The organism is Gammaproteobacteria bacterium, from assembly GCA_030680605.1.
In the GTDB taxonomy this organism is placed as follows: Bacteria; Pseudomonadota; Gammaproteobacteria; order SURF-13; family SURF-13; genus JAQBXX01.
The window spans coordinates 228,556-286,226 of sequence record JAUXUQ010000002.1 but is presented as its reverse complement, the minus strand read 5'-3'; the positions used below and the strand labels follow the sequence as shown (position 1 = coordinate 286,226).

Here is a 57,671-nt window from a genome sequence, read left to right as displayed (position 1 = left end):
GTAAAAAAAGTCATCGACTTTCTGCAACATCAGATGGGCGTGAAGAAAATCCGCTTCCCGGAAAGCTCCGGCATCGGCATCAAGCCGGTGTCGCGTGAGGGCACGGAGCGGCTGGTGCGCAAGGCGATCCAGTATGCCATCGACAACCATCGCGACTCGGTGACGCTGGTGCACAAGGGCAACATCATGAAGTTCACTGAGGGCGGCTTCCGCAACTGGGGCTACGCACTCGCCCAGCGTGAGTTCGGCGCATCGCAGATAGATGCAGGGCCGTGGTGCCGAATGAAAAATCCGCACACTGATAAAGAAATCATCATCAAGGACGTGATTGCGGACGCCTTTTTACAGGAGATACTGCTGCGCCCGGAAGATTTCAGCGTAATCGCCACACTCAACCTCAACGGCGACTACATCTCCGATGCGCTGGCTGCACAGGTCGGCGGCATTGGCATGGCACCGGGCGCGAATCTATCCGATGCCGTCGCCATGTTCGAGGCCACCCATGGCACGGCGCCGAAGTACGCCGGCAAGAACCAGCTCAACCCGGCCTCGATCATCCTCTCCGCCGAGATGATGCTGCGCCATCTGGGATGGAAAGAGGCCGCTGACCTGGTCATTAAAGGCGTGTCGGGGGCCATCGCCGCCAAAACCGTGACCGCCGATCTCGCCCGGTTGATGCCTGATGCCACGCTGGTCAGCACCTCAGGGTTTGGTGACGCGGTGATTAAAAACATGTGAGCAGCGCACACCCGGCAGCTTTTCCCGCAATTTCTTGACGCTGCCCACCCCGCCACCTAGAATAGCGCCTTGATTTCGGGGCCATAGCTCAGCTGGGAGAGCGCTTGCATGGCATGCAAGAGGTCGGCGGTTCGATCCCGCCTGGCTCCACCACGTTGCTACACGACAGGTTCACACATCATTATCAGTCCCCATCGTCTAGAGGCCTAGGACACTGCCCTTTCACGGCGGCGACAGGGGTTCGAATCCCCTTGGGGACGCCATTAACAAATAAAGCGGGGCGCCTACTTTCAGGCGCCCCGCTTTTTTGTGTACTGCTTTCCCCAAGGGGATGAGAACCGAAGGTTCGACCTGCGCACGCCGGGAGCGTGCGCGGAACAGCGTCGTGAAGCGACGCTGGCCCGAAGGGCGAGCGCCATGGATGGCGCGAGTAATCCCCTTGGGGACGCCATTTTTCAGCAAGCCCTACCTTTGTTACCTGCACCCTGCTGCTTTGTCGCGCCCGTAATTTTAGCAGCGGCCTTGCAGCCCTGCCTGTCTGCCCTCATGATCTGCAGGGTAATCCTACGCAACAGGAGGCATTATGCCCATCGGTGAACTCTGCAGTCGTGCAGTGGTATTCGTGCGCCGGGAAGACTCCGTGCGCGAGGCCGCGCAACTCATGCGTCAGCATCATGTCGGCAATGTGCTGGTGGTGGACGAGAAAGACGCCCAGAGAGTGCCGGTCGGGATCCTGACCGATCGTGACATCGTCGTTGAGGTAGTGGCAAAAAATGTTGATCTCGACAAGGTCAGCGTGGGCGATATCATGAGCTTCGAGCTCGCCAGCGCCCGTGACACGGATGGCGTCTTCGAAACCATTCAGCTCATGCGCATGAAGGGCGTACGCAGACTGCCGGTAGTGAATGCCAGCGGTGGTCTGGTCGGCATACTCGCACTGGACGATATTATCGAGCTGCTGGCCGAGGAACTGTCGGCGCTAGCCAAGCTCATCTCACGCGAGCAGGCGCAGGAGAAAAAGAGAAAGGTGTAGCCAGGCTACAGCGTTGGCATTGCGTCACATGAGCATGAATCATGGTCGTCCATAACACTGACATCGCAGCGGTGTTTGAGGAGATCGCGGGCCTGCTGGAAATCGAAGGCGCCAATCCGTTCCGGATCCGCGCCTACCGCAATGCCGCGCGCGTGATCAGCGACCTCAACCGCGAAGCGGGCGCCATGATCGCGGGCGGTGCCGATCTCACCGATCTGCCCGGCATCGGCGACGACCTTGCCGCAAAAATACGCGAGATCGTCGACACCGGCACCTGCGCCCTGCTGCGCAAGCTGAAAAAACAGACTCCGCCCGCGCTCGTCGAATTGCTCAAACTCCCCGGCCTCGGCCCGAAGAAGGTCAAGGTTCTCTACCACGAACTGGACATCCACTCGCTCGACCAACTGGCGCGCGCCGCGCGCGACGGACGCATCCGACTTCTGCACGGATTTGGCGAGAAGACCGAAGCAAAAATACTGCATGCCATCGATATGCAAGCCGGTACCACCGCTCGCTTCAAGCTGGCGCTGGCGGCACAATATGGCGAACGGCTGGTGGATTACCTCAAGGCCGTGCCCAGTGTACAGCAGGTGATCGTGGCGGGAAGTTTTCGCCGTTGCAAGGAAACCGTGGGCGACCTCGATATCCTCGTCACCGCGAGTCGTAGCAGCCCGGTCATGGATCGTTTCGTCAACTATGACGAAGTGGCGGAAGTTGTATCCAAGGGCACCACGCGCGCCACAGTGCGCCTTCGCTCCAAACTGCAGGTGGACATCCGCGTGGTGGCGCAACAGGCGTACGGCGCCGCGCTGCACTATTTTACCGGCAGCAAATCGCACAACATCACGATTCGCAAGATCGGTCAGGAGATGGGTCTCAAGATCAACGAGTACGGTGTATTCCGCGGCAAACAGCGCATCGCGGGCCAAACCGAAGAATCGGTATATGCAGCCGTCGGCCTGCCCTATATCGAACCGGAGCTGCGCGAAAACCGTGGCGAAATCGAAGCGGCGCGCGCGCACCGGCTGCCCAGGCTGATCCAACTCGCCGATCTGCGCGGCGACCTGCATGCGCATACCAAGGCCACCGACGGGCGCAATACGCTGCGCGAAATGGCAGAGGCGGCGAGGCAACACGGCCTTGAATATCTCGCCATCACTGAACACTCTCGCCACCTCACAATCGCTCATGGCCTCACTCCACAACGACTACTGGCACAGATGGGCGAGATCGACCGGCTGAATGCCAGACTCAAAGGCATCACGCTGCTCAAGGGCATCGAGGTGGACATTCTGGAAGACGGTGCGCTGGATTTGCCGGATAATTTACTGGGGCAACTCGATATCGTGGTTGCTGCAGTGCACAGCCACTTCAATCTCTCTCGGGCCAAACAGACTACACGCATTCTGAAGGCGATGGATCATCCGCACTTCTCCATCCTTGCCCACCCCACCGGGCGCCTGATCGAGGAGCGCGCCCCCTATGATGCCGACATGCTGCGCATCATCCGCCATGCGCGCGAACGTGGCTGTTTTCTGGAGATCAATGCGCACCCGGAACGGCTCGACCTGCTCGACATCTACGCCCAGATGGCAAAAGAGGAAGGCGTGCTGGTCGCCATCAACTCCGATGCACACAGCGCAAACCAGTTCGACAATTTGCGCTTTGGCGTGGGCCAGGCGCGGCGTGGCTGGCTGGAGAAGGGCGACGTCCTGAACACGCGCCCGCTCAAGGAATTGCGCGCCTTGTTGGCGCGCACGCTGTGAACTCATCCTGAGCCCTTCGACTACGCTTGGTCCAGCCTCGAAAACACTCGCACCGGTGCGCTGCAACCTTGAGATAGGCGCCGTACGCCCCCATATCTGCCCTATGTCACATACTATCCGTCCACCTGCCGTTGCCGGCAGTTTTTACCCCGCCCGCCCCACCGAGCTTGTACGCACGGTAGATGAGTTATTGAGTGCCGTGAGTAATGAATTTTCCGAGACAGCGCCTAAAGTGATCATCGTGCCGCATGCGGGTTATGTGTACTCCGGGCCAGTCGCAGCGAGCGCCTATGCGCGCCTGAGGCAGGCGGCACACAGGATCCGCCGCGTGGTACTGCTCGGGCCGGTACATCGCGTGCCGATACGCGGACTCGCGCTGCCGGAGGCGCAGGCCCTGGCAACGCCGCTCGGCGTGATCCCGGTGGATGCTGATGCTATGCATGCCATCGCGCATCTGCCGCAGGTCGGCGTAAGCGCCGCCGCGCACGCGCTGGAGCACTCACTCGAAGTGCAGTTGCCGTTCCTGCAACGCCTGCTGGGTGATTTCAGCATAGTGCCACTGGCCGTGGGCGATGCCACGCCCGACGAGGTGGCCGAGGTGATAGACGCATTGTGGGGCGGGGCGGAAACCCTCATCGTAATCAGTTCCGACCTTTCACACTATCTGTCCTACGCCACCGCGTGCGACGTGGACGGAGCAACGGCGCAGCAGATTCTTGCCCTCGGCCCGGGAACGCTGACGCACGAACAGGCCTGCGGCGCCACGCCGGTAAACGGCTTGTTGGCGGTCGCGCGCAGACGCCGGTTGCGCTCCACGCTGCTCGATCTGCGCAATTCCGGCGACACCGCCGGGCCGCGCGATCAGGTCGTGGGCTACAGCGCCTTTGCATTTTATGAGGACGAGACACATGCACACTGAGCAAGGCGCAATCCTGCTTGGCCTTGCACGCGCCAGTATCCACGCGGCGCTGGGTGGGCCAGCCGCCAACCCAGCTGCGGCGGACTGGCTCCGCGAGCGCGGTGCGTGCTTCGTCACGCTCACGCAGCATGACAGGCTGCGTGGGTGCATCGGCACACTTGAGGCACATCGCCCGCTCATGGAAGACGTGCGCGCCAACGCGGTCGCCGCCGCGTTCCACGATCCGCGCTTTATACCGTTGACCGCCCCCGAACTGCCGCACACGTGCATCGAGATTTCACTGCTCTCGCGGATGGAGCCGCTGGATTTCAAGGACGAGTCCGATCTGCACGCGCAACTGCGGCCTCACACCGATGGCGTGGTGCTGCGCTACGGCGCGCAACGCGGCACCTTCCTGCCGCAGGTGTGGCAACACCTGCCCGGTACGCGCGATTTCCTGCGCGAGCTCAAGCAAAAAGCGGGCTTGCCCGCTGATTTCTGGGCGCAGGAAATCGAGGTCTACCGCTACACCGTACGCAAATGGCATGAACGGGATTCATTGGCTGAAGCCGGGACAGCATCGGGCACACTATGACTAACGAGAACTTTCCCGGCCGCTACTGGCACAAACTGGACGACGGACGCATCCAGTGCGATCTCTGCCCGCGCGACTGCAAGCTGCACGAGGGCCAGCGCGGCGCCTGCTTTGTGCGCAGCCGCATCGGCGACCAGATGGTGCTGACAACCTACGGGCGCTCATCCGGTTTCTGCATAGATCCGATCGAGAAGAAGCCGCTCAACCATTTCTACCCCGGTAGCAGCGTATTTTCCTTCGGCACCGCAGGCTGCAATCTCGCCTGCAAGTTTTGCCAGAACTGGGATATTTCAAAATCGCGCGACTTTGACCGCCTGACCGACGAGGCAAGTCCGGAAGCCATCGCGCGCAAGGCCCGCGACCTCGGCTGCAAGAGCGTGGCGTTTACCTATAACGATCCGGTGATCTTCGCCGAATATGCGATGGACGTTGCGGACGCCTGCCACGCGCGCGGCATTCGGACCGTGGCAGTAACCGCAGGGTATATGCACGCCGAACCGCGACGTGATTTCTACGCCAAAATAGATGCGGCCAACGTCGACCTGAAGGCGTTCACCGACGAGTTTTACTACAAGCTCACCGGCGCCCGCCTCGCGCCGGTGCTGGAAACGCTCAAGTATCTAAAGCACGAGACCCAGGTGTGGTTTGAAATCACCACCCTGCTCATCCCGGGCCACAATGACTCCGATGAAGAGCTTACCCGCATGAGCGAGTGGATCATGGAAAACCTCGGCCCCGACGTGCCGCTGCACTTCAGCGCCTTTCACCCCGACTACAAGATGCTCGATATCCCTGCCACACCCGCCGCAACGCTGCAACGCGCGCGCCGCATCGCCATGAATGCCGGCCTGCATTACGTGTACACCGGCAATGTGCACGACCCCGAGGGCGACACGACGTATTGTGCGCAGTGCCGGACGCCGCTTATTGTGCGTGACTGGTACGAGATTCTGGAATACCGCGTAACGCCGCAGGGCCAGTGCCCGCAATGCCACACGCCGCTGGCGGGAAGGTTCGACACACAGGCCGGCCACTTCGGGCGCCACCGCATCCCGGTCGCCATGCATGCCGAATGAAGGCGCACGTTCAGCGGATATAGGCTTCCGTGGCATAGCGCCGCATCATGCGGTGGCTGTTGAAATACGAGGCATTCTTGGTGATCGCGCCCTTCATCATGCCTATCCACCCGGCGCGGTTGCTGTAATACAGCGGCAACACCTTATCCTCCAGCTGCTGGTACAGTGATTGCGCATCTTCTCCATTATGCTTCTCGCTGGAATCACCGACGGCCCAGCCCGTTACACCCTCAATATAACCCTCGATCCACCAGCCATCCAGCACGCTCAGCTGCGGCACGCCGTTGAAGGCGGCCTTCATGCCGCTGGTGCCTGAGGCCTCCATGGGGCGGAGCGGCGTGTTGAGCCACACGTCAACGCCTGCCGTCATCACCGCCGCAATGTCCAAGTCATAGTTGGGCAGGTATGCGATGGTGATACTCCCCGCGAGTTCACGCATATATTGATGGAGCAGCGCGATCAGGCGCTTGCCGCCTTCATCGCGCGGATGCGCCTTGCCCGCAAGCACCAGCTGAAACGGGCGCTCGTCGGCGATCGCCTTGAGCCTCGCGAGATCTGAAAACAGCAGGTCTGGCCGTTTGTAGGCAGTCATGCGGCGTGCAAAGCCGAGAATGGGGACGTGCGGACTCAGTGCTACGGAGGTCAGTTCCTTGACCTTGTCAATCAACGCGCGCTTCGCCTCGGCATGCGCCATCCAGATCGCCTCGTCCGGGATACGATCGGCGCGTGACAATAGCTCCGGCTCATGACACCAGCCTGGAAGATAATGATCGTACAGCTTCGCAAATGGCGGCGACGTCCATGAGTACGGGTGCACGCCGTTAGTCACGGCATGCACACGGTAACCCGGATAAAGTTTCCGTGACACCTCGGCATGGCGCTTGGCCACACCATTGACGAACTGGCTGAGATTGAGCGCCAGCCGGGTCATGTTAAGCGCGTCTTTTCCCGCCAGCGACTGGAGCGTGGCGCGATCAATAAAATCATTCAACACCCGGGTTACCAGATCATAAGGAAACTGGTCGTGCCCCGCCTCGACCGGCGTATGGGTAGTGAAATTACACAGCTCCCTGACGCGCGGGACATCGTAGGGTGACTCGCCGGGGCGCAAATCCTCCGCCGGATAGGCGTAACGGCGCAACAACTCCAGCGCCAGCAGCGCGGAGTGACCTTCATTCATGTGATATTGACGAATGGTAAAGCCCAGCGCCTGCAGCATGCGCACACCCCCAATACCCAGCACGATCTCCTGCTTCAGGCGATAGGCGGTATCGCCGCCATACAGGTGATCGGTAATGGCGCGATCCTCCGCGCTGTTTTCAGCCAGACTGGTGTCGAGCAGGATAACGGGTATGCGTCCGTTCATATGGCCCTGCAACTCGTAGAGCCAACCACACACCCATACATCACGTCCTTCTATCTGGATAGCCACCGCTGCCGTGAGACGCGAGGCCCAGCGGGCCGGCTCCCATGTATCCGGATGCTCCACCTGCCGGCCCTGGGCATTGATTTCCTGGCGGAAATAACCTGCGCGGCTTGCCAGCGTCACGGCGACCAGCGGCAATTCAAGATCAGCCGCCGCACGCACCGTGTCGCCCGCCAGCACCCCTAACCCGCCGCTGTAAGTTGGAATTTCCTTGCGCAGCGCAATCTCCATGGAGAAATAGGCGATGCGGGGTTCATGAATAAATTGGTTGAGCATTGTTTAATTCTACAGTGAATGGGACGCATAGTTTACGCTAACAGCGACTCTTCACGACCGTAGCATGATATAGATCAACTTCCTCGATGAAGAGCTGATCGCTCATTTGGCGCGGGCTGCCTTGCGTATGATGCACGCGGCATGTGCCCGGCCTCTCCTACAGTCGCACGCCTTATCCACCGGGTACAGATAAACAGCGGCCCCTGAAGCACCATTGGAGAATCCATTCTGTTTGATCTACATCAAGGCGACACATTTGCGGCCGGATTATTCTGAATAAAGATGTACATCCCGAGTTGGGCCAAGCCAGGGAGGAAAGACGCATGCGCACGACAGCCAATGTAGTCGCTTTAAAACCTGCCTCGCGCCCTGAAAACAGACGCCCCCAGTCTTCAGGCCACGCAGAGCCCACACCCAGCGCGGCCTGCTCCAGGGGCGTACCACAGCTGTTCAGTGCCGGCGCCTATGGCTATTTCGAGGCCACCGACGACCTCACACCTTGGTGCAGCGCGCAGTTTCTTGCCAAAGCGCACAAGCGCACACCCGTATTCATGCGGTTTACCGTACCGTCGGGGGGCAGGCATGTGGCCGACGGCGCGCGCGAAATATACGGCATCGCACTCAAGCTGCACACGGAGCAAGGAGTCTACGACATCATCGGCGGCAATATGCCCTTGTTTTTCATACGCGACCCGGCCAAATATGAGTCCCTGGTGCGCAGCCAGAAAACGCACAGCGTGCTCAACCGCAAAGACCCGAACCGGATCTGGGATTTTCTCTCGCGCACGCCCGAGGCAACCTCCCTGCTGACGCTGCTGTTTTCCGACGATGGCACACCCAGGTCTTTCCGGCACATGGATGCATATGGCGCACACGTAGCGAGGTGGGTTAATCAAGCAGGCGAGACAGTGTGGGTGAAGTACCACTTCGAAACAGAGCAGGGGAAAGAGAACATCGACCTAAAACGGGCCATGCAGCGTGCGGCGGATAACCCCAATTACACAACCTGGGACCTGCTGACGACCCTGAACAAGGGCGGTACAGCGGCGTGGAGGATGCTCGTGCAGATCATGCCGGACGAGGATGCGGCCGCTTGCCCCTTTGACCCCTGCGATCCGACCCGCATATGGCCTGTCACCGACTATCCACTCATCCCGGCAGGTCGTCTCGTGCTCAATCGTAACCCGGAGGATTACGCCCGCACAGTAGGCGAGGCCAGCTTCTCGCCTGCCCATGTGGTACCCGGCATCGGATTGCCTGCCAATAGCATGCTGCCCTACCTGGCGGCCTGGCACACCAACACACGCAATGCCACACCGCTGCATTTGCAGCCTCAGTTGGACGGTCTGGACGCAGACAACCCTCACATGCTCAAGGCGACAACTGAAGCGACCAGGCCACATGACGACTACGCCCAGGCCGGTGCGTACTTCCGGGCGCTGAGCGAAGATGCGAAGACACATCTCGCGACCAATATCGTTCACGCACTTCAGCTTGCCGAACGCGATATCCAGTTACGACAGCTGGCGCATTTCACGCAGGCCGACAACGACTACGGCCTGCGTATCGCGCGCGGATTGAATCTTGCAACCATGATGCCGGCCGATGTCGATGCAGCCGTATCCTCTGCGCTCAGGGAGCACTCCCATGACCGATCTTGCGCTATTTAATCTCACAGGCGTAAATTTGGAGGATCAGTTTAAAAGCATCTTTCAGCATGTGGAGCACGCAGCCTGTGCAGCGCTTCCGGCGCACAGGGATTTAGCTGCGCCTCATGCACACCGAGATAGGGCAGAAATTGGCAGTGGCCAGCGAAACCTGCCCCTCATACCTGACTCCAGTGATCGAGCAGTCCCGCGAGACGGACAGAGTCGCGCAGTGTCACGTCGCGGCGGCTGACCTTTATCATTCCTTCGGCTTGAAAGTGGGCAAGGGTGCGACTTACCGTTTCCAGTGTAAGCCCGAGATAATTGCCGATCTCTTCACGCGTCATGCACAGATGAAGCCGGGTCGGGCTGAATCCGCGCAGCGTAAAGCGTTGCGACAGATTCAGCAGAAATGCAGCCAGCCGCTGCTCGGCCTTCATCTTGCCGAGCAACAGCATGTGCTGCTGCTCCTGGGCAATCTCACGGCTCATGAGTTTGTAAAAGTGATGTCCAAGCGCGGGTATCGAGCCAGCCAGGCGTTCAAGATCCGTAAAAGGAATCTCGCACACCACGCCGTCCTCCAGTGCAACGGCATTGTAGTGATGCCGGTCGGAACTGATGGCATCCATACCCAGCAGATCACCGGTCATGTAGAAGCCGGTGATCCTCTCCTGCCCTTCATCACTCAGGCTGAAAGTCTTGAAAAATCCACTCTTGATGGCGTACAGCGAGCCAAATGTCCGCCCGCTGCGATACAGGTAATCGCCACGTTTGTTTTTGCGACGCACATTGACGATCTGGTCAAGCCGTTCGGTATCACCGGCGCTGAGCCCCATGGGCAGACACAGTTCATGGAGTGGGCAGCTTGCACAACTGGACTTGAGGTTGGCCAGGGTAACCTTGATGGGAATGCTTTGAAGCAGCATAGCGAGCCTTCAGGGTTGCCGTTTGGGCGAGTGCATCAATCCTACACTCTGCCTTACCGGGAAGTAAAGTAATGCATTATAAAACACTACGTTGCGCATGGAATCCGCCCGGATGGTGCCCCGGTGTCACGCCATCGGGCTATTTGCGGCGCCAAGTGGTGCCGCTGGCGCTGTCTTCCAGAATAATATTATTCTGACCCAATAAGTTACGCAGGCGGTCGGATTCTGCCCAGTTGCTGTGCATACGCGCACTGTCACGCTCGGTAATAAGCCGTTCGACCTCGTCCTGCGACAACTCGCCGTGTTTCGGCGCACCGGCCTGAAGATACAGTTCCGCATCGGCCTGTAACAGACCGAGGATCGCGCCCAGATGGCGCAAGGTCATCGCCAGTCGCGCCGCTTGCGTCATGTCATGCGCGCGCGCCTTGTTGATATCGCGCACCAGATCAAACAGCACGGCAAACGCTACCGGGGTATTGAAATCATCCTCCATGGCGGCGCGGAAACGCACACCATACTCACCACTGTCGTCAGCCTCAGTCTCAGACAACCCACGCAATGCCGTATACAGCCGCGTAAGCGCAGCCCGTGCATTGTCCAGGTGCTCACTGGAATAATTCAGCGGGCCACGGTAGTGACTGGACAGGATAAAGTAACGTATCTCCTCGGGATGATAGTGCTTCAAAACCTCGCGCACGGTAAAGAAATTGCCGAGCGATTTCGACATCTTCTCATCATCTACACGCACAAAGCCGTTGTGCATCCACACATTGACGAATTTGTGGCCGCTGGCGCCTTCGGACTGGGCGATTTCATTTTCATGATGCGGAAACATCAGGTCCAGGCCGCCACCATGAATATCAAAGTGCTCACCCAGGCAGTGCATGGACATGGCGGAGCATTCGATGTGCCAGCCGGGGCGGCCGCGGCCCCAGGGTGAATCCCAGAATGGCTCATTCGGCTTGGCGGCCTTCCACAACACGAAATCCAGCGGATCGTGCTTGGCCTCCTCGATTCCTACCCGCGCGCCTGCGCGCAGGTCTTCCAGGTGTTTACCTGACAGTTTGCCGTACTGCTTGAACTTGCTCACCGCGTAATAGACATCGCCATTGTCTGCCTGATAGGCGTAGCCGTTCTTCACCAGTGCAGCAATCAATCCGACGATGTCAGCAATGTGCTGGGTGGCGCGCGGCTCTGCATCGGGGCGCTTCACGCCCAGCTTGTCCGCATCCTCATTCATTGCCTGGATAAAACGTTCTGTCAGGGTGTCGATGGCCTCGCCATTCTCCTGCGCTCGCCGGATGATCTTGTCGTCGATATCGGTGATATTGCGCACATACGTCACGTCATAACCCTGGCTGCGCAGGTAGCGCACCACGGTATCAAACACCACCAGCACCCGCGCATGCCCCAGATGACAGTAGTCATAGACCGTCATGCCGCAGACATAGAGGCGCACCTTGCCGGGCGTGATGGGGGCAAACGGCTCTTTGACCCTGGTGAGGCTGTTATGAATATGCAGCATAAAACGCAGTCACATGTCTTCGCATCGAGGCCATAATGCTTGATTAAAAACTTCAACGCAAAGTCGCCAAGACGCAAAGATTTTTATTAACATAAATTTGGTGTTCTCTGCGTCTTGGCGACTTTGCGTTGAGTATTTGCAGAAAACAGGCATTCCCACCCTACTTTTTAATAATCAGTGCCGCTTCAAGACGGTTACGGGCGCGCTCCGCGCCCATCAGCGGCAACAGTCGCACCATCTCAGGCCCGTCGAGTTCGCCGCTGAGTGCCGCGCGCAACGGCTGATAGAGCGCCTTTCCGTTCGCGCCCGTGGCGGCCTTCAACATCTGCGCGAGCGCCTTGAAGTCCTGCGGCTGCTGCTCCAGCGCACGCATCGCGTGCTCGAAGAAGCGTGTTCCGGCTTGCCCTATGACGGCACGTGCCGCCGGACTCAACTCCAGCGGGTCGTGGTACAGGATACGCGCCCACAGCAGGGCGTCCGGCGGCAGTTCGATATTGGGCCGCACGGCCTCGATGAAATCCTGCCTCTGCGACTCTGGCACCAGTGCCTGCACCTCAGCACCCATCCAGCACCCGAGGACATCTGCGTCGACATGTGCAACCGCCTGTTGTTGCCAGTGCCGCAGTTGCACGCTGTCGAAATGCACCGGCGCGCGCCCCAGTTTATCCACATGAAATCCTGCAGCCAGCGCATTCAGGTTCAGCAGGCCGTCTATTGTATAGTGATGTCCCAGTCGCGCGAGGTAGTTGGTCACCGCTGTCGCGAAATAGCCCGCATCCCGCAACTCGCGCACGCTACTGCTGCCATGGCGCTTGGACAGGGGCGTGCCGTCGGCGCCTACGATCAGAGACAAATGTCCGTACTGGGGTATCCGCAGACCCAGCGCACGCAGCAGCAGGATTTGACGCGGCGTATTGGTGAGATGGTCTTCGCCACGCAACACATGGGTCACCTGCATCAAGGCGTCATCCACTGCATTGCTGAAGAAAAACGCTGCCGTACCGTCGGCCCGGCGGACGATAAAGTCGCCGATGTCATCGCTTGCGAAACGCTGTGGGCCGCGCACCATGTCCTCAAATTCCACCTGTTCGCCGCGCGGCACACGAAAGCGTAATGTGGGTAATTCGCCTTTGGCGAGTTTCGCCCTGATCAGCTCTGGCGCAAGCTCCGCACAGGTGCCGGCATAGCGTGGTGGCTTGCCCACTTGCATCTGCGCCTTGCGCGACAGCGCAAGCTCCTGCGCACTGCAAAAGCAGGGGTACACCCGTGCGGCTATCTCCAGGCGCTCAAAATACTCCTGATAGATGGCCGTACGCTCAGACTGCATATAAGGGCCATTCGCACCCCCTGCGCACGGACCCTCCTGCCAATCAAGCCCGAGCCAGTGCAAATCCTCCTCAATCGCCTCGATATAGCGTGTTTCGCAGCGTTCGCGGTCAGTGTCTTCAATCCGCAACAGAAAAATACCGCCCGTGTGTCGCGCAAGCAACGCACAGAAGAGCGCAATACGGGTGTTACCGATATGCAGAAATCCACTCGGGCTGGGTGCGAAACGTGTTTTCATGCGTTTTGTCATTTTGGCCTGACATACTAACAAAAATGCAGGGTCTTTCCATCCGGGCTGAGACGGATTATGATTACCGGATACCATACCGGGAGTAAACCAAAGGAGTACCGTGCCATGAGACATTCGTTCACAGCCCTGGTTCTCGCTGCATTGCTTGCCTCCACCGGGGTCTACACCCAGGCTGGGGAAGCCACACCCTCTTATGTGCGTATCCAGACCAGCCAGGGTGACATCCTGATCGAACTCGACAGCGCCAGCGCGCCCAAATCCGTCGAGAATTTTCTGACCTATGTGCGCGAAGGCGGCTATAACGGCACCATCTTTCACCGCGTGATTGGCGACTTCGTGGTCCAGGGCGGCTGTTTCACGTCCGACTTCGAGCAACGCCCCACACACAGCCCCATCCCCACTGAGGCCACCAATGGTCTCCTGAACAAACGCGGCACGGTAGCCATGGCACGCAACAAAGATCATGATTCTGCGACCAACCAGTTTTTCATTAATCTCAGCGATAATATTCACCTCAACCATCATGCACCTACGCCGGGCTACTGGGGCTATGCCGTATTCGGCAAGGTCGTGCAGGGCATGGACGTGGTGGACCGCATCGGCCAGTCCGCTACCGGAAAGGGCGGCCCGTTTCCGGAGGATGTTCCCCAGTCGCCTATCCTGATCACTCAGGCGAGCCTTGTGCCGCCGTCAGCACTGATGACGGCACAGCTTGAAGCAGAAACCACCGCAGAACCTAACCGCGCCACAGGTGCAAAAACCAGTCAGAATAACAAATAACCGGCTGCCGCAGCACTTGCGCTGATCCCGCGCAAATGCGCGGGATCAGCGCAACCTCCCCATGACGCTATTCATCTCTGATCTGCACCTGTGCGAGCAGCGCCCCGTGCCTGCCCGGCGATTCATACGCTTTCTGGAGCAGGATGCCCGTAATGCAGGCCCTTTGTACATCCTTGGTGACCTGTTCGAGGCCTGGCTGGGTGATGACGACACGAGTGACTTTCACAGCGAAATTACCCAAGCGCTACACGCGTGCGTGAGCAAAGGCACACCGGTCTTCCTGTTGCACGGTAACCGAGACTTCCTGATCGGTACCGAGTTCGAGCGTCACACCGGATGCCGGCTGCTGCCTGACCCGAGCGTGATTGATCTCGACGGCATACCCGCCCTCATCATGCACGGCGACACGCTATGCACTGACGACCTCGAATATCAGGAGTTTCGCGTTACCGTGCGCGATCCACAATGGCAACAGAAGTTTCTTGCCCAGCCCCTGTCGCAACGGCGCGAGATTGCCCAGCACCTGCGCGATGAATCGCAGATGAGAACGCGCGAAAAACCAGAGCAGATCATGGATGTGAACCAACAGACGGTCGAACATGTCATGCGCGACCACCATGTCAATCTGATGATTCACGGTCACACACACCGCCCCGCCATGCATGATTTCACGCTGGATGGCGAGCCGGTGCGCCGCATCGTACTCGGCGACTGGTACGAGCAAGGCAGTGTACTCACACACGACGCACACGGTTTCATGCTCAGTCAGTTGCCGTTCCGCGCATGAGCAGCCCACAAGAAGCCGTCGAGGAACTGCACAGCCCGCGCGACTTCATCCGCTGGGGTGCCAGCCGCTTCAATGAGGCCGGCCTGCATTTCGGCCACGGCACGGATAATGCCGTGGATGAAGCCGCGAGCCTGGTGCTGCACGCGCTCCACCTGCCGTATGGGGCACCGCCTGACGCCCTGCTCGCCACCCTCACGCAGCGAGAGAAACAGACGGTCGTGGACTTGCTTATGCGGCGTATTGACGAGCGCCTGCCCGCCCCCTATCTTATACATGAGGCCTGGTTCGCGGGCCTGAACTTTTACATCGATGAGCGCGTGCTGGTGCCGCGCTCACCCATCGCCGAACTCGTTGAACACCAGTTTGCACCCTGGATCGACGCGTCAGCGGTACACCAAATCCTGGATCTCTGCACCGGCAGCGGCTGCATCGCCATTGCCTGCGCCTATGCATTTCCACACGCGGTTGTCGATGCCACCGACATCTCGACCGCCGCGCTTGAAGTCACTGCCATCAACATCGCACGCCATGGCGTCAGCGACCGTGTCCATGACGTGCTCTCTGATGTCTTCGACGCACTCGAGGATAGAACCTACGACATCATCATCAGCAACCCGCCTTATGTCGATGCTGCCGACATGGCGGCACTGCCGGCGGAATTCCATCACGAGCCGTCACTCGGCCTCACAGCGGGCAAGGATGGTCTCGACATCGTACGCCGCATCCTGCGCCAGGCACACCGCCACCTCAACCCGGGCGGCATTCTGGTGGTCGAAGTCGGTAACAGCGAGCAGGCGCTGCTGGAGTCCTTTCCGGATGTGCCGTTCGTGTGGCCCGAATTCGAACATGGTGGTGGTGGTGTGTTTCTGCTCACGCAGGAGCAGGTAACAGACTACCAGGAGGCACTCGGCGGCAGCTAGTTGCTGCGTTGTGGAGATGGACGCTTCTGCAGCTTGCGTTGCAACGTACGCCGGTGCATGCCCAGCGTGCGGGCGGCAGCTGAGATGTTGCCGTCGCACTCGGCAAGCACCTTCTGCAGATGCTCCCACTCCAGCCGCTCCACGGACATGGGTCGCATCGCAACCTCCGTATCTTTGGTGCCGGGCTGGTGACCAAACGCCGCGACAATTTCATCCGCATCGGCGGGTTTGGCCAGATACTGGGTCGCGCCCAGTTTCACGGCCTCTACGGCGGTCGCAATACTCGCATAGCCGGTAAGCACCACTATCCGCGCAGCCGGAACCTGCTGTTTGAAATATGCGACCAGCGCCAGCCCGGACGGTCCGGGCATCTTGAGGTCGATCACTGCATAACCGGGCAGTACCTGCGCAAGCAGCAGTTTCGCCTCATCCACGTTATGCGCCACACTCACCACAAAGCCGCGCCTGCACAATGCCTGCTCCAGCACCTTGCAAAATGTAACGTCGTCATCAACCAGCAGCAACTTGCTGGGTGACATGTTTTCCGGCTCGGCACAGGCCATAGCTATGCGGTTGCGCGCAGCCGCGCCAGCGGCACGGTAACCTCGGCACAAGCGCCGCCACCGTCACGGTTCGACAGTGTAAGCGCGCCGCCAAAACGGCGTAAAACCGCCTTTACCAGAAACAGTCCGAGTCCCTGGCCACTTTCCCTGCTGGTAAAGAACAGTTCCCCTGCATGGGCCTGTACCATTGGCGTCAATCCGGCGCCACGATCCAGCACGTCAACCTTTAACTGCCCGTCATCACAGCTCGCCTCGACCTCGACGCTGTGCTCCGAGGCATCAGCGGCGTTGTTGAGGAGGTTGGTGATGATCTGTCCGAACGCCTGCTCAGCCACTATCTGCGGCGCGGGAGTCGGACTTCCCCAGTGATAACTCAACTGCGCCGCCGGGCGCACACAACGCCATTGCGCAAGCAGATCTTCCAGATAGGTGTCGATCGCCACACTGTAGCCACTTTCCGCCCGCGCCTGCTCGGTGGAAGAAAGCATGCTGGAGATTGTGCCCTTGCAGCGGGCGACCTGATCCCGCAGCAAACGAAGTTTGTCCGTCAGCTCAGGTTGCTGTGCATATTCATGTTCCAGCTCTTTCAGCACTATTGCCATAGTGCCCAGCGGCGTACCCAGCTCGTGCGCTGCCCCTACTGCCAACGCCCCGAGCGCTACCAGACGCTCGTCACGCAGCGCATTTTCGCGCACCTCCGCCAGCATACGCTCGCGTTCGCGCAGCGTGTTACCCATCTTCACCACAAAATACGCGACCAGCCCCACGCCCAGCACGAAACCGAACCACATGCCCCACGCGCTCGGGTCGAAGCGGGCATCGTAGGTGATATGAAAATGCGGCAGCGGGATGTAAACAAACATCAGCAGGGTGTAACAGCCCACGATCGCCACCGCCAACAGCAGCGTATAGACAGCCGACAGCGTAGCGGCGGTGATGGTAAGCGGCAACAGAAACAACAGCACAAAGGGATTGGTGGCGCCACCCGCGAGATACAGCAACCCGCTCAGCAGCAACACGTCGAGCAGCAGCTGGGCAAACACCTCGGCCTCGCGCACCGGCCAGGGGAACCTGAGCCGCAGCCAGGTGAACAGATTGAGCGCCAGCAGCACACTGCCAATCACCACATACGGCAGTGGCATGCCCAAACCTTGCGCCACCACCAGCACCGCCAGCGTCTGGCCGACCACGGCGATATTCTTGAGCACCAGCACCCGTCGCAGGTTCATTGGCGGCACTGCTGGAGAAACCGCGGTTGGCTTCATTTCAAACATCTCTCACTCATGGGCGCAGGCACCCGATCAAGGTGCCAAAGTATAGCAGCCGATCCCCCACCCTGCTCCTGCGGCAAATTGTCGCGCGGCATTATACCGCATTCTATATGGGCTTAATCTGTTTTAGGATTCAAGGCTTACATCTATTTCAAAGTTAAGGTATCCAAGGTTATCCATGCGCAAGATGAATACCCTGAGAAACCGGTTATTGCATGTAATTATAATACACACCTGCTTGATTTTACCCGGCTACAGCTATGCCGAATATGCGGCATCTGTCGCGGCGACTGATACTACCGATAGTTTGTCCGGTGCTACACAGTTGCCGGAGGTCGTCGTCACAGGATCCCGGTTGGGAAGCGAACCCACGCTCACCCTGCCCTCACTGCAAATCGCGCGTCAGCGCATTACCCTCACGCCCGGCGGGGCAAATATTGTTGATGCTGAGGATTATAAAACGGGGCGCGCTACGACTTTGCAGGATGCCTTGGGTTTTGCGCCCGGCGTCTTTGTGCAACCACGCTTTGGCGCCGAAGAAGCGCGCTTGTCGATACGCGGTTCCGGCATCCAGCGTACCTTCCATATGCGCGGGATCAAATTGCTCCAAGACGGTATACCCCTTAACCTGGCCGATGGCGGCGGCGATTTTCAGGCCGTGGAACCTCTCAGCGCGCGCTATATCGAGGTTTATCGTGGAGCCAATGCGTTGGCCTACGGCTCCACCACATTAGGCGGTGCGGTCAATTTTGTATCTCCTTCCGGTTACGATGCGTCGCCGGTACAAGCGCGCCTGGAGGCCGGGAGCTTCGGTTATCTGCGCGGACAAGCGAGTTTTTCCGGCGTGCGTGATGACTCCGATTACTACGTGTCCTTATCACATTTTTCTCAGGATGGTTTCCGCGATCACGCCCAGCAGAATAATCAGCGTTTGTTCGGGCATTACGGCAGCTGGCTGACGGATCAACTGGAGTCACGATTCTACGTTGCCTTGGTGAACACCGACTCAGAGCTTCCCGGCAATCTGACCAAGGCGGAAATGAACGCCAATCCGCGTCAATCCGCAACCGCTAATGTGACAAACAACTTCAAACGTGATTTCACGCTGATGCGTGTTTCAAACAAAACGACTTATCAATGGCAGGCTCAACGCCTTGAGGCAACCTTTTTTTACTCATGGAAGGATTTATTCCATCCCATCTTCCAGGTGCTGGACATTGTGTCGCAGGATTACGGTGCGGAACTGCGTTATATCTCCGAGGCTCCGCTCATGAGTCGGAAAAATATTCTGACCGTGGGGTTCAGCCCGACGCGCGGCACCGCTGAAGACGATCGCTTCCAGAACGTGGGTGGTCAACGCGGAGCACGCACCAATGAAAGCCTACAGACATCGAGCAATCTCGATCTATACGCCGAGAATCAGCACTATGTGCAGCCCAGACTGGCGCTCATTGCCGGAGCGCAATGGTCGCATGCATCGCGCAAGCTGCAAGACAAATTTCTCTCAGACGGCACGGATAACAGTGTTGACAAGGATTACACCGGCTTCAGCCCGAAGCTGGGCGCGCGTTATGAAATTACTCCCGCCGCGCAACTGTTTGCCAATGTCAGCCGCAGCTTCGAACCCCCGAGCTTCGGTGAGTTAAGCGGCGGCCCGACAGTAACGGCGGTGCGCGAGCAAACGGCGACTACTTGGGAGATTGGCACACGCGGACACGATGACGGCATGGACTGGGAAGCCGCCTACTACCGGGCTTCGGTCAAGGATGAACTGTTCAGCTTGAACGACAGTCTCGGCAACTCCCTCGGCACGATTAATGCCGCATCCACCCGTCACCAAGGTGTGGAAATCGGTCTCAATGTGCAGCTTCTGCACAAGCTCAATCTGCGCCAGACCTACTTGTGGAACGATTTTCGCTTTCACAACGACCCGGTGTACAGGGACAATGATTTGGCCGGCATCCCCAGGCATTTTTACCGTGCAGACCTGATCTATAACACACCTGATGGCCATTATTTTGGCCCCAACGTGGAATGGTCGCCACAGAAGTATGCGGTAGACCATGCCAACACACTCTTTGCCGATGCTTATGCACTGCTGGGTTTCAAACTCGGTTATCGCACCAAGCAGGGATTTTCATGGTTTGTCGAGGGCAAGAACCTCACGGATGAAATCTCTGCGGCGACCACTGGCGTCATTGCCAATGCGGCCGGGGCTGACTCACGCCAGTTCCTGCCGGGTGATGGCAGATCGGTGTTCGCAGGCATTGAGTGGCGGATGTAAGCCAGTGAACAGTCTCGCATCCAGCGGTCGTAAACCTGCTGCTGGCGTATTATTTCGCTGGCACCGCCGGTTGGGCGTCATCGCCTGCCTCGGGATACTGATGTGGGGCGTGAGCGGTGTGCTCCACCCGTTCATGTCGCGCCTCAAGCCCGAACAGGCCACGCATACACCGCCCGACCAGCATGTTGAACTGACGCAGGCCATACCGCTAGACCAGTTATTGGCGCAGCACTCGCTTACCGGGATCAATGGATTCCGTACACTGCTGTGGGCCGGCAAGAGCTACTACCAAATTAACCACGCAGGCCGCGTGCTCTATTTTGAGACTGCAACCGGCGCTGCTGTTCCCGATGGCGATCAGCGCTACGCGGAGTTTCTCGCGCGCCATTATCTTGGTGACCAGCAGGCGCGCATCCTCCGCATCGAGCCAGTCACGCAGTTTGGCGGCGACTATACCTTTGTGAACCGTTTCCTGCCTGTGTACCGTGTCGAGTTCGAGCGCCCTGACGGCATGCTCGCGTATATAGACACGCAAGCATCACGACTGGGCACGCTGGTAGATGACCGTCAGGCCATTTTCCAGAACTTGTTTCGCGCGTTGCATAACTGGGAATTTCTCGCCTTCAACGAACCCCTGCGCGTCACCGTTGCAGCGAGCATTGTCGGCATGGCGTTTATCAGCGCATGCAGCGGGCTGTGGCTGTATGGTTTTCTCTGGCGCAGAGGGGCAACTACATCCAGCATGCAAACAAACCCGCACGGGCTACGCCGTCACCATCGCACGGTCGGCCTCACGGTGGCCGTCGCTGCGCTGATGTTCAGTATGAGCGGCCTGCTGCATCTCCTCACCGACGCACAACGCCGGCAGGCGCAAGCCCCCGCCATTCCCGTCCATTTCCCCGCCACAGCGTTGACACCAGCAGGCTTCAGCGCCATGCAGAACCACGCCATCGCCGCCGATCATGTCACGCTCGTGCGGCTGCCTCAGGGTATCTATTACCGGATCGCGCCAGCCCTGCAACATCACAGCGCGGATGCGCACCATACAAACAGTACCGAGTCACCCACACCGCACACCCCTGTGGTTTATATTGACGCCCGCAACGGAACCACCCTCGCGCAGGGTGAGGCACTACACGCCCGCTACCTGTCAGATGTCTTCAGCGAACTGCCAGACAGCCTCATTGAGTCCGTAGCCCCCGTCATGCGCTATACGGGCGAGTATGGCGCCTTTTACAAGCGGCTACCCGTCTACCGCGTGAATTACGCTACACCAGCCCGCGATCGATACTATGTTGAGATCGCTACCGGGCAACTGGCCGGGCACTTTCAGGACAGCACCTTTGTCGCCGTCGAAGACTGGACCTTCGACAACCTGCACAAGTGGCATTTCCTGGATAAGCTCGGCCCCGACAAATGGGTACGCGATATTGTTATGGCACTGCTCGCCCTCGGCCTCGTTACCGTCGCCCTGTTAGGCCTGACGCTATTCCTGCGCCGCGCGCCGCGCACGCCTTAGTTTTTTACATCTTTGGCATATATCCCTTGACAGCAAGTAATAAATAGGAAAATATGAACCACCTTGGTAAGGTTGATAATGATGATCTGGAAAATTTTACGCCGGTAACGGATTTAGAGCTAGATTCTGGGATCAGACGGGCGGTATTAATTCTCCGCCGTGGCGGGATCGAAACCTTTGAGTCTTGTGAGGGAGGTAATGGGCATGCTTTTACAGAGCCTACTATAAGATTCCACGGTGATACGGCGGCAGGATTTAAAGCATACGCGGTTGCCAAAGATTACGGCTTGCCCGTATATGGCGTTCAGCTTGCTTACAGGGTTATGGACGGGATGTTGACCGGCCCTTGGTGGGAAATGGTGCTGTCCACCAAAGACCGGTCAACGGTACCTTAAGCCCCTTGTTGAGCTAATCGATTGCAGGTGTTACAACGCGGGCGGCCAGCAGTACCCGGTCGTAAATTTTGCTTTTCGATGTTGTTCCCTTCCGTGCACCGATTGTTATCATGATGCACATTACTGGTATTAGGTTTTACTGAATGAAACGGAGCTACTTTGCTCATGAGATGTATCCTCTTGGCTTGACAATTGCTTCACTTAAGCCTCAATATGGCAAGCGTAGTTAGTAAAAGTGGAGTGCCGGGGAGTTGAACCCCGCGCCGGTACCCTAGGAAGGCTGGACGGCTCCTGCGCACCCCACAAAGTTGTAAGTGCCACTCCGGCTCATATCAGTTTGTCCGTGGAAAGATTGGGCTGATATGAGCCTTGTCCATTTGGGCTAAGCGTCGGCGGCGATGACTAACCTAGCCTCTGCATTAGGGCCTCATGGCAAGTCCTCCGCGCCCTTGTCGATACGTGGTTTATAGTTGAGTATTTCTTCCATTTCATTGTCGCTGAGCACTCGCGTCGAGTAGACACCCTTTTTACCGCTCACGCTGAATAATTCGCCGCGTTGAACCATCCGATAAAGACGGTTATTTAGAAGCGTTCGTTTATGGATGTCGCCCGTTTTTTTGTACAGACCGACGAGTATTTTATCTAGCGATAAAAGACCCCCCGCCTCATCAATCAACTCTATGATTGTGAACTCGGTGCGATCAGTGTCTATGCTGAGTTCTTGTATAAGTTCATCAGGCAACCCCTTAAGCTCCGCGTAATTAAGGGATAGCTGGTTGCCGATTTTGATAGGCTTGGGGCAATTTGTGGCCTCGGCTAGGTCAGATTGCAGTTTAATAATGTGGTCAGAGACGGAGCGGAGTTTTTCTGCTGTTTGTAAATGCAGTTTCTGTCTCCAGTCATTAGACTTGGTTGACGCGGCACGCTTCTCGTGGAAGGTAATTTGCTCATTTATTACAGCTAGGTCTTGCGCAATCAATTCATTTGTTGATAGAATATCCATTCGAATCCCTCATTGTTTATAGAGGTAAAGTAGCGGCGGGAAAGGGATTCGAACCCTTGGGGGTGTGCTACTAACACACCCCGTCCGATTAGAAGTCGGATGCTATAAGCCAGCTCTGCCATCCCGCCCTTGAACTATTACACGGCACTATAGCCGTGGCACCAATTTGGAGTTTGCAATAGGAAGTGTACCATACAGAAGGGCTGGGCGCAAGCTTGGCCCTTTTGTTTTGCAGAGCAAGGAAAGAGAGGAAAGAGAGGGCTGAGAAAGTGTCTATATTTACATAACTAATTGAAAATTATGACAAAACATAATTTAGGGTCTGCGACAGACAAGAAAAAAAAGAGTTGTGAGCGAAGTAAAAGAGAGGCTTCAAAAAGGGCGGCAGTTGTGAATAGCCCCCAAAATCACCAGCAGAGGTTCGAATCCCTGCTAGACGATGCTGTGTTGGGGGTTAAGAAGAAATAGGCTTGCTGATCTGCGCCAACATCCGTTGAAACATATCAGCCGGAGCATGGCGATTGTTATAACGGAAAGCGAACTCTCCCACATACCTTTGCAAGTGCTTTGGTGATACAGAGGCATGAGTGCTTTTGATGCCGCGCTTCAAGTGTGACCAGAAGCCTTCAATCGTATTTGTATGGCAGTCACCACGCACCCACTCCTCAATCTGATGGTTTACGGATTCGTGATCGAAGCCGAGCTTGCCAAGTGAGCGATAGCTTCTGTGTGTGTCAGTTGATACCGTAGTACCAGGCGAAACATGCTCCTGTATGATTGGCAGCAGTGTTTGCTTTTGTTCATCTGGTACAACACCGCTACGTAAAACTCCGCCGCGCTGAACCATACCGAATACAGTAGTCTTATTTAGCATGTATGCGCCTTTGCCGCGCCCTTTGCCTTTGATCTTACCGCCGACAAATGTTTCATCAATCTCTACATGACCTGACAGCTTGCCGGGATTGTTTGCTTTATCCCTAGCGGACATGAGCGCACGGATTTGATGACCGATGCGCCACGCACACTTGTAGGTCACGCCAAGCTGGCGCTGTAGCTCCTTGGCTGACACGCCATTACGTGTAGCGGTCATCAGGTACATGGCATGGAACCACAGCGTAAGCTGGGTACTCGATTTTTCGAACACGGTGCCAGCGCAGGGGTATATATGGCAACCCTCTTTGCATGCAAAAGCGCGTCGGCCCTCTATGCGCGTAAGTTTACCGACTATGCCGCAGTGTGGGCAGGCATCCTCTACCGGGTAGCGCCTTTTCATAATGGCGGCTAAGCAAGCATCGTCATCCAGGTACTGTGATTGAAATTGTTTAAAGGTGTATTTCATGGCGTTAGCCCATACTTGGTTGTGTAGGCTAAGTGTGGACTAAGCGTTACTTGCTGTCAAGGGATATATGCCACATCTTTAATAAGCGGAGCACGATTTATGACATTCACCACACGACGCGTTCTCTGGGCCACATCCGCCGTGGGCGGCAGCCTGATCTACCTGAGCCTGTATCTCTCGGACTCGCTGCCCCTTGTGCAGTCATCGGTACTGCACTTCTTCGAACACATGCAGATGCTATGGGCCGACCTGCCCGCATTCCATAAAACCTTCCTGACCGCAGGCGTGGCCCTTATCACCGGCAGTCTTGCCTTGCTGATAGTGCAATCCTGCAAAGGGCGGCGCTCACAAGTCGGCAGCGGCTAACACATCCGCCAGCCACCGGTTAATGATCATGATGCAACACGCCACAGGTAATACAGCGTTGCAGGCCAACGATCCGCACCGCCGCGCATGGCTGCTAGCGCTGGCGCTGGTAATGCTGGCGCATTCCGCCGTAGCGTATTGGTTGATTGCGCCTGCCACCTCCACGCCGGCATCCACCACGCGCACAGTCGACGTCATGCTCATGGCCGCACCGCCGCCGGTACTGTCTGGTGAGCTACGGCAAGCTCGCACAAGTTATGGCACTGGCGCAGCAGACCGGTATCACCAAGCTGGCGTTCGTCACCACCCCGGAATAACCCCTGGCCTGCCGTAGCGTCGAGAATCACGAATGACCCGAGTCAGCCGCCGCAGGCGGTGAGAGTCCGTGCACCAGACCTTACGCGATTACAGATTGGCTCCCCGGGACGGACTCGAACCGCCGACCCAGTGATTAACAGTCACTTGCTCTACCGACTGAGCTACCGGGGAATGTGAGGGGCTGTAATGGTAAGGGTGCGGGAGTGTCAGGTCAAGAAAAAGCGCGTCACAGCATGGTTGCAAAGTCAGCGTGACGCGTGCCTTACTCATGCTCCCGGCACACCGTTTACCCCTGCTATACTGCGCGCATGGAACAAAAATCGCCAGCGCACACCACTGAAAAACAGGCTTTACTCGCCGCTCTGCGCTCTATCCTCCCCGATGCCAGTCTGCTGGTGCATGAAGAAGACTTGCGACCTTATGAAAGCGACGGCCTGACGGCCTACCGCGCCCTGCCGGGCGTCGTCTGCCTGCCCGACACACTGGAACAGGTGCAGCAGATCCTGCGCCTGTGCCATCAGCTACACTACCCGGTGGTGGCACGCGGTGCAGGCACAGGCCTGTCTGGCGGCGCGTTGCCGCTGGAGAACGGTGTGCTGCTGTCGCTGGCAAAGTTCACCCGCATCATCGAGATGGACACCGTCAATCGCACCGCACGCGTACAGTGCGGCGTGCGCAATCTCGCCATCTCCGAAGCCGCCGCAGTACATGGCCTGTACTACGCGCCTGACCCCTCGTCACAGATCGCCTGCACCATCGGTGGCAATGTTGCGGAAAATGCCGGCGGCATACATTGCCTCAAATACGGCCTCACCGTACACAACGTACTCGGCCTCAAGCTGGTCACTATGGACGGCGAGCTGCTGGAACTGGGCGGCAAGACGCTGGATGCGCCGGGTTATGATCTGCTTGCCGTATTGCACGGCTCTGAAGGCCTGCTGGGCGTGATTGTCGAGGTCAGTGTGAAACTGCTGCCCCGCCCGGAGCGCACACAGGTCGCGCTGGCGGCATTTGATGATGTCGCCAAGGCAGCGGGAGCCGTTGCAGCCATCATCGGCGCTGGCATCATCCCTGCCGGCCTGGAGATGATGGACAATCTCGCCCTCTGCGCCGCCGAGGACTATGTCCACGCCGGTTATCCTGTCGACGCCGCCGCCATCCTGTTGTGTGAGCTCGACGGCGCTGACGAAGAAGTCTCCGACCTCATCATGCAGGTGCGCAGGCTGTTGCTCGCCAACGGCGCCACCGAAGTACGCACCGCGCTTGACGACGCCGAGCGGCGCAAGATGTGGGCCGGGCGCAAGGCCGCCTTCCCTGCCGTCGGCCGCCTCGCCCCTGACTATTACTGCATGGACGGCACCATTCCACGCCGGCGCCTGTCCGAGGCGCTGACAGGCATTGCCGCACTTTCACAGCACTACAATCTGCGCGTCGCCAATGTGTTTCATGCCGGTGATGGCAACCTGCATCCCTTGATACTTTACGATGCCAACATCGCTGGCGAGCTGCAGCGCGCCGAGGAGATGGGCGGGAAAATACTCGAGCTCTGCATCGCCGTCGGTGGCACCATCACGGGCGAACACGGTGTGGGCGTGGAAAAGCTCGACCAGATGTGTGTCCAGTTCGGTGCGGCAGAGCTTGACCAGTTCCACGATCTCAAGCACAGCTTCGACCCCAAGGAGTTACTCAACCCTGGCAAGGCCGTGCCCACCTTGCAGCGCTGCGCCGAGTTCGGCGCCATGCACGTGCACCACGGCAAGCTCGCGTTCCCGGAACTGGAGCGATTCTGATGCAGACCGACCACAGCACCGAGCTGCAAGCTGCGGTACGCGCGGCCATTACGGATAAAACCCCGCTCCGCATCGTCGGCGGCAACAGCAAACGATTCTATGGGCGCATGACTGCCGGCACACCATGCGCGGTGGCAGAACACCGTGGCATCGTGCACTACGAACCCGGCGAACTCATCCTCACCGCGCGCGCGGGCACGCCACTGGCAGAGATCGAGGCGACCCTGGCCGCGCACAATCAGATGCTGCCGTTTGAGCCACCACACTTTGGTCCGACGGCCACCCTCGGAGGCACCATTGCCTGTGGTATAGCTGGCCCACGCCGCCCGTATACCGGTGCAGTGCGGGATTTTGTGCTGGGTGTAAAACTTATCAATGGCCGTGGCGAACTGGTGCGATTCGGCGGCGAGGTCATGAAAAACGTAGCAGGCTTTGATGTGCAACGTCTAATGGTGGGTGCTCTTGGCACCCTTGGCCTGCTGCTCGAGATTTCACTCAAGGTGTTGCCCAGGCCCCAGCATGAAATCACACTCAGCTTCACTTGCACGGCTCGGCAGGCACTCACCCGAATCACGGAGTGGAGCGCCCAACCCATGCCCATTTCGGGCACCTGTCATGATGGTACCCGTCTGTATGCACGTCTTTCCGGCAGCACCAGCGGTGTCACCGCCTGCCAGCGTAAAATCGGTGGCGATATCCTGCCCGATGACAAGCAGTTCTGGTACAAATTACGCGAACATCAGCACGAGTTTTTCAAGGACGATGGGCTGCTCTGGCGTCTTTCGGTGCCACCCGCAGCACCGCTGCTTAACCTTCCCGGCCAGTCATTCCTTGACTGGGGCGGAGCGTTACGCTGGCTGAAAAACCCGTTGCCCGCAGATGTGATACGCGCCAGCGCGACCAAGCTCGGCGGGCACGCCACCCTGTTTCGCGGCGGCGAGCGTACTGGCTCAGTGTTTCATCCGTTGCCACCTGCGCTGCTGGCCCTGCATAAGCGCATTAAAAATTCGTTTGATCCCCACGGCATTTTCAACCCTGGCCAACTTTATTCGGAATTCTGAGCGTGCAGACACAACTCAACCCGGGGTTTCTTGAAACCCCACAGGGCGGCGAAGCAAATGCCATACTACGTTCCTGCGTACACTGTGGATTTTGCAACGCGACCTGCCCGACCTATCAGTTGCTGGGAGACGAACTGGATGGCCCACGCGGGCGCATCTACCTGCTCAAGTCGCTGTTCGAAGGCGCACCGGTCACACACAAGACCCAGAATCACATTGACCGTTGCCTCACCTGTCGTGCCTGCGAGACCACCTGCCCCTCCGGCGTTCAATATGGGCGTTTGGCAGATATCGGCCGCGCTGCTCTCGAACACCATGTACAGCGGCCCTGGCGTGAGCGCTTGCAGCGCCGCCTGCTGCGCCTGATCCTGACGCATACTGCACGCACGGCCCTGCTGCTGTATTTCGCACGCTGGCTCAAACCTTTGCTGCCCGCGACTGTACGCCGAACAATTCCAGCACACCAAAAGCCAGGGCCATGGCCCGTCATGCAACATCAGCGACGCATGCTGGTATTGGACGGCTGCGTACAACCTGCCCTTTCCCCTAACATCAACGTCGCCGCTGCACGCGTGCTGGACAGGCTCGGCATCAGCTTGCTGCGGCTGCAGAATGCAGGCTGTTGCGGCGCCATCAGTCACCACCTCGGCGCCGACAATGAAGGATTGAATTTCATGCGCCGCAACATCACGGCCTGGTGGCCGCACATTGAAAGCGGCGCCGAGGCCATTGTGATTACCGCCAGCGGCTGCGGCAGTCTGATAAAAGAATATGGCCATTTACTGCGCAACGACCCGGACTATGCGCACAAGGCTGCGCGCATCTCATCGCTGACCAGAGACATCAGCGAAATACTGATGCAGGAAGATACCAGTACCCTCACACTCGCCACAGCCAAAAAGATTGCCTGTCACACGCCCTGCACCTTGCAGCACGCGCAGAAACTGCCCGATGCAGTGGCAAATATCCTCGGCAAGCTGGGCTTCACGCCGACAGACGTCCCCGATGCACATCTGTGCTGCGGCTCGGCGGGCACCTATTCCCTGCTACAACCGGAGTTGTCGCAACAGTTGTTGACGAACAAACTTGCTGCCTTGCAGTCCGGCGAACCCGACTGCATCGCTACCGCCAACATCGGCTGCCTCACGCACATGCAGGGCAGCGCACGGGTGCCGGTGAAGCACTGGATTGAGCTGATCGATGCCGGCTGAGGTAGCTATCCCAGACTTTTCCTATATCATGCACGTCTTGCCAATAACCGCCAATTCAGCCCAGAGATTGCACACATGACTGCACCCATTAAATCCTTTCATCCGCCCAAACGTACCCTGATGGGACCCGGCCCCTCCGATGTGAATCCGCGCATACTGGAGGCGATGTCGCGCCCCACCATCGGCCACCTCGATCCTGTGTTCGTGTCGATGATGGATGAGATGAAGGCGCTGTTGCAGTACACCTTCCAGACCAAAAATCCGTTGACTCTGCCGGTGTCGGCACCCGGTTCGGCCGGCATGGAGATGTGCTTCGTCAATCTGGTCGAGCCCGGCGACAAGGTCGTGATCTGCCAGAACGGCGTGTTCGGCGGCCGCATGAAGGAAAATGTGGAGCGCTGCGGCGCCACGCCGGTGATGGTCGAAGACGCCTGGGGCAGCGCGGTGGACGCCAACAAGCTGGAACACGCCCTCAAGAACAACCCCGACACCCAGGTCGTCGCCTTCGTGCATGCGGAAACCTCCACCGGCGCACTGTCGGACGTCAAAACCCTGGTCGAGATCGCCCACCGCGCGGGCTGCCTCACCATCGTCGATGCCGTGACCTCGCTCGGCGGCTCCATGCTGAAGGTTGATGACTGGGGCATAGACGCCATCTACTCCGGCTCGCAGAAGTGCTTGTCGTGCACTCCGGGTCTGTCACCGGTGAGCTTCAGCGAGCGCGCCGTGGAAAAGGTCAAGGCGCGTAAAACCAAGGTACAGAGCTGGTTTCTGGATTTGACGCTGGTCATGGGCTACTGGGGCAGCGGCAAACGCGCCTACCATCACACCGCGCCCATCAATGCGCTGTACGGCCTGCACGAGGCGCTGGTCATCTTGCAGGACGAAGGGCTGGAAGCCGCCTGGGCGCGCCACACACGTAATCATCTGGCGCTGAAGGCGGGTGCTGAAGCCATGGGCCTGAAATTTGTGGTGAAAGAAGGCGAACGCCTGCCACAACTCAACTCCATTTATATACCGGAGGGCGTGGACGATGCCGCCGTGCGGACGGCGCTGCTGAAGGATTACAACCTTGAGATCGGCGCCGGTCTCGGCGTGATGGCCGGCAAAATCTGGCGCATCGGCCTCATGGGCTATGCCAGCAACGCCACCAATGTACTGTTTTGCCTCGGCGCGCTGGAAGAAACACTGGGGCGGCTGAAGGCGCCCATCACCCGTGGTGTCGCCGTTACCACGGCACAACAGGCACTGGCTTAAGCGGTTACACGGTGCCCAGCAGTTTTTGCATGCGATCCAGGGCGTCGTGCAGATTTTTCATGCTGGTGGCAAACGACAGACGCATGTAGCCGGGCGCGCCGAAGGCTGATCCCGGCACCAGCGCCACACCGATGTCATTCAACAGCAGCTCGGCCAGCGCAATATCGTCTTTCAGCTGCAAGTTGTCGATCACACCCTGCATGCTGGGAAATGAGTAAAACGCGCCTGTCGAAGGCAGGCACTGCACACCCTTGATGGCATTCAATGCCTGCAGCACGAATGCGTGACGCTCCCTGAACTGCCGCACCCAATCCTGCATGAATGACTGGTCGCCCTCCAGCGCCGCCTGCGCCGCCACCTGTGAAATAGAAGCGGGGTTGGAGGTGCTTTGCGACTGGATATTCTTCATCATCGCGATGAGTGGTTTCGGTCCGGCGGCATAGCCGATACGCCAACCGGTCATGGAATAACTCTTGGACACGCCATTGATGACAATGGTGCGCTCAGCCAGCTCCGGACAGGCATTGAGGATATTGCAGAACGGCACGTCGTTCAGCAGGATATGCTCATAGATGTCATCGCTTGCCACCATCACCTGAGGATGGCGGCGCAGCACGGCGCCCAACGCTTCCAGTTCAGCGCGGGTATAGGTGGCGCCGGTCGGGTTGGACGGGCTGTTCATTACAAACAGCCGCGTACGCGGCGTGATGGCGGCTTCGAGTTGTTGCGGCGTGATCTTGAACTGCTGCTCGATGCCCGCATAGACAATCACCGGCACGCCCTCGGCCAGCAGCACCATGTCGGGGTAGGAGACCCAGTACGGCGCCGGGATGATCACCTCGTCGCCGGCGTTGAGCAGGGCCTGCGCGAGGTTGTAGAAGCTCTGCTTGCCACCCACTGACGCCAGCACCTGGTCGAGGCCGTAGTCAAAACCGTTCTCGCGCCGGAATTTGGCAACGATGGCCTGCTTCAGGCCGGGCGTGCCGTCTACCGCCGTGTATTTGGTGAACCCGGCCTCAATCGCCTTGATTGCCGCCTGCTTGACAGGTTCCGGCGTGTCGAAGTCGGGCTCACCCGCACCCAGGCCGATGATGTCCTTGCCCTGGGCTTTGAGCGCGGCAGCGCGCTCAGTCACAGCAAGCGTCGGTGACGGCTTGATCAGCCCCGCCCGCTTCGAAAGTTGCACGTCCAAACCAGAATTCCTCACTCTTATATTTAAGGTTACAAAATCTGCGCATACACCCATCAGCAACCCGCACTTCCGGCCACATTCCCGCCGCCTGTGCAGGGGGCGGAGCAGGCCCTCAGGCGCCCACAAAGTCATGCCGAAAGCATTACTTTGTGGGCGCCTGAGTACTATACTGGATTGCCGTCGCCCCCTGAAAGCCCCATGAGCGAATCCACTCAACGTTTTATTCTCCATGCACAGTTCGCGCCTGCAGGCGACCAACCCGCAGCGATTGCACAACTGACAGCCGGGCTTGAGCAGGGGCTGCTCGGGCAAACCCTGCTGGGCGTCACGGGCTCTGGCAAGACGTTTACTATTGCCAATGTGATCCAGAACGTACAGCGGCCAACCCTGATCATAGCGCCCAACAAAACACTGGCGGCCCAGCTCTACGGCGAGATGCGCGAGTTCTTCCCCGAAAATGCAGTAGAGTATTTTGTATCGTATTACGACTACTACCAACCCGAGGCCTACGTCCCCTCCACCGATACCTTTATCGAGAAGGACGCCTCCATCAACGAGCACATCGAGCAGATGCGCCTGTCTGCCACGCGCGCACTGCTCGAGCGCGAAGACACCATCATCGTCGCCACCGTATCGGCGATTTACGGTCTGGGTGATCCGCAGTCCTACCTTGGCATGGTGCTGCACCTGAAGCGTGGCGACAAACTCGACCAGCGTCACCTCCTGCGCCGCCTCACCGAGCTGCAATACACGCGCAATGAAATCGACCTTACCCGCACTACTTACCGCGTACGTGGCGATGTGATTGATGTCTTCCCGGCTGAATCCGACCGTGAGGCTGTGCGGATCGAATTGTTTGATGACGAGATAGATGGGCTGGCCTATTTCGATCCACTCACCGGTGAAGTGCTGCGGCGAGTGCCGCGCCTCACCATTTACCCCAAATCGCACTACGTCACGCCGCGCGCAATCATGCTGGGCGCGGTCGAGCAGATGAAGGTTGACCTGCGCATCCGGCTCGAGGAATTTTACGCCACCAACAAACTGGTTGAGGCACAACGCCTGGAACAGCGCACACGCTTTGACATCGAGATGATCAACGAGATCGGTTACTGCTCCGGCATCGAGAATTACTCGCGCTACCTGTCAGGACGCGCGCCGGGTGAACCGCCGCCTACCCTGCTGAACTATCTGCCACAGCACGCGCTGCTGATCGCTGACGAAAGCCATGTCACCCTGCCGCAACTGGGCGGCATGTACAAGGGTGACCGCTCCCGCAAGGAAACATTGGTGAACTACGGTTTCCGCCTGCCGGTGGCGCTCGACAACCGGCCCCTGCGTTTTGAAGAATTCGAGCAGCAAGCGCCACAACGGATTTTTGTCTCTGCCACCCCGGGGCTTTATGAGTATGAGCACTCGGGCGCCGTCGTGGAGCAACTCGTACGCCCCACCGGTTTGATTGACCCGGCCACCGAAGTGCGCCCAGCCACCCGGCAGGTGGACGATTTACTGTCTGAGATTAATATACGCGTACAGGTGCACGAGCGCGTGCTGGTGACCACGCTCACCAAGCGCATGGCCGAAGACCTCACCGAATATCTCGACGAACACGGCGTGAAGGTACGCTATCTGCATTCGGACATCGAAACCGTAGAGCGGGTTGAGATCATTCGCGACCTGCGCCTCGGCGTGTTCGACGTGCTGGTCGGTATCAACTTGTTGCGCGAGGGATTGGACATGCCGGAAGTATCGCTGGTCGCGATACTGGACGCCGACAAGGAGGGCTTTCTGCGTTCCGAACGCTCACTGATCCAGACCATGGGGCGCGCCGCACGACATATCAATGGCAAGGCCATCCTGTATGGCGACAAGGTAACGGGCTCGATGCAGCGTGCACTGGACGAAACAGATCGCCGCCGCACAAAGCAGATCGCCTATAATAAGCAACATGGCATCACGCCACGCGGCATCGTAAAGGCCGTGCAGGACATCATGGAAGGGGCCTACACTGGCGCGCCCCTGCCTGCGCGCGAATATGCGCGTGTCGCAGAGTCCATCATCGAGTACGCCGCGCTCTCGCCTGAAAAGGTGCTACGCAAGATCAAACAACTGGAACAGCAGATGCACAAACACGCGCGTGACCTTGAGTTTGAAGAGGCAGCAAAGCTGCGTGACGAAATTCACGCCCTGCAGGAACACCAGCTGGGTCTAATAGACAAAAAGGTGAGTTAACCATGACGCTACCCCTGAGCCTACACAACACGTTGCGCACACTGGCCTGTGTGCTTGCGCTTGCCATGTCCGTCACTGCTGTCGCTGACGATGCGCCACTCCACGAAGAGGAAAGCGCAGCCGTCACCGAAATGATCACAGAGACCACAGCCGAGCCTGCCGCCGAAAGCACGCCGGGTTTTCACGAGGCCTATGTCCCCGGCACCATCATGCAGTTCACGCCGGACTATAGCGTCATCGTGCGCAAGAAGGTCGCCCGACTGGACACCCCGGTGACAGGTGGCGCCAGTGAAGCCGTCAGCGTGCTGGAGTTTCTCGACGACGAAGGCAAGCCACTGTATGAGCAGCGCTTCCCGCTACGCCTGGATGTGAGCGGCTTTATCAATCCCTGCGTGCTCGACCTCAGCCAGCGCACGCTTGGCGGGCGGCCTTTCCTGTTGCTCGAATATGGCTGCGACCCGACCACCCCCGGCTTCCACAACTACCGATTCTTCGCTCTCGACAGCCAGCGCCAATTGCGCCAGGTCACCTCACCGCTTGACGGCATCAACGGCGAGATCATCACACCTGTGACAGGCACATCACACAACAAGCGCCTCAATGTGCGCTTGTGGACCGGCTATCACGATCTGGTGCTGCCGTTTGTATTCGACGCCACACAACACGCGCTGACTATCGACTACGGCAAACAGCGTTATCTTGCCGTCGAGCAATACCAGCCCGCACACCTGCGTGCCCAGCCTGAAGGCAACAGCATCGCGTTGTACAACAAGCCCGCAGGTGCTGTCACCGAGACGGTGCAGGCCTCCGCCGAGAGCCGGGTCACCTATCTGCGCGCCTACGCCAATGCCGACCTCGTCACTGACGGCGAACTGCCGTGGGTAGGCGATATCGACGCAGTGAAGTGGCTGGAGATAGACATCGACGGTAAGCGCGGCTGGATCAATCTGGAGAACGCGGCACAGCTTGGCCTGCCCGGCTCAGGTTGAACCCATACCGGTGCACGTGGTATTTTACGCCCTCTTTGCAGGCGCGTAGCTCAGTGGTAGAGCACTACCTTGACATGGTAGTGGTCGGTGGTTCGATCCCACTCGCGCCTACCAACATTAACACCCGGAACCTTCTAAACCCGTAGCGGGAACAGAAGCCAGCAGCTTGATCATGCGGCCTTTGGTAGTGGTCGCCACTGAAAAAAGGATGTGCTATGCCTATCGTTACTCTGCCCGACGGCAGCCAGCGTGAATTCCCCCAACCGGTCAGCGTTAAAGACCTCGCCGCCTCCATCGGCGCGGGCCTGGCCAAGGCCGCCCTTGCCGCACGGGTGGACGGCACCTTGGTCGATCTCTCCTATCTGATTGAGCGCGATGCCAGCGTGGCCATCGTCACCGACAAGGGTCCGGAGGCGCTCGACGTGGTGCGCCACTCCACCGCGCACCTGCTGGCCCAGGCGGTGAAGGAGCTGTTTCCCAAGGCACAGGTAACCATCGGCCCGGTGATTGAAGACGGCTTTTATTACGACTTCGCCTTTGAGCACCGATTTACACCGGAGGATCTCGCCGCCATCGAGGCCAGAATGGCGGAGATTGCCGCCCGCGACCTGTCGGTCTCGCGCTCGGTGCTGTCACGCGAGGAAGCGATTGCCTTTTTCCGTGGACTGGGCGAGGAATACAAGGCGCAGATCATCGAGGGCATTCCGGCGCAGGAACAACTGTCACTCTACCAGCAGGGCGACTTTATCGACCTGTGCCGTGGCCCGCATGTGCCCAGCACCGGCAAGCTCAAGGCCTTCAAGCTCATGAAGCTGGCTGGCGCCTACTGGCGCGGCGACTCCAAAAACGAAATGTTGCAACGCATCTACGGCACCGCCTGGCTCAACGAAAAGGAGCTCAAGGCCTATCTGCACCGGCTGGAAGAAGCCGAAAAGCGCGATCACCGCAAGCTGGCCAAACAGCTCGGCCTGTTCCACTTTCAGGAGGAAGCGCCGGGTATGGTGTTCTGGCACGACAACGGCTGGCGCATTTATCAAGAGGTGGAAAACTACATCCGCACCCTGCTGCGCGGGCACGGCTATCAGGAAATCCGCACCCCGCAGGTAGTCGACCGCAGTCTGTGGGAGAAGTCCGGCCACTGGGACAAATTCAAGGAGCTGATGTTCACCACCGAGTCGGAGAAGCGCGACTACGCGGTGAAGCCCATGAACTGCCCGTGCCATGTGCAGATCTACAATCAGGGCCTGAAAAGCTACCGCGACCTGCCCCTGCGGCTGGCCGAGTTCGGCTCCTGCCATCGCAACGAACCCTCCGGCACCCTGCACGGCCTCATGCGCCTGCGCAACTTCGTACAGGACGACGCCCACATCTTCTGCACCGAGGCCCAAGTGCAGGACGAGGTATCGGCCTTCATCGACCTGCTGTTTCAGGTGTATGCCGACTTTGGTTTCAAGGACATCCTCATCAAGCTCTCCACCCGGCCAGCCAGCCGGGTGGGCGCGGACGAGGTGTGGGACAAGGCCGAGCATGCGCTGGAGCAGGCCCTCAACGCCAAGCAGCTGCCCTGGGACCTGCAACCCGGCGAAGGCGCGTTCTACGGCCCCAAGATCGAGTTTTCGCTCAAGGACAGCATCGGCCGGGTGTGGCAGTGCGGCACCATCCAGGTGGATTTCTCCATGCCGGGCCGCCTCGGGGCCCACTACATCGCCGAAGACGGCTCCAAACAGGTGCCGGTGATGCTGCACCGCGCCATTCTGGGCTCACTCGAGCGCTTTATCGGCATTCTGATCGAGGACAGCGCCGGCGGCCTGCCCCCCTGGCTTGCCCCGCAGCAGGCCGTGGTCATGAATATCACGGACAATCAAGCAGCTTACGCAAAAAAATGCACGGAAATCCTGCAAAAACAGGGCCTAAGGGTAAAATCGGACTTGAGAAATGAGAAGATAGGCTTTAAAATCCGTGAGCACACACTTCAACGTATCCCCTACCTGCTGGTGGCGGGTGACCGTGAAGTGGAAAATAACACTGTGGCCGTGCGCACGCGAAGCGGTAAAGACCTCGGCGTAATGTCGCTTGAGATCTTTACGGATCGACTCCGATCCAACATCGCGCGCCGCGGTCTTGCAGTTTTGGAGGATTAAACTTATTGCTGCTGATAAACAGACCCGTCTGAATGAAAACATAAGCGCATCAGAAGTGCGCTTGATCGGGAAAGAGGGAGAACAGATTGGTGTCGTGCCGATTGACGAGGCGCAAAAACTAGCCCTCGAAGCCGAACTCGACTTGGTAGAGATCGTGCCCACCGCAGACCCTCCGGTGTGCCGCATCATGAATTACGGCAAATTTCTGTTCGAGGAGAACAAGAAGCGACACTCCGCGAAAAAGAAACAGAAGCAGATTCAGATCAAGGAAGTGAAGTTTCGCCCCGGTACGGAAGAAGGCGATTACCAGGTCAAGCTGCGTAATCTGACCCGCTTCCTGGGCGAGGGCGACAAGGCCAAAATCACGCTGCGCTATCGCGGCCGTGAAATGGCCCATCAGGAACTGGGCGTGAAATTGCTCAAGCGGATTGAGTCCGATCTGGCAGAAATAGGAGTCGTGGAGCAGTTCCCGCGCATGGAAGGGCGCCAGATGATCATGCTGGTCGGGCCCAAGCGTTAAATTTGAATGTTTAAGGAATAGCAGTCATGCCGAAGATGAAAACCAACAGCGGTGCAGCCAAGCGCTTCAAGCGCACGGCTTCGGGCGGCTTCAAGCACGGCCAGTCGCACCTGAATCATATTCTTACCAAGAAGAGCACCAAGCGCAAGCGTCACCTGCGTCACAGCAAGATGGTAGACAAGTCGGATGTACCCGGCCTGCGCCGTCTGCTGCCGTTCAGTTAATCAGGAGTTATAAAGTTAAGGCTAAATACTTTAATTATGGTGGGGCTCCTGATGAAAACCCTGTTTACTCTATCCCCACCCTGTCCCACCCCCTAAACAAGGGACGGGGACGTAACTGGAAATGTAATTTTGTTTATTGATGCATCGTAATTCATAGAGGTTATTCGTCATGCCAAGAGTAAAACGCGGCGTTACCGCCGGTCGCCGACACAAGAAAGTTCTTGATCAAGCCAAGGGCTATTACGGCGCACGCAGCAAAATCTACCGCGTTGCCAAGCAGGCCGTCATCAAGGCCGGCCAGTACGCCTACATCGGTCGCAAGCAGCGCAAGCGTCAGTTCCGCGCGCTCTGGATCACCCGTATCAACGCCGCTGCACGTGAGTGCGGTTTGTCCTACAGCCTGTTCATCAATGGCCTGACCAAGGCCATGATCAACCTCGACCGCAAGGTGCTGGCCGACATCGCCGTGCACGACAAGCCCGCGTTTGCTGCGCTGGCGGAGAAGGCCAAGGCCCACACCCTGTCGCACTGAGCGCCAAGCAGCTGTACCGTGTCAGATAGGGGAAAGGCCGTCCGGCCTTTCCCCTTTTTGTTTATACATAGCGCCAGAAATCGTAGCGAGCGGATTTCAGGCGGGGGTGGCGGAGCACAGGAACCGGAGTGTGCGTAACAGTCTGCCGCTGCGCGGCCCCGGATTCCGAGCACCGCGCGCACCCGTATCAAAGACGCGCAGTAGATTTATGGTGCTATGTAGGGAGCAGCAGGTGAACAAAGACCTAAACAACATCGTGCTTGAGGCACAGCAGGCGGTTGCCGCCGCCACCGGGCTGCCTGCCCTCGAGAACCTGCGCGTGCACTATCTGGGCAAGAAGGGCGTGCTCACCGAGTATCTCAAGCAACTCGGCACACTGGCGCCCGAGCAACGGCCACAGGCCGGGCAGGCCGTCAACCAGGCCAAGCAGGCCGTGCAGGCAGCCATCGAGTCACGCCGCGAAGCGCTGGAGATTGCTGCGCTGGATGCACGGCTGGCGGACGCCGCGCTCGACGTCACCCTGCCGGGGCGCGGCCAAACTGGCGGCGGGCTGCATCCCGTCACCCGCGCCCTGACCCGCATCAACACACTGTTCACGCGGCTCGGCTTCGATATCGTCGAAGGCCCCGAGATCGAAGACGACTACCACAACTTCGAGGCGCTCAACATTCCTGCCGAACACCCTGCGCGCGACATGCATGACACTTTTTATTTCGACGCCAGCACTCTGCGCTTCGGCTCAGGTCAAACCCTGTTGCGTACCCACACCTCGCCGGTGCAGGTCCATGCGATGAAACAGACACCGCCGCCGTTGCGCATGATTGCGCCGGGGCGCGTCTACCGCTGCGATTCCGACCTCACCCACACACCCATGTTCCACCAGGTTGAAGGCCTGATGGTGGACGAGGGCGTGAGCTTCGTCGATCTGAAAGGCCTGCTGGATGATTTCCTGCATCACTTTTTTGAGCGTGACGACCTGGCGGTGCGCTTTCGCCCTTCCTACTTCCCGTTCACCGAACCCTCGGCCGAAGTGGATATCCGGTGCGTGATGTGCAGCGGCGCGGGCTGTCGTGTCTGCGGCCACAGCGGCTGGCTGGAGGTGATGGGCTGCGGCATGGTGCACCCCAACGTCTTCTCGCATGTCGGCATCGACAACGAGCGTTACACCGGCTTCGCCTTCGGCATGGGCGTCGAGCGCCTGGCCATGCTGCGTTATGGCGTGAATGATCTCCGCCTGTTTTTCGAAAACGACCTGCGTTTCTTGCAGCAATTCCGATGAAATTCAGCGAACACTGGTTACGTGAATGGGTCAACCCGGCGCTGTCGAGCGCCGAGCTGGCCGAGCAGCTGACGCTCGCCGGGCTGGAAGTGGAATCAGTTACACCGGTCGCACCGATTTCTGCCGGCGTGGTGGTGGGCGAAGTACTCAGCGTGGTGGCGCACCCCAAAGCGACCAAGCTTCAGGTATGCGCGGTGGATATTGGTACCGGCACACCGCTCAGCATTGTGTGCGGTGCGGCCAATGTGCGGGCGGGTCTGCGCGTGCCGGTGGCGATGGTGGGGGCAGAGCTGCCCGGCGGCAAACTGATTCAACAGGCACAACTGCGCGGCGTCGACTCCTACGGCATGCTGTGTTCAGCCACTGAGCTGGGTCTGGCCGAGGCCTCCGAAGGCCTGCTGGTGTTGCCGCTGGACACGCGGCTGGGTGAGGACGTGTATCTCTATCTGCGGCTCGATGACATGAGCCTCGACGTCAGCATCACCCCCAACCGGGGCGACTGTCTGAGCGTGGCTGGCATCGCGCGCGAGGTTGCCGCACTGAACCAGCTTGCGCTCACCCCGCCGCCCACCGAGGCCGTTGCCGCCAGCATTACCGACCAGATCGAAGTCATTATCGAGGCGCCTGACGACTGCCCGCGCTACGCCGGGCGCGTGCTGCGCGGCATTGACCGCAGCGTCCCCACGCCGCTGTGGATGCAGGAGCGGCTGCGGCGCAGCGGTCTGCGCAGCATCAATGCCGTGGTCGATGTGACCAACTACGTGCTGCTGGAGCTTGGCCAGCCCATGCACGCCTTCGACCTCACCCGCCTGCGCGGCAGCATCCATGTGCGACGCGCACGCGCAGGCGAAGCCATTACCCTGCTGGACGGACAGCAGGTCACGCTGCATGACAATACCCTGGTCATCGCCGATGAGGCCCAGCCGCAGGCCATCGCAGGCATCATGGGCGGGTTGGACGCCGCCATTGATGGGGCCAGCGACAGCCTGTTTCTGGAAAGCGCCTACTTCACCCCGCAGGCCGTGGCCGGCCGCGCACGGGCCTATGGCCTGCGCACCGAGTCATCCCACCGCTTCGAGCGCGGGGTAGACCCCACCCTGCAACGCCGCGCCCTGGAGCGCGCCACCGCGCTGCTGCTGGAGATCGGCGGCGGCAAGGCGGGGCCGGTGATTGAAGCCGGTGTAGCCCGGCAGGCTGCCCCTGCCGCCATCCCCCTGCGGGCCAAGCGACTGCAGCAGGTACTCGGCCTCGCGCTGCCCGCAGAAGATGTTGCACGCCTGCTCACCCGGCTGGAGATGCAGGTCGACACCACCGCAGACGGCTGGCGCATCACACCACCTCCTTACCGCTTCGACATCGCGCTGGAAGTTGACCTTATTGAGGAGGTGGCACGCCTGCACGGCTACCAGCACCTGCCTGCACGTGCACATCAGGCCCCCCTGCACATGCACCCGGCACCGGAGGCCATGCTCTCGCTGTCCCGTCTGCGCCATGCGCTGGTCGACCGTGGCTACCAGGAGGTCGTGACTTACAGCTTTGTGGCGCCCGAGCTGCAACGCCAGCTCGACCCGGCCACCCCGCCCCTGCCGCTGGCCAACCCCATCTCCACCGAGATGTCGGTGATGCGCACCACGCTCTGGTGCGGCCTGCTCAACGTGTTACACCACAACCTGAACCGCCAGCACAGCCGACAACGGCTATTTGAGTCCGGTCTCAGATTTATCGCTCAAGACAATGACGTTAAACAAGAAAGGGTTATCGCTGGCATCCTCACCGGCAGCCTTGCCCCGGAGCAATGGGCGCAACCGCAACAGACCGTCGATTTCTATGATCTCAAGGGCGACGTTGAGGCCTTGCTGGCACTGGGTGGGGATACCGGCGCCTACCGCTTCGAGACCGCCGCCCACCCTGCCCTGCACCCAAGCCAGAGCGCACGCCTCTGGCGCCACGCGCAGGCGGTAGGCTGGCTCGGGGCGCTGCACCCTGCTGTGGCACGCGCGCTGGGGCTGGATCAGGCCGCCTATGTGTTTGAGCTGAGCCTTGACCTGCTGCAGCAGGCCCGCCTGCCCGCCTTCCGCGAGCTGTCGAAGTTCCCGGCCATACGGCGCGACATCGCCATCGTAGTGGACGAGGCCGTCTCGGCGGCCCAAGTGCAGGCCTGTGCCGCCGGAGCCGCGCCGGAACTGGTCAGGCACATCCAGTTGTTTGACGTCTATCGCGGTAAAGGTGTTGATTCAGGTAGAAAAAGTCTCGCTTTGGGCTTGACCTTGCAGGCGTCTTCGCGCACTCTAACGGACGAGGAAGTCACCGCCGCCCTGGACCAGGTGATGGGCACCCTACAACAACAACTAGGTGCAACACTAAGAGACTAACGACAGATGGCCCTGACCAAGGTCGAAATGACCAACAAACTGTTTGAAGAGCTTGGGCTTAACAAGCGCGAAGCCAAGGAAATCGTCGAGATGTTCTTTGAGGAAATCCGCAGCGCGCTGGAGCAAGGCGACATGGTCAAGCTGTCCGGTTTTGGCAACTTCGTGCTGCGCAACAAAAACAGTCGGCCGGGGCGCAACCCCAAGACCGGCAAGGAAATCCCCATCACTGCCCGGCGCGTGGTTACCTTCCGCTCGGGGCAGAAACTGAAGGCGCGGGTCGAGGCCTATGCTCGAAGCAAGCCATAACAACGAGCTGCCGGTCATCCCCGGCAAGCGCTATTTCACCATCGGTGAAGTCAGCGAATTGTGCGCGGTCAAACCGCACGTGCTGCGTTACTGGGAGCAGGAGTTCCCGCAACTCAAGCCCATCAAACGCCGCGGCAACCGCCGTTACTACCAGCGCCATGACGTATTGCTTATCCGGCAGATACGCAGCCTGCTGTACGAACACGGCTTTACCATCGGCGGCGCCCGCCTGCGCCTGACCGGCAACAGCAACGACGCCCTCGATCTGGACCTGGGCCCCGGCCTTGGGCAACAGAAAGCAGCAAAGCCTCAAAACAAGCAGCTCCTGCTCCAGTTACGCACCGAGCTGGAAGACATCATGAAGCTGCTCGACACCCTGAAATAGCGCGACCTCATTCCGGCACGGCGCATTCTGCGGTATCATGTGCACCCCGGCATTTATTCCCGCCACAACTGGGCATCTCTAAAAATGATGGATTTTGCTTCAAGACAAGGCACAGCGCAGGCGAGCAGCGCAGCATACACGTCAGTATGTGGGCAGCGGAGACAAGCTGCAACGCAGTATTGAAGCAAAAGACGCATTTTGAGAGGTACCCAGCAGCAGTAACCTGCCTTGCAGCAGATCAATACACACGGGGCGTAGCGCAGCCTGGTAGCGCACCTGAATGGGGTTCAGGTGGTCGGAGGTTCAAATCCTCTCGCCCCGACCAAACATCTTTTCCCAACACCCTTTCTCAAGCACTAGCAAGACAAAACCCGCCACCCGAGCGCACAGTGGATAAACTGGGCGGCATCAAATCGCCCTACTCGGACGCCCACTACGAGCCCGAGGAGCTCTGGCAAATATGCAACAGGCCGGCGGACACTCAGCCAAAGCACAAATATGACCCGCAGGGCGCTTTGAAGGATTCATATGAAAAATACGTGTTGCAGCAGTGAGAACGATAAACCCACACACTGCCAGTTACCGGAATAAGCTATGCCGCATAATCTCACTGGAGGGAATATGTCAAAACAGAAAAAGTTTTTCCAGAACACAATCGCCATCATTTACGATTTCGACGGCACCCTCTCTCCCCAGCCCATGCAGGAATACACTGTCCTACCAAAGATCAATATAAAACCGGATAAGTTTTGGCAAGAAGTAGATCTCAAGTCTAGCGATACAGTATCAGAATCAATGCTAGTTTATATGCGACTTTTGTTAGAGAAGGCGGAAGATGCTGACATACACATCGGCCTGAATGACCTCAAGAAAATGGGAAGTGACATTAAGTATTTCCCTGGTGTCGATGAGTGGTTCAGCCGTGTCAACGATTTTGTAGCTACAGAAGGTAAAGGTCGAATAAAAATAAAGCACTACATCGTATCCGCCGGGCTTAAAGAAATAATCGATGGGACATCTATCAGAAAACACTTCTCAAGAGTATACGCTTCAGAATATCACTTCGATCATCATGATCGGGCCACCTTCCCTAAAATATTAATTACAGATACGACCAAGACTCAATACTTGTTTCGCATCAATAAAGGCAAGGAAAGCCTCGGAGAGAGCATCAACGAACATATGCCTGAAGGACTACGGCCAATCCCGTTTTCCAACATCATCTATATTGGAGATGGGATTACAGATGTACCAAGTATGGCTGTCACAAGAAGTAGCGGAGGTAACACGATAGCTGTATATAAAAAGAACTCTAAGAAAGGCCTGGCTGTGTGCAAGAAGCTACTAAAGGCCGGGCGTGTACACTTTATTGCAACAGCCGATTATCTTCCGGGAAGCAACTTGGATAAACGAGTAAAGATCCTACTTCGATCAGTTATCACCAATATTGAATATCAGAACGAGCTTTTCAATTGCCGGCGATCCAATAAGATGCTTGGATAAAAATCACATGGGAAAACAAGCAGAGATGTAGCGGAGTGCAGTCTGGGAGGCGACTTTAATTCCCGGATTGCGTTTATATTTTTCTTGGCTACGCTGACGAATTCTTACGCCTTGCCTCAAAAAAGCGCGACAAGATAGCACCACACTCCTCCGCCAACAGCCCACCCGCATGTTCAACGCGGTGATTGAGCCGGGTGGAATCCAGAATATTGAAGACACTGACAATGGCCCCGGCCTTGGGGTCGTGCGCGCCGAACACCAGCCGCTGGATGCGGGCGTGCACCATAGCGCCCGCGCACATCACGCACGGCTCCAGCGTGACGTAGAGCGTGGTGTCGCTCAGGCGGTAGTTGCCGAGCCTGGCTGCACCTGCACGCAGCGCCATGATCTCGGCGTGGGCGGTGGGGTCGTGCGCGGCGATGGGGCGGTTCCAGCCTTCGGCGATGAGTTCACCCTTCAGCACCAGCACTGCACCCACCGGCACCTCGCCCTCCTGCTGGGCGCGGTCGGCAAGCAGGAGGGCGTGCTGCATCCAGTCGCTGTCAGAAGCCGCCGGATTGCCGGATTTTATTGTGCTCATGCAGATGAATACCGTCAGCAGGCCTGTATGGCAGGCCATTTTCGCACCTAACCGTCAGCGTGTCATCGTGCGCTTACACGGGGTGTACCCACTCCGGCATCAAGCCGCAGCGGGTGCACTGGTGTCGGCGATTTCCTGCCCTTGCGGTAGTTGCAGAATCAACGACACGCGGCGATTGCGTGAACGACCTTCTACTGTGATGTTATCCGTGCGCGGGCGTGTGTCCGCATAACCAATGGCGCGTAACCGGCCGGCAGTGATGCCATGATCGATCAAATAGCGCGTGACATTGGTTGCCCGCGTGCTGGACAGCTCCCAGTTTGATGCAAAGCGTATATTTTCGATGGGGACGTTATCGGTATGCCCTTCGACCGATACCGCATAGGGCTGGTTTACAAGCAGCACCGCCAGTTCATTCAGCAGTTGTTGGCCGAACGGCTTCAGCGCAGCACTGCCCGGCTCGAACAGGATGTTATCGCTGATTTCCAGATTAATGCTGTTTTGATGCGTAGTCACTTCAATGCGATCGCCGAGCGCACTGGCCTGAATAGTTTCGAGAAAGCTGTTGCGGAGGGTTACCGTATCCGAGGTATCTGCTGGCTGCTCGACGGGACTGGCCTCTGCCAGGAGCAAGGGAGAGGTCTCTTTCAGCACGGCGATCTGCGAGTCTTCGGTCTGTAGCAGGGGCGCCTCAGGCTCTGCCTGTAGCGGTACCACCACCGGTTGCGATGCAACGTTCTCCGGCAGGGCGATATAGGATCGCTGCGCCACACCGATGCCTGCCATGGGCAGTGAAATCTGCTCGATGGAGGTGAGCAGCGGTTGTGCAGCAGGCAGCGCAGCGGGGTAGGCGTTGTGTGTCGGAATCTGGGTCTGCTCGCTCACCGGGCCTGACACCGATTCCATATGGGCATAGGCAAGCAGCAGGACAAACAGGGTAAGCAGCAAGGTCATGATGTCCATGTAGCTGATCATCCATACCTCATCCTCACCTGTCTGGTTCAGGCTGCCTTCTACCGAGGCAAAGACATCGTGTGCCGATTGCGTATCGGCATAACGCATTGGTGCACGTGACGATGGCGTGACAGCCCTCTGCGGTATGGGGGCAAGCTGATGCATTATGGTCACCTGAGTCATCTCAGCGACCGGCTTCAGGCAGCATTCACCAGGGCCAGCTTGGTGAGTTGATATGACGCGTCCTCATGATGCGAGTGGTAGGCATCCAAAGCCTCACGAATCAGCACCGGATGTTGCCGGTCATACAACAGCAAGATGCCTTCTTGCAGCATGTGCATGGCGACCAGGCGCTGCTGGGTGCGTCGCTCCATTTTGATGGCCAATGGCTTCAGCACCAGATTGGCGGCAAGCAGACCGTACAATGTGGCTGCCATGGCGAACGCCATGGTGGCACCAATCTCCTCCAGACCACTGTGGCCGAGCCCGGACAGCATATGCACCAGACCGAACAGGGTACCCAGCATGCCGAAGGCCGGGGCCAGGGTGGCCATCGTGCGCAGAATCTGGGCATCCGCCTGTTCGCGCACACGCAACCCTGTGATGCGCCACTGTAATACCTTGGTCAGATTCTGCAGCGGGTCCCTGTCGATGACCAGTTGTATCCCGCTACGTAAAAACGGGTTGCTGATATAGGCCAGTTCTTTTTCGGCGGCCCGGATATTGCCGTGCCGGTATCTTTCAGCGACCCGCAGCAATTGCTCGATCTCGTCCTCAACATTTGGATGGTCATCGGTAGCCAGTTCTGGCAGGCTGCGCAGCACCCGGATTACATCCCGAATCGGCCGACTCACCATGGTCGCGGCCAGTGTGCCGCCAATCACTACCAGCAGGCCGGGGATGTTGAAGAATGCGCCTATATGCTCCGGGGACAACAGCATCATGCCCAGCACCAGTACACCGCCGCCGAAAAGCCCGATGACGGTGGATTTTTTGATCTCTTGCAGCTTGATTCGCATGACACCACCCAAATATTTATTGTGAAATCCCGTTGCTTTAGAGACTTACGCAATTTTCATTCCCGATACCATCGCAAGACGGGGGTTTCATCTATCTCGTTGTTTTTATTGTCTGGCATGAGAGTGTTATTGGCGAAAACCCGGAACACGGCGCCCCTTCCCGAGCGCCCTGCGGCAAGAAGTTTCCGCAAGGTACACCTGCGCGCACCGTACAGCGGAAATTTCTACGAACTGTGGAGCAAGGCAGGAAGTGCAGGACAGCATCCGATGACGCACACGCCCAGGTCATTGTGGGTACATCCATCCCAGAGCTGGGTGATCACTCCCACTCTATTGTTGCGGGCGGCTTGCCGGAAATGTCATAGACCACGCGGCTGACGCCGGGCACTTCGTTGATGATGCGGGTGGAGATGGTGTCGAGCACGTCATAGGGCAGGTGCGCCCAGTGGGCAGTCATAAAGTCCACGGTCTCCACGGCGCGCAGGGCAATCACGTGGTCATAGCGCCGCGCGTCGCCGCCAGCAGGGCAACGACGAGATTTGCCAGCAGGAATACGGCGATCGGCCCTTCGAGTCCGGTCATGCTGCCTCCCTGAACATGCGTGCAATCACATCTTCGCAGCGCCTGCACCTCGGTGGAGATGGGCAGGCGCTCATCGAGGACATGCAGATGCAGGGTATCGCCAGCAAGATCAACGCTCAGCGTGCCAGGCATCAATCCCAGCGTATTGACCAGCAGCACGCGCGGTCCGCCGGGGGCAATTTAACCGGTAGCGCCAGCATACCCGGCTGCAATGCCTTCCGGCCACGCAGCGCCACCTGGGCGCCACCGGACACCGAGTTCCCGATAAAAAAAGCGAGGAAACGCACCAGCGCAACGATACGAATACGATGTTTTACAGGTGGCAGCAGGACGGCGCTGGTCGACGTGGCCGCCGCGATGGCGACGCTGCCCAATGGCCAGATGGTCGCCTCGTCCTTCCGAGAACGCCCACCAAAGCAGGGCGAACAGGCCACCGCGCAGGGAGTAGCGTGCGCGTCATGCCCCCGTCCCCGACGATGGGGCCGATCCGTCTGTCGCCGTCCCGCCAGCGCCGACTTTTCCGGTCGGCGCTCCACTGTCCGCCTGATAGCGCACGTGGTCGGGTGCATTCGCGCCGCCGGTCATTACAAAACTCATCGCTTCCTCCATGCTCCAGTCGGTTTGTACGACATCCGCCAGCGGCACGATCTCGATGTAGCCCGAGGTCGGGTTCGGCGAGGTCGGCACATAGACGGCGGCGAGCTCGCGCCCCGTGTCGGTGTCGTGCATGATCTTGGTGACGAAGCCCATGGCCTTCATCCCCGGCGTCGGAAAGCTGATCAAGACCACACGCTGTCCCGAGACCGGAGGCTTGCGCAAAGTGTGCAGGAAGCGCTTGGTGCCGTTGTAAATGGTTTGCACCAGTGGCAGGCGCGCCAGGAGCGATTCCATGGCACCGATGAGCTTCCGCCCGAGCACCACCGATGCCAGCAGGCCGATGCCATACAGCGCGCCCAGCGTGAGCAGAACAGCGACGAGTTTCTGGAAATCCGAATCGAGCAGCCAGTTCGCCAGCGTCACGGAAAACGGCATGACCATGCCGGCGGCAGTGCGCAGCAGCGGCGCGCCAATACTGGCGAGGATGCCGAGCAGAAAGTCGAACACCAACCAGGTCACCCACAAGGGCGCGACTGTGAAGAAGCCGATCAGGGTGGTGCGGACGACATGGCGTCCCTGCCCGGCCATGACGGATTCCGGCTCAGATCGATCCATCGCTGTCCTCCGCATTCAGCAGCGTTGCACTCTTTGGTCCGGATGGGGGCGACTTGCGCCCGGACATATTCTGGCGAGGCCTGCAGATACGTTGCGGCAAGCGTGCATCGATGAGTTCGAGGCCCACCGTATCCGTCTTGACATCCGCCAGGTCGCCCAAGCGCTCCGCCATCCCCAGGACGAAGAGCACATTGGCGTAGTTACCCAGCGCCACGCCGGGATCGCCCTTTTCCACCTTGTTCAGGGTCGTGCGACTGATGGAGGCGCGCTCGGCCATGACGGTCGTAGGAATACGCCGCCTGAGCCGGGCATCACGGATATCCTGTCCAAGCTTATGCACCGCCCGTCTCACCGAAATTGGCATCATCAAGTCCAGCTGCATTTTTCTCATGTCTCGTCCATCTTTATGGTCACTATGCGACATAGTGTATATAATAATGAACATTAAAACAATGCTCCTGGAGCATCCCCGTCGGAACATTAACCTTTATGTTCATTGTTCTGTGCGTTAAGCGGTTTAACGCTTAGAATCGTTAACATTTTCAGGCTATTGTGGATTCTGTAGTTCGTCGTTATATTACCGTACGTGATATTTCACGCGACTTAACGCATGAGCAGCGGCGCCTGACGCTGGAGACAGTCTCCGGGCTCGGCAACCTGAGTACGCGCTTTTTGTCCGAGTTCGAGCGCGGCAAGGTCCTGAAGGCGCTGCGTACCCTGGGTTTGGAGGTCGTCATCCAGCCGCGCGGGCGCAAGGTATAGAGGCCGACCGTTCCGGCAAGACCGGTGAGGTGGCCTCGTGAGCGATCCCGACACCCTCAGTATCTGGCACGAACCAGGAAGATTCCGGAACCATGCTGGCGGTTCCCTGGCACACAGGATGCTTTAGGACTCGCGAAAGAATAACTTTCTGCATTGGATCGCCCCTGAGCCTACGCCTCCGGTGCTACGGAATTGCTCTTTCGCGGGCCTTTATCTTTAGCCCAGCTTCACCTCGACGAAGTGCTCCCGGCGGTCGTCGACCAGCGGAATACGTGTGTCGGGACGTTCGGTGCCGTCCACGGTCACGCGGGCGCCCTGCGCCGATGGTTCGCCAACACGCTTGACCGTGATGTGGTAGACGGTGTCGCGATAGCGGTAGTGGATTTTGTAGGAATCCCAATCCGCAGGGACGCACGGCGCGATGCGCAGATGGTCCACTTCCAGTTGCAATCCCAGCAGGGTTTCCACGGTCAGCCGGTACATCCAGCCCGCCGCACCGGTGTACCAGGTCCAGCCGCCGCGGCCGGTGTGCGGCGACACGCCATAGATGTCCGCGCACATGACGTAGGGCTCGACCTTGTAGCGTTCGATGGCCTCGGGCGTGCTGCCGTGATGGACGGGGTTGAGCATGGCAAAGAATTCCCACGCGCGTTGCGTGTCGCCCAGCATGGCAAACGCCATCGTGGTCCAGATCGCGGCATGGGTATATTGGCCGCCGTTCTCGCGCACGCCGGGGATGTAGCCCTTGATGTAGCCGGGCTCGAGGTCTGATTTGTCGAAGGGTGGATCGAGCAACTGGATGATCTGCTTGTCGCGTCGCACCAGACGCTGGTCGACCGCCATCATCGCCTGGCGCGCGCGCTCCGGGTCACCGCCGCTGGAGATGACCGCCCAACTCTGGCTGATCGAATCGATCTGGCATTCGTCGTTGCTGGACGAGCCCAGCGGGGTGCCATCGTCGAACCAGGCGCGCCGGTACCAGGCGCCGTCCCAGGCATTTTTCTCGATGTTGCTGCGCAGCTGCGCCGCCTGTGCGCTGCACAGCTCGGCAAAGGCCGTGTCGCCCCGGCTACCCGCGAGGCTGGCGAATGACTCAAGGTTCTCATACAGAAACCACGCCAGCCACACGCTCTCGCCCTTCCCGTCTCGACCGACGAGATTCATGCCGTCGTTCCAGTCGCCGCAGCCCATCAGCGGCAAATGATGGATGCCGAAACGCAAGCCGTGCTTGATGGCGCGCACGCAGTGCTCATACAGGCTGGCCGCTTCGGGCGAGCGTTGCGGCTGGTCGTAGTAGGCCTCCTCTTCCGCATACAGCTCGCGGCCTTCCAGGAAATGGATGGACTCGTCGAGCACGCCGGTGTCGCCGGTCGCCCGCACATAACGACAGGTGGCATACGGTAACCACAGATAGTCGTCGGAGAAATGGGTGCGCACACCCTGCCCATTGGGCGGATGCCACCAGTGCTGTACGTCGCCCTTGAGGAACTGGCGCCCGGCGCAGCGGATCAACTGCTCGCGGGCGAGCCACGGCGTCGCATGGACCAGCGCCAGGGTGTCCTGCAATTGGTCGCGGAAACCGTAGGCGCCGCCGGACTGGTAATAGCCGCTGCGCCCCCACAGCCTGCACGATATCGTTTGATAAACCAGCCAGCCGTTGGCCAGCACGTTGAGCGCAGGGTCGGGCGTGTCCACGTTCACCGTCCCCAGGGTGTGGTTCCAGTGTTCCCACACCGCTTCCAGCGCCTGCCGCGCGCCCGCGCGCGCGCCGAAACGCTGGATGAACTGCCGCGCCTCGCCGGCGTCGCGGGCCGCGCCAAAGACAAAGACAATCTCGCGTTCCTGCCCTGCGGCCAGTTCGATGCGAGCCTGAATCGCGGCGCACGGATCGAGGTCGGCCCCGGTCCTGCCCGACAGGCGCTTGCGGCGCATCGCTGCCGGGCTGGCCAGCGAGCCGTTGCGGCCGATGAACTCGGTGCGGTTTCCGCTTACCGACCGCTCGCGCTCGCTGACGTGGGCAAACACCACCCGATTGGCGCATTCGCGGCCGTAGGCATTGCGGGCAAACAGCGAGCCAGTGTGCGGATCCGTTTCGGTGACGATGTGCATCAGATTGGCGTGTCGCCACTCGCCGAGCACCAGTTCCCAATACCCGGTCAACGACAGACTGCGCGCACGCTGCGACGGGTTGCGCAGCTTGACCACCACGAACTTCACCGCTGCGTCCATGGCAACGTAGGTGAACAGTTCCGAGGCGATGCCGGCCTCGTAATGTTCGAACACGCTGTAGCCGAAGCCGTGCCGGCACACATAACCGGAGCGGCCGCGGGCGGGCAGCGGCGTCGGCGACCAGAATGCACCTGTTTGCTCGTCGCGGATATAGAGCGCCTCGCCGCTACTGTCGGAGAGCGGATCATTGTGCCAGGGGGTCAACCGGAACTCGTGCGCGTTTTCCGCCCAAGTGTACGCACTGCCACTTTCACTGACGACCGTGCCGATGTGCGGGCTGGCGATCACGTTGGCCCACGGCGCCGGCGTGTTCTGGCCAGGTTCGAGGGTGATGACGTATTCGTGGCCATCGGGGGTGAAGCCGCCGAGGCCGTTGTTGAATATACGTTCGCGCGCGGCCAGGGGGTAAACCGGTTCGTCGACGATCGGCTGCGTGGGCTCCAGACGGTCCGACGCACGTTCTGCCGACACGCGGCGATCCACCTGCTCGATCAGGGTCTCGGCGGTATCGCTGAAGACGATGCGGGCGGCCGTCTGCAGCAGCACCCGCTCGTCCTCCGAAAGCTCCTCGGCGCGGCGCACGAAGATCCCGCCCGGCTTGTCGATCACCTGCGCTTCGGGCCCCGCGTTGATCAGCCCCATGATCAGGTCCTGCAGCGTCGCCCGGTAGCCCGAGAAATCCTCGTTCACGATCACCAGGTCGGCGGCCAGGCCCTTCATGCGCCAGTAGGCATGCGCTTGCAGCACCTGTTTGACCAGGTCGATGCGGTTGAGGTTGCCGATGCGCAGCTTGACGATCGGCAGATCGCCCGAGATGCCGAAGCGCCACAGCCCGGACTGCCCCAGCTGGTTGCGGGCAATGACGCTGGGCGCGGCGCGGCGCAGGGCATTGCCGTAGATCACGGAGTTGGCCAGGCGGCCATAGAGCTGCGCATCGGCTTCGGTGGCGTTGAGGTGGCGCAGCACCTCCTGGCTCTGGAACCAGGCCATCTCGAACGCGCGCTCGACGAAGTGGCGGTCGCAGTATTTCTCCAGCAGGGCCAGTGCGGCCTCGCGCGTGTCCGCGACCCCGGAGATGATCTGCACGCTCGCCGATTCGTCGGGCGACAGGGTCAGGGTGCGGCGGATCGCAACGATGGGATCGAGCACCGACCCCGCAGTGTTCGACAATGCCGACGGGCTGTCGCCGCTGTCGAGCACCAGCGGGTTGGCTGCGGTGCGGCCGCGTCCGATGAAGCGGGCGCGGTCGGTCTCGAAGGACGGTTCGTCCGTCGTGGCGCCCGGGGCGGCCAGCAGGTGGAACATCCACGGCACCTGCTCGCCCGGCGTGCGTGGACGCCGGGTGCAGAGGATCGCCTGCTGCCCGGGCAGGATTTCGGTCTGCACGAACAGATTGCTGAACGAGCGGTGCGCCAGGTCGGCATTCAACGGCGCCAGCACGACTTCCGCATAGCTCGTCACCTCGATGTGACGGGTGCGGGACGACTGGTTGGTGAGCGTGACCCGGCGGATCTCGACGTCGTCCTCGGGGGACACGCTGATCTCGGTGTGCGCTTCGATCGCGTGATCGCGCCGCCGGTATTCCGCGCGCGCCTGCACGAAGATCGCTTCGTAGTGATCGGCACGGCGCAGGGTCGGTAAATGCGCAGCCGACCAATACTTTCCGTTGGCGCGGTCGCGCAGATAAATGAAGGTGCCCCAGCCATCGGCGGTGGCATCCTCGCGCCAGCGGGTGACGGCGAGGTCGCGCCAGCGGCTGTAACTGCCGCCGGCATGGGTCGCCATGACATGGTAGCGGCCGTTCGACAGCAGGTGAACTTCAGGGATCGGCGTGTTCGGGTCGGTAAACACGCGCATGATCGAACCGATGTCCGCGCTGGGGGGGCGGGCGGCGGCGCTGACTTCGGCCGCGTGTGGATGCAGGGTGGCGCCCTTCTTCGGCACTCGCTCCTGCAGCAGCAATTCGGTCGCCCGCGCGAACGGGTCGGACATGAAGCGGCGCTGCATCGGCTGGTCGAGCAGGACATGCGCAAAGGCCAGGAGGCTCATGCCCTGATGGTGCGCCATGAACGTGCGCACGATGGCGTATGGCTTGCCGCGTGGCACCCGCGTGGGCGTGTAATCGACTGCTTCGTAGAAGCCGTAGGCGCCGAGGAATCCTTGATCGGCCAGCGTCTGCAGGTTGCGGCACGCTTCCCGCGGCATCACCGTCAGGGCCAGTGCACTGGCGTAGGGCGCGATGACCAGGTCGTCGCCCAGACCGCGCTTGAAGCCGAGCCCAGGCACCCCGAAGGCCCGGTATTGATAGACCTGGTTGACGTCGGTGGCGTTGTAGCAGGACTCGGAAATCCCCCACGGCACTTCGCGCTGCCGGCCGTATTCGATCTGGCGCGACACCGCGGCCTTGCAAGTCTGCTCCAGCAGGGTGTTCGCGTAGCTCGGCATGATCAGCTGCGGCATCAGGTACTCGAACATCGAGCCACTCCACGAAATCAGACTCACGTCGCCGCCATGACTGGTCAGCAAGCGGCCGAGCGAGAACCAGTGCTTCTGCGGCACCTGTCCCTGCGCGATGAGCAGAAAACTGGCCAGACGCGCTTCCGATGCCAGCAGGTCGTAGCAGGTTGGATCACGGCGCCGTTCGCCCACGTCGTAGCCGATGGCCAGCAGGCCGCACGCGGTGTCATAGAGAAATTCAAAATCCATCATGGCCAGTGCGCGGCAACGAGTGATCAGATCATCGATGAGGTCGAGTTGCGTCCGCGCACCCGTGCCGACTGCACCTGTGCCAGCCAGTTCCATCCGTGTCGGGATGGCGCTGCCCTGCCACGGCGCGGCCACCAGAAATCCAAGTTCATCGCGAAGCGCACGGAATTGCCGGTCGAATGCCCGCGCCCAGTAAACCAGTTCGCCATCGATATCCGCCGGCAGCCATGCAGCCAGCTCTCCGCCGGTGCGGTGAATCTCGTTCAGCGCGCTGGCGGCGGCCAGCGTCTGCGGCGGGCCCTCCAGCGTGAGTGCACGCAGGGTGTCCTGCAGCAGGACGATTTTTTTCGCCAGTTCGGGGGCGGATGAGGCAGGCAACTGTTCGGCCAGCACCTGCAGGGTATCCTGCAGTCCCTGGAGCGCGTTGGCTGACAACACCGGCTGATGCTTCATTTCGGCCAGTCCCGCCTGCAGGGTGAGGAGACAGCCAGCCAGGTTGCCGCTGTCCACCGACGAGACGTATTGCGGATGCAGCGGTTGCAGCGTGCGGGTGTCGTACCAGTTGTAAAGGTGGCCGCGGTAGCATTCCAGCTTTTCCATCGAGGCCAGTGTGTTGTCGAGGCGCTGCAGGCATTCCCCAACCGTGAGATAGCCGAAATCGACGGCGGCCAGGTCGGCCAGCAGAGACATGCCGATGTTGGTGGGCGAGGTGCGTGAGGCGATAGCCGGCGCCGGATATTCCTGGAAGTTGTCGGGCGGCAGCCAGTTGTCATCCGCGCTGACGAAATCCGCGAAGTAGCGCCAGGTGCGTCGGGCCGATGTCCGCAGGAACGCCCGTTGATCGGCGCTCAGGTCCGGGGCGGGGGGCACCAGCGGCCGGCTGATCCACCAGCCGATGACGGGCGACACCAGCCACAGCAACAGGATGGGCGCAGCGGCAAGCCACGCTGCCGGTTGGCCCCCCCCCATTGCCAGCGCCACGCCCAGCACCAACGCAAGAACCGGCGCGATCCACATCTCGCGGAGAAAACCGGCCAGCGACCGGCGTGCGTTACGGCGTGCGTAGGACGGTAACTGCCACAGCAACAAGCCGCGTCGCGTGAACAGCATCCGCACCCCCGAGCGCAGGATCGCCCCCAGGCAGATCAGCGTGTCGTAGGGCAAGAAAGCGAGGGTCAGCAAGGCGAGCATGAGCGGGCGGCCCGCGGCTTTACCGGTCAGGCTCAGGTGCACCAGCCAGTCGCGTCCTTCAGGCTTGCGAATAAGTTCGATCATACTGGACAGCAGGGGAGGCAGGCATGCCACCGCCACCAGCAGCAGAGTCCACAACCACCCGGGTCCCGGGCCCAGCAGCCATCCGCCTGCGAGCAAGGCAAGCAGCGCCGGCGCCACCAGGCTGCGCCGCAGGTTGTCGAAAAGCTTCCACCGCGCCAATGCCGAGAGCGGGTTGGCCTGCCGCTTTCCCTTCGATCCATTCGGGCCGGGCGGCCCCGGCACCCGCGGCAGCAGCCACCCGGCCAACTGCCAGTCGCCGCGTATCCAGCGGTGGCGCCGGCTGGACTCGATGGCGATACTGGCCGGGTGCTCTTCGATGAGATCGACATCGGTCACCAGCGCCGAACGCGCATAGCCGCTTTCGAGCAAATCGTGGCTGAGGATGAGATTCTCCGGAAAGCGTCCGTCGACGGCCTGACGAAACGCATCGACGTCGTAGATGCCCTTGCCAATGAACGAGCCTTCCCCGAACACATCCTGGTAGACATCCGACACTTCTCGCGTGTAGGGATCGATACCCGCGTCGCCCGCGAACAGTTTGGTAAAGCGCGACTGGCCTGCACTGGTCAGGCTGATCGAGGCACGCGGTTGCAGGATCGCGTAGCCTTCGACAATGCGGCCCTTTGCGGCATCGTAGACCGGCCGGTTGAGCGGATGCGCCAGGTTGCCGACCAGGGTGCGTGCCGCGTCGCGCGGCAGTTGGGTGTCGGTATCGAGGGTGATGGCGTAGCGGATCGAAGCAAGGATGGATGGATCGCCGACGATATCCGAGAAGGCCGTGTGCGCCTCGCCCCGGAGCCGGGCATTGAACTGCTCAAGCTTGCCGCGCTTGCGTTCGTAGCCCATCCATACCCGCTCGAAGGGATTCCAAAGCCGTGGCCGGTGAAACAGATAGAAGACGCACGGGCGGTCGTCGCGGTAGCTTTCGTTGAGCACCTGCACCGCGGCGCGTGCGTGGGCGAGCAAGGCCGTGTCGTCCGGCAGCGTTTGCGCGGGCGCGTCGCGGAAATCCGTCAGCAGGGCAAAGAACAGATTGGGATCGCGATTGCCGAGATAACGGATCTCCATCGCTTCGAGCAGATCATCGACGTCCTGTAGTTTTGTCAGCAGGGTGGGAACGATCACCATGGTGCGATGGCTGTCCGGAATCCCTTTGGAAAAATCCATGCGCGGCAGGGCGCGCGGCGGCATGACGAGCGTGACCAGCAGGTTCACCAGCGGCATGGCCAGCGCCGAGGCGGCGATCAGGAGCGGCAGCGCCAAAAGCCACAGCCGTTCGTCATGCACGTCGAATCCGCCCAGCGCGGACAGCACAATTGCAACGGCAAGCGCCGTGAGCAGCAGGATGGGGCCGAGGTAGAGGAACAGGCGGAGGTGCCGCCCCGCGCGACTTATGCGGGATTTGCACGGTAGCCGGCAGCCGACCGCGCGCTCCAGCTGCGGGCGGCCCCGATCGATCAGGTAGTAGCCGACATGCGCGCTGCGGTCATGGATGCCCTGTTGCGCGGCAGCCGCCTGCGCGAGAACAATGGCTTCGCGCGCCACCGCCATTTCGCCGCATGTGCTGCGTCGCGCCACGTCTTCGATGACATGCCGGTAGCGGTCGCGGGTGGCGAAATCCTGGCTGGCGTAGCGTTCCATCGGGTCTTCGCGCAAGGTCTGTTCGACGACGCTGAGCGACTCGACATACTGCTTCCAGTCCATGGCGCCGATGAAGCGCAGACTGCCGATGCTGTTGGCGATGGAGATCTGGTTGGCCGCGGCCGTGCGGCCAGCCGCCTCCGACAACTCGGTTGCGGTCACCCCCTGCTCGAGCAGCTTGTGCTCGACCCAGGTTTGCACGAAGGCCATGGCGGGCCCCTGCGCCTGCAGCCGGTCGTAAAACTCCTCCACAAACGGCGCGGTCAGCGGCACGTCGGCATTGGCAAACTCGGCCAGCAGCTGGATCAACTGTTTCGGTTCGCTTTCGGCCGCGGCGAGCATGCGGTCCGCCCAGGTGATGGCGGCGTCGCGCTCTTCGCGCCGCTGGGCGATGCGCACGCCGACGCGGCGCAGGTTTTCCAGCAGCGCCAGCTGCAGCATGATGGGGAAGGCCCACAATTCGCCCAGCTTCAGGGGCTCGACGGTCTGGTAGGCGGCGATGAACTGGGTGGCATTGTCGCTGTCGACGCGGCCGTCCATGTGGGAAATCAGCTCCAGCGCCAGGTCGTAGATGCGCGGGAAACCGGCCGACGGGCCATCGGCCAGTCGCGGCAACTGGCGGCTGTACCCGCGCGGCAGATGCCGACGCGCCAGACTGATCTGCTGCTCGATCAGGTAGAAGTTGTCGAGC

At 59.6% G+C, this 57,671-nt stretch carries 47 protein-coding genes, 6 tRNA genes and 1 pseudogene (2 of these 54 only partly in view); 35 read left to right on the top strand and 19 right to left on the bottom strand.

Annotated features, from left to right (window positions below; all coding sequences use genetic code 11):
* The 8 genes from icd to amrS all read left to right on the top strand — a co-directional run.
* Positions 1 to 738, top strand: the 3' portion of a protein-coding gene (gene icd / locus Q8L89_02870; GenBank protein ID MDP1707993.1) for an NADP-dependent isocitrate dehydrogenase. The gene continues 519 nt to the left of window position 1, outside the view; 738 of the gene's 1,257 nt are visible here — the last part of the coding sequence; its start codon lies off the left edge, out of view; it ends in the stop codon at positions 736 to 738.
* A 77-nt stretch (positions 739 to 815) separates the two neighbouring features.
* Positions 816 to 891: transfer RNA gene (locus Q8L89_02865), tRNA-Ala, on the top strand.
* Positions 892 to 925: 34 nt separating this feature from the next.
* Positions 926 to 1,001, top strand: a tRNA-Glu gene (locus Q8L89_02860).
* A 320-nt stretch (positions 1,002 to 1,321) separates the two neighbouring features.
* The gene (locus Q8L89_02855) at positions 1,322 to 1,771 is read left to right on the top strand and encodes a CBS domain-containing protein (GenBank protein MDP1707992.1); all 450 of its coding nucleotides are present in this window, start codon (positions 1,322 to 1,324) and stop codon (positions 1,769 to 1,771) included.
* 41 nt (positions 1,772 to 1,812) lie between these two features.
* Positions 1,813 to 3,537 carry a DNA polymerase/3'-5' exonuclease PolX gene (gene polX, locus Q8L89_02850; protein ID MDP1707991.1) on the top strand — a complete coding sequence of 575 codons (1,725 nt, stop codon included), beginning with the start codon at positions 1,813 to 1,815 and terminating at the stop codon, positions 3,535 to 3,537.
* Positions 3,538 to 3,640: 103 nt separating this feature from the next.
* A complete protein-coding gene (gene amrB / locus Q8L89_02845) occupies positions 3,641 to 4,456 on the top strand; it encodes an AmmeMemoRadiSam system protein B (GenBank protein ID MDP1707990.1) in 816 nt (271 codons plus the stop codon).
* A complete protein-coding gene (amrA, locus tag Q8L89_02840; protein MDP1707989.1) occupies positions 4,446 to 5,030 on the top strand; it encodes an AmmeMemoRadiSam system protein A in 585 nt (194 codons plus the stop codon). Before amrB ends, amrA begins: the two co-directional genes overlap by 11 nt.
* Complete coding sequence (amrS, locus tag Q8L89_02835) at positions 5,027 to 6,106, top strand: AmmeMemoRadiSam system radical SAM enzyme (protein ID MDP1707988.1); 1,080 nt, start codon at positions 5,027 to 5,029, stop codon at positions 6,104 to 6,106. The genes amrA and amrS overlap by 4 nt, the downstream gene beginning before the upstream one ends.
* Before the next feature lie 10 nt (positions 6,107 to 6,116).
* On the opposite strand, the gene glgP is transcribed toward amrS, so the two are convergent.
* Positions 6,117 to 7,808 carry an alpha-glucan family phosphorylase gene (glgP, locus tag Q8L89_02830; GenBank protein ID MDP1707987.1) on the bottom strand — a complete coding sequence of 564 codons (1,692 nt, stop codon included), beginning with the start codon at positions 7,806 to 7,808 and terminating at the stop codon, positions 6,117 to 6,119.
* A 323-nt stretch (positions 7,809 to 8,131) separates the two neighbouring features.
* Between glgP and Q8L89_02825 the strand changes: the two genes are divergently transcribed.
* Positions 8,132 to 9,478, top strand: coding sequence for a catalase (locus Q8L89_02825; protein MDP1707986.1), 1,347 nt, complete (start codon positions 8,132 to 8,134; stop codon positions 9,476 to 9,478).
* Positions 9,479 to 9,633: 155 nt separating this feature from the next.
* Here the strand turns inward: Q8L89_02825 and fnr are convergent, their stop codons facing one another.
* The 3 genes from fnr to gltX all read right to left on the bottom strand — a co-directional run bounded on the left by fnr (position 9,634) and on the right by gltX (position 13,469).
* Positions 9,634 to 10,380: a fumarate/nitrate reduction transcriptional regulator Fnr gene (fnr, locus tag Q8L89_02820; GenBank protein ID MDP1707985.1), complete on the bottom strand. Its 747-nt coding sequence runs from the start codon at positions 10,378 to 10,380 to the stop codon at positions 9,634 to 9,636.
* 139 nt (positions 10,381 to 10,519) lie between these two features.
* Entirely contained in the window at positions 10,520 to 11,905 is a 1,386-nt protein-coding gene (cysS, locus tag Q8L89_02815; GenBank protein MDP1707984.1) for a cysteine--tRNA ligase, read from the bottom strand.
* Positions 11,906 to 12,065: 160 nt separating this feature from the next.
* Entirely contained in the window at positions 12,066 to 13,469 is a 1,404-nt protein-coding gene (gltX, locus tag Q8L89_02810; protein ID MDP1707983.1) for a glutamate--tRNA ligase, read from the bottom strand.
* Positions 13,470 to 13,586: 117 nt separating this feature from the next.
* Here gltX and Q8L89_02805 point away from each other — a divergent pair, with 117 nt between their 5' ends.
* The 3 genes from Q8L89_02805 (at position 13,587) to prmB (ending at position 15,968) form a co-directional block, all read left to right on the top strand.
* Positions 13,587 to 14,261, top strand: a complete 675-nt coding sequence (locus Q8L89_02805; GenBank protein MDP1707982.1) for a peptidylprolyl isomerase — start codon at positions 13,587 to 13,589, stop codon at positions 14,259 to 14,261.
* A gap of 61 nt (positions 14,262 to 14,322) precedes the next feature.
* The gene (locus tag Q8L89_02800) at positions 14,323 to 15,048 is read left to right on the top strand and encodes a UDP-2,3-diacylglucosamine diphosphatase (GenBank protein MDP1707981.1); all 726 of its coding nucleotides are present in this window, start codon (positions 14,323 to 14,325) and stop codon (positions 15,046 to 15,048) included.
* Complete coding sequence (gene prmB / locus Q8L89_02795; GenBank protein ID MDP1707980.1) at positions 15,045 to 15,968, top strand: 50S ribosomal protein L3 N(5)-glutamine methyltransferase; 924 nt, start codon at positions 15,045 to 15,047, stop codon at positions 15,966 to 15,968. Before Q8L89_02800 ends, prmB begins: the two co-directional genes overlap by 4 nt.
* Here the strand turns inward: prmB and Q8L89_02790 are convergent.
* Together Q8L89_02790 and Q8L89_02785 are read right to left on the bottom strand one after the other, a co-directional pair.
* Complete coding sequence (locus Q8L89_02790) at positions 15,965 to 16,507, bottom strand: response regulator transcription factor (GenBank protein MDP1707979.1); 543 nt, start codon at positions 16,505 to 16,507, stop codon at positions 15,965 to 15,967. The two genes, prmB and Q8L89_02790, sit on opposite strands and share 4 nt — an antisense overlap.
* 26 nt (positions 16,508 to 16,533) lie before the next feature.
* Entirely contained in the window at positions 16,534 to 17,760 is a 1,227-nt protein-coding gene (locus Q8L89_02785) for an ATP-binding protein (GenBank protein ID MDP1707978.1), read from the bottom strand.
* Positions 17,761 to 18,040: 280 nt separating this feature from the next.
* Here Q8L89_02785 and Q8L89_02780 point away from each other — a divergent pair, with 280 nt between their 5' ends.
* From Q8L89_02780 to Q8L89_02770, 3 genes are read left to right on the top strand one after another with little or no spacing between them, the layout of a single operon-like run.
* Entirely contained in the window at positions 18,041 to 20,086 is a 2,046-nt protein-coding gene (locus Q8L89_02780) for a TonB-dependent receptor (protein MDP1707977.1), read from the top strand.
* 4 nt (positions 20,087 to 20,090) lie between these two features.
* Complete coding sequence (locus tag Q8L89_02775; protein ID MDP1707976.1) at positions 20,091 to 21,605, top strand: PepSY-associated TM helix domain-containing protein; 1,515 nt, start codon at positions 20,091 to 20,093, stop codon at positions 21,603 to 21,605.
* Between the two features lie 53 nt (positions 21,606 to 21,658).
* Positions 21,659 to 22,000 carry a hypothetical protein gene (locus tag Q8L89_02770; protein MDP1707975.1) on the top strand — a complete coding sequence of 114 codons (342 nt, stop codon included), beginning with the start codon at positions 21,659 to 21,661 and terminating at the stop codon, positions 21,998 to 22,000.
* Between the two features lie 427 nt (positions 22,001 to 22,427).
* Here the strand turns inward: Q8L89_02770 and Q8L89_02765 are convergent, their stop codons facing one another.
* The 3 genes from Q8L89_02765 to Q8L89_02755 form a co-directional block, all read right to left on the bottom strand.
* On the bottom strand, positions 22,428 to 23,003 hold the full coding sequence (locus tag Q8L89_02765) for a hypothetical protein (protein MDP1707974.1): 576 nt from the start codon (positions 23,001 to 23,003) through the stop codon (positions 22,428 to 22,430).
* A 33-nt stretch (positions 23,004 to 23,036) separates the two neighbouring features.
* A tRNA-Arg gene (locus Q8L89_02760) sits at positions 23,037 to 23,131 on the bottom strand.
* Positions 23,132 to 23,457: 326 nt separating this feature from the next.
* Entirely contained in the window at positions 23,458 to 24,342 is an 885-nt protein-coding gene (locus Q8L89_02755; protein MDP1707973.1) for an IS1595 family transposase, read from the bottom strand.
* A 99-nt stretch (positions 24,343 to 24,441) separates the two neighbouring features.
* Here Q8L89_02755 and Q8L89_02750 point away from each other — a divergent pair, with 99 nt between their 5' ends.
* Both Q8L89_02750 and Q8L89_02745 read left to right on the top strand, forming a co-directional pair.
* Entirely contained in the window at positions 24,442 to 24,708 is a 267-nt protein-coding gene (locus Q8L89_02750; protein ID MDP1707972.1) for a hypothetical protein, read from the top strand.
* Positions 24,709 to 24,736: 28 nt separating this feature from the next.
* The gene (locus Q8L89_02745) at positions 24,737 to 25,042 is read left to right on the top strand and encodes a hypothetical protein (GenBank protein MDP1707971.1); all 306 of its coding nucleotides are present in this window, start codon (positions 24,737 to 24,739) and stop codon (positions 25,040 to 25,042) included.
* Between the two features lie 79 nt (positions 25,043 to 25,121).
* Here the strand turns inward: Q8L89_02745 and Q8L89_02740 are convergent.
* A tRNA-Asn gene (locus tag Q8L89_02740) sits at positions 25,122 to 25,197 on the bottom strand.
* 137 nt (positions 25,198 to 25,334) lie between these two features.
* Here Q8L89_02740 and Q8L89_02735 point away from each other — a divergent pair.
* The 4 genes from Q8L89_02735 to Q8L89_02720 all read left to right on the top strand — a co-directional run bounded on the left by Q8L89_02735 (position 25,335) and on the right by Q8L89_02720 (position 30,345).
* Entirely contained in the window at positions 25,335 to 26,816 is a 1,482-nt protein-coding gene (locus Q8L89_02735) for an FAD-linked oxidase C-terminal domain-containing protein (protein MDP1707970.1), read from the top strand.
* A complete protein-coding gene (gene glcE / locus Q8L89_02730; protein MDP1707969.1) occupies positions 26,816 to 27,877 on the top strand; it encodes a glycolate oxidase subunit GlcE in 1,062 nt (353 codons plus the stop codon). The genes Q8L89_02735 and glcE overlap by 1 nt, the downstream gene beginning before the upstream one ends.
* 2 nt (positions 27,878 to 27,879) lie before the next feature.
* On the top strand, positions 27,880 to 29,088 hold the full coding sequence (gene glcF, locus Q8L89_02725; GenBank protein MDP1707968.1) for a glycolate oxidase subunit GlcF: 1,209 nt from the start codon (positions 27,880 to 27,882) through the stop codon (positions 29,086 to 29,088).
* A gap of 75 nt (positions 29,089 to 29,163) precedes the next feature.
* A complete protein-coding gene (locus tag Q8L89_02720; protein MDP1707967.1) occupies positions 29,164 to 30,345 on the top strand; it encodes an alanine--glyoxylate aminotransferase family protein in 1,182 nt (393 codons plus the stop codon).
* A gap of 4 nt (positions 30,346 to 30,349) precedes the next feature.
* Here the strand turns inward: Q8L89_02720 and Q8L89_02715 are convergent, their stop codons facing one another.
* The gene (locus Q8L89_02715; protein MDP1707966.1) at positions 30,350 to 31,537 is read right to left on the bottom strand and encodes a pyridoxal phosphate-dependent aminotransferase; all 1,188 of its coding nucleotides are present in this window, start codon (positions 31,535 to 31,537) and stop codon (positions 30,350 to 30,352) included.
* A gap of 198 nt (positions 31,538 to 31,735) precedes the next feature.
* Here Q8L89_02715 and uvrB point away from each other — a divergent pair, with 198 nt between their 5' ends.
* The 13 genes from uvrB (at position 31,736) to Q8L89_02650 (ending at position 44,020) form a co-directional block, all read left to right on the top strand.
* Positions 31,736 to 33,769 carry an excinuclease ABC subunit UvrB gene (gene uvrB, locus Q8L89_02710; GenBank protein MDP1707965.1) on the top strand — a complete coding sequence of 678 codons (2,034 nt, stop codon included), beginning with the start codon at positions 31,736 to 31,738 and terminating at the stop codon, positions 33,767 to 33,769.
* A 2-nt stretch (positions 33,770 to 33,771) separates the two neighbouring features.
* Positions 33,772 to 34,758, top strand: a complete 987-nt coding sequence (locus tag Q8L89_02705) for a hypothetical protein (protein ID MDP1707964.1) — start codon at positions 33,772 to 33,774, stop codon at positions 34,756 to 34,758.
* A gap of 39 nt (positions 34,759 to 34,797) precedes the next feature.
* Positions 34,798 to 34,872 (top strand) — tRNA-Val (locus Q8L89_02700).
* Between the two features lie 101 nt (positions 34,873 to 34,973).
* Positions 34,974 to 36,899, top strand: a complete 1,926-nt coding sequence (gene thrS / locus Q8L89_02695; protein MDP1707963.1) for a threonine--tRNA ligase — start codon at positions 34,974 to 34,976, stop codon at positions 36,897 to 36,899.
* Complete coding sequence (infC, locus tag Q8L89_02690; GenBank protein MDP1707962.1) at positions 36,895 to 37,419, top strand: translation initiation factor IF-3; 525 nt, start codon at positions 36,895 to 36,897, stop codon at positions 37,417 to 37,419. The genes thrS and infC overlap by 5 nt, the downstream gene beginning before the upstream one ends.
* 26 nt (positions 37,420 to 37,445) lie before the next feature.
* The gene (gene rpmI, locus Q8L89_02685; protein MDP1707961.1) at positions 37,446 to 37,643 is read left to right on the top strand and encodes a 50S ribosomal protein L35; all 198 of its coding nucleotides are present in this window, start codon (positions 37,446 to 37,448) and stop codon (positions 37,641 to 37,643) included.
* Between the two features lie 169 nt (positions 37,644 to 37,812).
* The gene (rplT, locus tag Q8L89_02680; protein ID MDP1707960.1) at positions 37,813 to 38,175 is read left to right on the top strand and encodes a 50S ribosomal protein L20; all 363 of its coding nucleotides are present in this window, start codon (positions 37,813 to 37,815) and stop codon (positions 38,173 to 38,175) included.
* A 232-nt stretch (positions 38,176 to 38,407) separates the two neighbouring features.
* Entirely contained in the window at positions 38,408 to 39,454 is a 1,047-nt protein-coding gene (gene pheS, locus Q8L89_02675) for a phenylalanine--tRNA ligase subunit alpha (protein ID MDP1707959.1), read from the top strand.
* Complete coding sequence (gene pheT / locus Q8L89_02670; protein MDP1707958.1) at positions 39,451 to 41,826, top strand: phenylalanine--tRNA ligase subunit beta; 2,376 nt, start codon at positions 39,451 to 39,453, stop codon at positions 41,824 to 41,826. The genes pheS and pheT overlap by 4 nt, the downstream gene beginning before the upstream one ends.
* Positions 41,827 to 41,832: 6 nt before the next feature.
* Positions 41,833 to 42,132, top strand: a complete 300-nt coding sequence (locus Q8L89_02665; protein ID MDP1707957.1) for an integration host factor subunit alpha — start codon at positions 41,833 to 41,835, stop codon at positions 42,130 to 42,132.
* The gene (locus Q8L89_02660; GenBank protein ID MDP1707956.1) at positions 42,113 to 42,517 is read left to right on the top strand and encodes a MerR family transcriptional regulator; all 405 of its coding nucleotides are present in this window, start codon (positions 42,113 to 42,115) and stop codon (positions 42,515 to 42,517) included. Before Q8L89_02665 ends, Q8L89_02660 begins: the two co-directional genes overlap by 20 nt.
* A gap of 248 nt (positions 42,518 to 42,765) precedes the next feature.
* Positions 42,766 to 42,842: transfer RNA gene (locus tag Q8L89_02655), tRNA-Pro, on the top strand.
* A gap of 296 nt (positions 42,843 to 43,138) precedes the next feature.
* Positions 43,139 to 44,020, top strand: coding sequence for an HAD family hydrolase (locus tag Q8L89_02650; GenBank protein MDP1707955.1), 882 nt, complete (start codon positions 43,139 to 43,141; stop codon positions 44,018 to 44,020).
* Positions 44,021 to 44,108: 88 nt separating this feature from the next.
* Here the strand turns inward: Q8L89_02650 and tadA are convergent, their stop codons facing one another.
* From tadA to Q8L89_02615, 7 genes and pseudogenes are all read right to left on the bottom strand, one after another.
* Positions 44,109 to 44,600, bottom strand: coding sequence for a tRNA adenosine(34) deaminase TadA (tadA, locus tag Q8L89_02645; GenBank protein MDP1707954.1), 492 nt, complete (start codon positions 44,598 to 44,600; stop codon positions 44,109 to 44,111).
* A gap of 99 nt (positions 44,601 to 44,699) precedes the next feature.
* Positions 44,700 to 45,719: an OmpA family protein gene (locus Q8L89_02640; GenBank protein MDP1707953.1), complete on the bottom strand. Its 1,020-nt coding sequence runs from the start codon at positions 45,717 to 45,719 to the stop codon at positions 44,700 to 44,702.
* 32 nt (positions 45,720 to 45,751) lie between these two features.
* On the bottom strand, positions 45,752 to 46,573 hold the full coding sequence (locus Q8L89_02635) for a MotA/TolQ/ExbB proton channel family protein (protein MDP1707952.1): 822 nt from the start codon (positions 46,571 to 46,573) through the stop codon (positions 45,752 to 45,754).
* 319 nt (positions 46,574 to 46,892) lie between these two features.
* Positions 46,893 to 47,090, bottom strand: a pseudogene (locus Q8L89_02630) (GMP synthase (glutamine-hydrolyzing)).
* Complete coding sequence (locus Q8L89_02625; GenBank protein MDP1707951.1) at positions 47,063 to 47,314, bottom strand: hypothetical protein; 252 nt, start codon at positions 47,312 to 47,314, stop codon at positions 47,063 to 47,065. Before Q8L89_02625 ends, Q8L89_02630 begins: the two are co-directional and overlap by 28 nt.
* Positions 47,315 to 47,611: 297 nt before the next feature.
* Positions 47,612 to 48,367, bottom strand: coding sequence for a DUF502 domain-containing protein (locus Q8L89_02620; GenBank protein ID MDP1707950.1), 756 nt, complete (start codon positions 48,365 to 48,367; stop codon positions 47,612 to 47,614).
* Positions 48,354 to 48,749 (bottom strand): hypothetical protein, encoded by a 396-nt coding sequence (locus Q8L89_02615; protein ID MDP1707949.1) that lies wholly within the window; start codon positions 48,747 to 48,749, stop codon positions 48,354 to 48,356. Before Q8L89_02615 ends, Q8L89_02620 begins: the two co-directional genes overlap by 14 nt.
* Positions 48,750 to 48,919: 170 nt before the next feature.
* Here Q8L89_02615 and Q8L89_02610 point away from each other — a divergent pair, with 170 nt between their 5' ends.
* Positions 48,920 to 49,129 carry a hypothetical protein gene (locus Q8L89_02610; GenBank protein MDP1707948.1) on the top strand — a complete coding sequence of 70 codons (210 nt, stop codon included), beginning with the start codon at positions 48,920 to 48,922 and terminating at the stop codon, positions 49,127 to 49,129.
* 216 nt (positions 49,130 to 49,345) lie between these two features.
* On the opposite strand, the gene Q8L89_02605 is transcribed toward Q8L89_02610, so the two are convergent.
* Positions 49,346 to 57,671, bottom strand: partial view of a glucoamylase family protein gene (locus tag Q8L89_02605; protein MDP1707947.1) — the 3' portion only. Its footprint extends 206 nt past the window's final position; 8,326 of the gene's 8,532 nt are visible here — the last part of the coding sequence; its start codon lies beyond the right edge, outside the window; the stop codon is at positions 49,346 to 49,348.

What these genes read in the sequence shown, in the direction of transcription:
- Q8L89_02855 (MDP1707992.1), top strand. Translation starts at nt 1,322, where the DNA reads ATGCCCATCGGTGAACTCTGCAGTCGTGCAGTGGTATTCGTGCGCCGG.
- polX (MDP1707991.1), top strand. Translation starts at nt 1,813, where the DNA reads ATGGTCGTCCATAACACTGACATCGCAGCGGTGTTTGAGGAGATCGCG.
- amrB (MDP1707990.1), top strand. Translation starts at nt 3,641, where the DNA reads ATGTCACATACTATCCGTCCACCTGCCGTTGCCGGCAGTTTTTACCCC.
- amrA (MDP1707989.1), top strand. Translation starts at nt 4,446, where the DNA reads ATGCACACTGAGCAAGGCGCAATCCTGCTTGGCCTTGCACGCGCCAGT.
- amrS (MDP1707988.1), top strand. Translation starts at nt 5,027, where the DNA reads ATGACTAACGAGAACTTTCCCGGCCGCTACTGGCACAAACTGGACGAC.
- glgP (MDP1707987.1), bottom strand. Translation starts at nt 7,808, where the DNA reads ATGCTCAACCAATTTATTCATGAACCCCGCATCGCCTATTTCTCCATG.
- Q8L89_02825 (MDP1707986.1), top strand. Translation starts at nt 8,132, where the DNA reads ATGCGCACGACAGCCAATGTAGTCGCTTTAAAACCTGCCTCGCGCCCT.
- fnr (MDP1707985.1), bottom strand. Translation starts at nt 10,380, where the DNA reads ATGCTGCTTCAAAGCATTCCCATCAAGGTTACCCTGGCCAACCTCAAG.
- cysS (MDP1707984.1), bottom strand. Translation starts at nt 11,905, where the DNA reads ATGCTGCATATTCATAACAGCCTCACCAGGGTCAAAGAGCCGTTTGCC.
- gltX (MDP1707983.1), bottom strand. Translation starts at nt 13,469, where the DNA reads ATGAAAACACGTTTCGCACCCAGCCCGAGTGGATTTCTGCATATCGGT.
- Q8L89_02805 (MDP1707982.1), top strand. Translation starts at nt 13,587, where the DNA reads ATGAGACATTCGTTCACAGCCCTGGTTCTCGCTGCATTGCTTGCCTCC.
- Q8L89_02800 (MDP1707981.1), top strand. Translation starts at nt 14,323, where the DNA reads ATGACGCTATTCATCTCTGATCTGCACCTGTGCGAGCAGCGCCCCGTG.
- prmB (MDP1707980.1), top strand. Translation starts at nt 15,045, where the DNA reads ATGAGCAGCCCACAAGAAGCCGTCGAGGAACTGCACAGCCCGCGCGAC.
- Q8L89_02790 (MDP1707979.1), bottom strand. Translation starts at nt 16,507, where the DNA reads ATGTCACCCAGCAAGTTGCTGCTGGTTGATGACGACGTTACATTTTGC.
- Q8L89_02785 (MDP1707978.1), bottom strand. Translation starts at nt 17,760, where the DNA reads ATGAACCTGCGACGGGTGCTGGTGCTCAAGAATATCGCCGTGGTCGGC.
- Q8L89_02770 (MDP1707975.1), top strand. Translation starts at nt 21,659, where the DNA reads ATGAACCACCTTGGTAAGGTTGATAATGATGATCTGGAAAATTTTACG.
- Q8L89_02765 (MDP1707974.1), bottom strand. Translation starts at nt 23,003, where the DNA reads ATGGATATTCTATCAACAAATGAATTGATTGCGCAAGACCTAGCTGTA.
- Q8L89_02755 (MDP1707973.1), bottom strand. Translation starts at nt 24,342, where the DNA reads ATGAAATACACCTTTAAACAATTTCAATCACAGTACCTGGATGACGAT.
- Q8L89_02750 (MDP1707972.1), top strand. Translation starts at nt 24,442, where the DNA reads ATGACATTCACCACACGACGCGTTCTCTGGGCCACATCCGCCGTGGGC.
- Q8L89_02745 (MDP1707971.1), top strand. Translation starts at nt 24,737, where the DNA reads ATGATGCAACACGCCACAGGTAATACAGCGTTGCAGGCCAACGATCCG.
- Q8L89_02735 (MDP1707970.1), top strand. Translation starts at nt 25,335, where the DNA reads ATGGAACAAAAATCGCCAGCGCACACCACTGAAAAACAGGCTTTACTC.
- glcE (MDP1707969.1), top strand. Translation starts at nt 26,816, where the DNA reads ATGCAGACCGACCACAGCACCGAGCTGCAAGCTGCGGTACGCGCGGCC.
- Q8L89_02720 (MDP1707967.1), top strand. Translation starts at nt 29,164, where the DNA reads ATGACTGCACCCATTAAATCCTTTCATCCGCCCAAACGTACCCTGATG.
- uvrB (MDP1707965.1), top strand. Translation starts at nt 31,736, where the DNA reads ATGAGCGAATCCACTCAACGTTTTATTCTCCATGCACAGTTCGCGCCT.
- Q8L89_02705 (MDP1707964.1), top strand. Translation starts at nt 33,772, where the DNA reads ATGACGCTACCCCTGAGCCTACACAACACGTTGCGCACACTGGCCTGT.
- thrS (MDP1707963.1), top strand. Translation starts at nt 34,974, where the DNA reads ATGCCTATCGTTACTCTGCCCGACGGCAGCCAGCGTGAATTCCCCCAA.
- rpmI (MDP1707961.1), top strand. Translation starts at nt 37,446, where the DNA reads ATGCCGAAGATGAAAACCAACAGCGGTGCAGCCAAGCGCTTCAAGCGC.
- rplT (MDP1707960.1), top strand. Translation starts at nt 37,813, where the DNA reads ATGCCAAGAGTAAAACGCGGCGTTACCGCCGGTCGCCGACACAAGAAA.
- pheT (MDP1707958.1), top strand. Translation starts at nt 39,451, where the DNA reads ATGAAATTCAGCGAACACTGGTTACGTGAATGGGTCAACCCGGCGCTG.
- Q8L89_02665 (MDP1707957.1), top strand. Translation starts at nt 41,833, where the DNA reads ATGGCCCTGACCAAGGTCGAAATGACCAACAAACTGTTTGAAGAGCTT.
- Q8L89_02660 (MDP1707956.1), top strand. Translation starts at nt 42,113, where the DNA reads ATGCTCGAAGCAAGCCATAACAACGAGCTGCCGGTCATCCCCGGCAAG.
- Q8L89_02650 (MDP1707955.1), top strand. Translation starts at nt 43,139, where the DNA reads ATGTCAAAACAGAAAAAGTTTTTCCAGAACACAATCGCCATCATTTAC.
- tadA (MDP1707954.1), bottom strand. Translation starts at nt 44,600, where the DNA reads ATGAGCACAATAAAATCCGGCAATCCGGCGGCTTCTGACAGCGACTGG.
- Q8L89_02640 (MDP1707953.1), bottom strand. Translation starts at nt 45,719, where the DNA reads ATGCATCAGCTTGCCCCCATACCGCAGAGGGCTGTCACGCCATCGTCA.
- Q8L89_02635 (MDP1707952.1), bottom strand. Translation starts at nt 46,573, where the DNA reads ATGCGAATCAAGCTGCAAGAGATCAAAAAATCCACCGTCATCGGGCTT.
- Q8L89_02620 (MDP1707950.1), bottom strand. Translation starts at nt 48,367, where the DNA reads ATGGATCGATCTGAGCCGGAATCCGTCATGGCCGGGCAGGGACGCCAT.
- Q8L89_02615 (MDP1707949.1), bottom strand. Translation starts at nt 48,749, where the DNA reads ATGCAGCTGGACTTGATGATGCCAATTTCGGTGAGACGGGCGGTGCAT.